Source organism: Burkholderia sp. Bp8991 (assembly GCF_003853795.1).
GTDB lineage: Bacteria > Pseudomonadota > Gammaproteobacteria > Burkholderiales > Burkholderiaceae > Burkholderia.
Genome location: NZ_QTQJ01000023.1, coordinates 1 through 57,671, shown reverse-complemented (window position 1 = coordinate 57,671; position 57,671 = coordinate 1). Strand labels below are relative to the sequence as shown.

Below are 57,671 nucleotides of genomic sequence, written 5' to 3'. Positions count from 1 at the left end.
CGTCGGCCGCGAACCGCCCGTGGATGCCGTGCCCGGGCAATCACGAGATCGAATTCAACAACGGCCCGCAGGGGCTCGACTCGTACCTCGCGCGCTACACGCTGCCGGAGAACGGCACGCGCTTTCCGGGCCGCTGGTACAGCTTCCGCGTGAGCTCGGTGCTGTTCATCTCGCTCGACGCCGACGACGTCGTGTACCAGGATGCGGCCGCGTTCGTCGGCGGCCCCGCTCCGCTGGTGCCGGCCGCGAGCACCGGCCGCGCGCCGATCGAACCGGGCACGTCGTTCTACGTGCGCGGCTACAGCGACGGCGTGCAGACGCGCTGGCTCGAGCACACGCTGCGTCAAGCGTCGCACGATGACGACATCGACTGGATCGTCGTGCAGATGCACCAGGACGCGCTGAGTTCGTCGAAGACGGGCAACGGCTCGGACAAGGGCATCCGCGAGGCGTGGCTGCCGCTGTTCGACCGTTACGGCGTCGACCTCGTGCTGTGCGGTCACGATCACGATTACGAGCGCAGCTACCCGGTGCGCGGCTGCAATCACCGCGCGGGCGTCGATGCATCGACCGGCGAAGTCGTCGAGACGCTGCAGCCGCGTCCGGTCGGGTCGACCGATCCCGAGCGCACGACCTTCGACACGAGCCACGGCACGATCCACCTGATCCTCGGCGGCGGCGGCACCAGTGCGCCGCTCGACGTGTACGGCGAGAACCCGGCGACCGGCTTCGCGCAGGCCAAGGTCTTCACGAAGCCGAACCGGCCGGTGCCGGGCACCGCGCCGAACACGTTCGTGCGCAAGCCGGCCGATGCGCTGGAGGATGCGATCTGGTCCGCGCGCCGCGATACGGGCACCGGCTACGGGATCGCGGTGTTCGACCACGATCCGGGCAAGCCGGGCAGCCACACGACGATCACGATGCGCTACTACCATGCGCCGGGCGCGGATCAGCACCCGAGCGCACAGTACGAGCTGTTCGAGACGATCGAGCTGAGCAAGAAGCGCCGCGAGCGCTGATGCGACGGCCGCCCGCAACGCATGATCGCGCGGCGGGCGGCCGGGGTTGGCGCGTGCGGGACGGCGCGCGCGACGCGCTGATGGATACGACGAATACGCGACGGGCTGCGCCATGCGGAGCGGCTGCGTCCATTCGACCGACGCACCTTGCATGCGCATCGGCGCGCCGGTTTCCACCGCAAGCCGCGTTGCCGCCACCGTGCCCCTAGCTTCGCGATTCCAGTGCGATACGCACGGCCAGTCCGGCCAGCACGGTGCCCATCAACCCGCGCTGCACCCGCGTCCAGACGGGCCGACCGGCAAGAAACCCCGCGATCGAGCCGGCCATGCTCGCGATCAGCGCATTCACGCAGACACTGACCGCGATCTGCACGCAGCCCAGTGCCAGCGATTGCGCGAGCACGCTGCCGTGCCCGGGCGCAATGAACTGCGGCAGCAGCGACAGGTACATCACCGCGATCTTCGGGTTCGCGAGGTTGGTGACGAAGCCCATCGTGAAGAGCCGTGCGCCGCTGTCGTGCGGCAGTTGCCGCACCTGGAACGCGGAGCGGCCGCCCGGCTTGAGCGCCTGCCACGCGAGATACGACAGGTACAGCGCGCCGGACAGACGCAGCGCGTCATACGCGTACGGCACGGTCAGCACCAGCGCGGTAATGCCGAATGCCGCGCAGAACATGTAGAACACGAACCCCAGCGCGACGCCGCCGAGCGACACCAGCCCCGCACGGCGGCCCTGACAGATCGAGCGGGAGATCAGGTAAAGCATGTTCGGGCCGGGCGTCAGGGCCATGCCGAGCGATACGAGTCCGAAAGCAATCAGGGTGGGCAAGGCCGGCACGGCAGTCTCCTTCGGCGCGATGAAGTCGGGGCGAGTGTCCAGCAATGTATTGCATGTCGGCGTCTGTCGGCATGAATAAACTGCAAGTCATGCATGAGCGCGCTTCACCCCGTCATCGCGTCGTTCCGCCGGCCCGCTACTTGCCCTTTTTCGCGCGTGCCTGCATCGCCTTTCCGGCCTTCGCGCGTTGCGCGTCGACCAGTTTCACGAATGCGTCGGCGACCGCGTTGCCGCTCGCGTTCCACGCCAGTCGCACGGAACGATGCAGCCTGGGCGACAACGCCAGCACCCGGCCGCCGAACCGGGTATAGGTGAGCGTGATGCGCGGGACGATCGACACGCCCATTCCCGCCTCCGCCATCGACAGAATGGTCCGCATCTCGACCACGTTGAACGCGGCGCGAAGCGATGCACCGTTGCGCGCGAAGTAATCCGCGATGACCGGCCCGCACCCCGCCTTCGAAAAAATGAACGGCATCGTGGCCAACCGTTTCGCCGACACGCTCTCGCGCCCGTCGAACATGCCGTTCGCCGCCACCGCGACGAAATCCTCGTCGAGCAACGGCAGGTTGTTCGCGAAAGTCTTCGTGCCGGCGACCACGCCGATGTCGGCGGTGCCGTCGTCGAGCCACCCTTCGACTTCCGCGTCCGTGCCTTCGAGCAGCACGGCCGTCACACCCTCATGCGCCGCCTTCAACGCTTCGAGCGCGGGTACGACGAACGCGAGCGAGACGCTCGGCAGCGACGCCACCACCAGCCGACCCTCGAGCTTGCCGCGCGCCAGGCCGAACTGCTGGCGCAGCGTCTGCGCTTCCCGGACGACGTTCTGCACGTACGGCCACAGGCGTTCGCCGGCAGCGGTCAGGACGACCGGCTGGCGGTCGCGCAACAGCAGCTTGACCTCGGTGACGTCCTCCAGCTCGGTCAACGCGTGGCTGATCGCGGATTGACTGCGGCTGAGCCGGTCGGCCGCGGCCGTCAGCGAGCCGAGTTCGACCACGGCAGCCAGGGCCTGCAACTGCGCAAGCGTCATCTCGCCTCCTTGTTGCGATGCATGTATTTTTCACATGATAGAGCGACGCATCATGAATTTGATTGATCCGGTGTCATGCGCTTCGATTGCGCGCCATCGCGTGACCTCGCCCGATGCCCCGCGCCGCGCTCGGGCAAGATTCAGCCTCGAATCATGTCGAACGCCGTCGCCGGACACGCGCGCGATTGCGCCGGCGCCCGCGTCCGTCCAAGCCCCGTCCGTCGCGCCTTCAGCTCCGATCGCCAAGACGCGTTAGACTGTCCCGATGGAACAATGCCGTTATTGCCAGAGAATCCGCGATGAATGGGATTGCCACGGGGACGAATGCCGCCGGGCAATCGCGAAGGCACTGCGCCGGCAGCGCGCGGGCCTGCCGATGGTGCCCGATCGCATCCGCAACGAGCTGCCGTCCGGCGCGCCCACCCAGCAGGTGATCGCGGTCCTCTCGCGCCAGCGCCTGCGGGCGCGCCGCGGCAACGAGGAACGCCGCGAGCGCAAGGAAATCGACGACGCCGACGGCGTCTGATCCGCCAACGCCCCCCGCCAGCCGCCGCACCTGCCGGTGCCCCGCCACCGGGCGTTCGCCCGTGCGCGATGTCTCGCCGCCCGTCCGCCGTCAGTTTGCAATTCCCGCAACGCGGAACGGGGACGGATCGAACTTATGTTGGAATTGTTGCCTCACCGACAATGATCTTTCGCCGGAATCCACGTTTACCCTGAATCCACCGACGCCTACGATGTAATCAATCGCTTACGACATGGTGTCGCCAGCGAACCCAATAGAACATCGGAGGTCATCATGAAATCGCTCGTTTCCGCAGTCGTCGCCGCTGTCGCCCTGTCCGCTTCGTTCGGCGCTTTCGCACAAAGCACCGTGACCCGCGCCCAGGTGCGCAACGAACTCGTCCAGCTCGAAAACGCCGGCTACAAGCCGAGCCAGTCGAGCCCGTACTACCCGGCAGACATCCAGGCCGCGCAAGCGCGCGCACACGCTGCCGACAACAGCGGCTACGGCGCGCAGCCGGCCCCGGTCGTCCAGGGCGGCGCACCGGCGGTCAAGGTGCGCAACGCGCGCGACTCGGTCTACTTCGGCCACTAAGTCCGCCGCCGCGCGCATCGCGCGCGGTCCGCCCGGATCCAGCGAGCCCGTCCCGTGACGGGCTCGCCGCGTTTTTGCCGCGCGCCGGGCCGGTCCGCCGTCAGCGGCTGCCCTCCGCCGCCACGCGGCCGCCGTCGTCGGTGGCGATACCGCCGCCGAGCAGTTCCTGGTAACGCACGCACGCGCACTGCGCGGACGCCTTCGCCGCGTACATCGCCGCGTCGGCCTTGACCAGCAGTTCCTCGGCCGACGCGCCATCCGCCGGATATTCACTCACGCCGATGCTCGCGCCCACGGCCAGGTGCCGGTCGCCGAATTCCAGTTCCTCGGCCATCACGATCTGGATACGCGACGCGATATCGCCGATCACCGCGGGCGATCGCACGTCCGAAATCAGCACGATGAATTCGTCGCCGCCGAGCCGCGCGGCCATGTCGCCGCTGCGCAGCGCGAGGCTCAGCCGTTTCGCGACCGCGACGAGCGTGCGATCGCCGGCCGCGTGCCCGTGCTGGTCGTTGATCTGCTTGAAGCGATCGAGATCGACGAACATCACCGCCAGCCCCTCGCGCACCGCGGCCGCATGCCGGATCGCGGCATCGAGATGCTCCATGAACAACAGGCGGTTCGGCAAGCCGGTCAGCGGGTCGTGACCGGCGAGGTGCGCGAGTTCCAGCTGCTTCGCGCGCAGCATCGCGACCTGCGTACGGATCTCGACGCGCATGCTGTCGAAACAGCGCGCCAGCACGCCGATCTCGTCGGCCCGCGCGACCGGCAACCGTTCGGCGGCCGGATCGTCGAACACGTGGGTCGCCGCGCGCGCGAGCATCTGCAACGGCCGCGTGATCGCGCTCGCAAACAGGATCGCGAGAATCACCGCCGCCACGCTCATCAAGAGCACCATCCGGATGATCCGCTCGCCGAGCATCCCGGCCGGCGCCAGCACGTCCGTGAGCGGACGCGCCATGCCGAGCACCACGAAGCGGTTGCCCTCGTTGTTGCCGAACGGCGTGCGCACGAACGCGAACATCTGGCCCGGTGCGGCGTCGGGCTGCGTGAGACCGTTGAGCGCCACGTTCGTGCGCGCCCCGACGAACAGCAGCCGCGTGTCGGGGAAGCTGTCCTGCATCAGCACGCGGTGCCCGCGATCGAAGCCGAAGATCTGCGACGGATCGGGGTGCACGAGGAAATCGCCCCATTTGTTCGCGAGATACACCACGTAGTCTGGCGGCAGATCGCGTTCGAGCCGGTCGAACATGCGCGTCAGCTCGACGTCGACGACCAGCGCGCCGACGACCCGGCCGCCTTCGTCGACCACCGGCGTGCCCACGCGCAGGATCGGCAGCCCTTCGGCCGCATGCGAGCCGGTCTCGTGATTGATCGCGATCGGCGACAGGTAGATATGACCGGGCGCCGTCGCAAGCGTATCGAATACGTAAGGAAACTGCCCTTTTTCCTGGAATGCACTCTCCGGCAACACGACGATGCCGTGCGCGTCGCGATCGACGCGGATCCGCTCGAGCCCGAAATCCCCGCGCGCGATCAGCCGGATCTGCAGGTACTCGGGGTGGTTCTTCATGAAGCTGTAATACACCTGTTCGAGCCGCGTGCGCGGCGCGCGATCGGCGCCTTCCCCGCTCGCGACGGACGCCGACGCCGGCAATTGCGCGAGCACGAGCACATCGTCGGCCACGTCGGACAGCGCGGTCGTGAAGCGCTGTCCGAGCAAGTGCGTCGACATCAGCAGGCTGTGCTGCGCTTCCTGCACGAGCATCGTCCGGTTCGCGCGGTAGGTGTAGTAGCCGGTCGTGCCGGACGCGATCACGCCGATGCACGCGAACAGCATCGACAGCTTCCAGGTGAGCCCGAGCCTGATCATTTTTCGAACCGCTCCGGCCGGTCGCCCGACACGATGCGGCTCCATAGCGACTCACGCCGCGCGATGTCCTCGACCGGCTGGATCCAGACGAGGTGCTGGTGGCCGGCCTCGAGACCGGGTGGCGGTTGGAGCGTATTCGCGAGCCCCTGGCGTTCGGTCAGCAGCACGCCGATCGCCGGTTCGAGCATGTAGTTGATCCACGCGAACGCCAGTTCGCGATGCTCCGCGCCGCGCGTGACGCCCCAGCAGTCGAGCCACGCGAGCGCGCCTTCGTCCGGAATCACGTAGCCGACATCCGCACCGGCGCGACGCAGCTGTTCGACCTGCTGCGTGCCATAGTTGCCGAACATCAGCGCCGCGCGATGCTGGACGAACAGCGTGGTCGCCTCGTCCGGAAGCGTGTAATACGTGAGCAGGTTGCGCCGCAGTTCGACCAGCTTGTGCGCGACGGCAAGCGTTTGCGCGGGCGACAGGTGAAACGGGTCGGGATAGCCGAGCGCGAGCGCGGTGAACGAAAAATTATGCGGCGCGCTGTTGAAGTCGAGCACCTTGCCGCGGTAACGCGGATTCCAGAGTTCCAGCATCGAGCGCGGCGCGACCGGCACCTGCTTGCGATCGTAGATCAGTCCCATCGACGAATACGTGAACGGAATCGCATAGGTCGAGCCGTTGCGCACGAGTCCGCCGATCGTCGCGAGCTGCTGGAAATTCGGCAGTTGCCGCCGGCGGTTGGGGATCTGCGACAGGTCGATCGGCGTGAGCAGGCCGTCGCTCGCATAGCGCTGGATCTCGGCCGTGTTGGCCGCAAGCACGTCGTACGGCGGCGGCGACGCGCTGTGCATCCGTGTCCACAACGCTTCGTCGGAATCGACGAAGGTTACTTCGACGTGCACATGAAAGTGCGTCTCGAATGCATTGACGACATCGTTGTCCGCGTAGCCGGGCCACGCAAGGACACGCAGTACGTTGTCGCCGACGGTCTCGGGGGAAGCGGCGCAGGCAGGCAGGCCCTGCCAGCCCAGCGTCAGGACGACAAGCCACCGGCACGCGGCGCGGCGCGCACGGCGCGCGCCGATTCCCCTGATCAATCGGTCCTCGTCCGAATTCCCCGTATGCATTCGACTGTCCTTTTTTCGAGTCGATGCTTGATCGTGCAACAAGACCACAAAAAATATCGCCGCGCAATTGGAACAAGCCGCACGCGCACTGCATCCGCCTATTCGGAGCGCGTCATCCGTGTACGCGTTCGATCGCACGTCGCTGCACGCGCTCGAACCCGGCCACTCGAACGGAGAATCATCAGGTGAAAGGCAAGACGCGACGTGTGCCAACTCCGCTTGCAGCCACGGCGCCACGCGGCATGTACTGCGTATGCGTTCGGAGCGTTCGGAGCGTTCGGTGCATTCGATGCATTCGGCGACGCGCGTCATCCGTCGCGTCGTGTCGCCACCTCCGCCTGCATGTGCGTCACGCCGTCGCATGCGCATCCACGCCACGCAGGCATGAACGCCGCGATCACGCGCGCCGGATGCGCACGCGTCGGCATCGCCACGACAGCGCGACCGGCCGCGGCCGTCGCGCTTTCCTTTTCGGGCCGCTCGTCGGACAATGACGCGCGCCCGCCGGCGCGGCGCCGCATCGGCCCCGCGCGAGCGGCACCAAGCATGCTCCGCCCGCGCCGATGAAACGCTACGAAAACCTCGCCCAGACGATCGCCGACGAAATCCGCAACGGCAACCTCGCGGTCGGCACGCGCCTGCCGTCGCTGCGGCAGATCATCGCGCAGCATGGCGTGAGCCAGTCGACGGTGTTTCGCGCGTACTACCTGCTCGAACAGTGGGGGCTGATCCGCGCGCGCGAGCGTTCCGGCTATTACGTCGCGCCGGGCGCGGGCCCGGCGGCGAACCCGCCCGCGAAACGCCGCGCGAGCCGTGCCGGCGCCACGCGCAAGGTCGACATCAGCGACCTCGTGTTCTCGGTGCTCGACGCCGCGACGCAGCCCGGCATCGTGCCGCTCGGCTCCGCATTTCCCGCGCCGCAGCTGTTTCCGCTGCCGCGCCTCGCGAAATCGCTCGCGCAGGCGACGCGGCTCGTCAGCCCGTGGAGCACGGTCGTCGACCTGCCGCCCGGCAGCGAGGCGCTGCGCCAGCAGATCGCGCGGCGCTATCTGGCAACCGGTGTCGCGCAACCCGTCGACGAGATCGTCGTCACCAACGGTGCGCTCGAAGCGCTGAACCTGTGCCTGATGGCCGTCACGCGGCCCGGCGACGTCGTCGCGGTCGAATCTCCCGGCTTCTATGCGGCGCTGCAGGCGATCGAGCGGCTCGACCTGCGCGCGGTCGAGATTCCCGTCAATCCACGCACGGGCCTCGATCTCGATGCGCTCGCGAACGCGCTCGACCGGCACGACATCCGCGCGTGCTGGTTCATGACCAATTTCCAGAATCCGACCGGCGTCACGCTGTCGCTCGACAAGAAGCGCGCGCTCGTCGAGCTGCTGGCCGCACGCGAGGTGCCGCTGATCGAGGACGACGTATACGGCGAGCTGCATTTCGGCCCCGACTACCCGCTGCCCGCGCGCGCATTCGACCGGCACGGCCTCGTGATGCATTGCAGTTCGTTCTCGAAGACGCTCGCGCCCGGCTACCGGATCGGCTGGACCGCCGCCGGCCGGTTCGCGGAGAAGGTGCAGCGGCTCAAGCTGATGACCACGCTGTCGGCGAGCATTCCCGCGCAGGCCGGCATCGCGAACTATCTGGAGCACGGCGGCTACGATCGTCACCTGCGCAAGCTGCGCGGCACCCTGCAGGCGCAGCTCGCGCGCATGGACGACGCGCTGCGGCGCTGGCTGCCGCCCGGCGTCGAGTGGGTGCGGCCGGACGGCGGGTATTTCCTGTGGCTGTCGTTTCCCGACGCGATCGACGCGATGGAACTGCACCGCCAGGCGATCGCGCGCGGCATCAGCTTCGCACCGGGGCCGCTGTTTTCGGCCGCGCACGGCTTCGAGCGCTGCGTGCGCGTGAACTTCGGCCATCCGTGGAGCCGCGACATCGAGCGCGCGATCCGCGTGCTCGGCGAGCTGGTCGCCGGGCCGGCGGTACGCAAGTCGGGCTGATCGCGCCTCGTGCGCACGCTGCGCGCCGCCCGCATCACGTCCATGCAGCGAAGCCGCGCGCGGGTTACATTGCTGGTCCCGCCGCTCCTTCACGATTGCCCATGAGCCAACTGCCCTACCTCGATCACGACGCGTTGCTGAAACTGGCGGCCGAAGCGGCACACGTTACGCAGCCGTGCACGTGCACGAGAACCTCGCTCGCCGGCTGGACGACCCTGCCGCTGTCGCTGCAGGACACGCAACTGACCGAAGTGGCCACGCTTGCGCCGCCCGGCGAGACCGAGCCGACCTACGACGAATATCATCCGGCCGGCACGCGCTATGCGTCGGACGACGCGCCGATCGCGCCGCGCCACTTTCCGTACAACCGCTGCAACGTCAGCCGCTGCATATCGTGCGGCCGGCTCTATCTGCGCTATCAGGAAGGCGGCGGCTACTTCATCGACCAGCGCATCCGCGCGCTCGATCCGACGTTGATCGTCGACGCGCCGGCGCAAACCTGAACCCGACGCGGGGCATGCGCAATGCATGCCCCGGCACACAACGGCGCGCTCCGCCGATCTGCTGCGCCGTTTCCATTCCGATCTGCGCCGTTTCCGCTCCGATCTGCTGCGCCGTTTCCGTTCCGATCTGCTGCTTGTCCCGCCGCCCCGCGCTCCCTACGCTGTCCCTGTTGCCCGACACCCGTCGCAACGTCCCCTCCCGAGCGGCGCGCGCCCCTGCGCCGCCGCTCCTCTCGCGTATCACGTCATGTACCGATATACCGATTTCGACCGGGCGCTCGTGCACAGCCGCGCCGCCCAGTTCCGCGACCAGCTCGAACGCTGGCAGCACGGCACGCTGAGCGAGGATGCGTTCCGGCCGTTGCGCCTGCAGAACGGCTGGTACGTGCAGCGCCATGCGCCGATGCTGCGCGTGGCCGTGCCGTACGGCGAACTGTCGAGCGGGCAGCTGCGCGTGCTCGCCCGTATCGCACGCGACTACGACGTGCCCGACGACGCCACCTACCGCGCCGCCTGCGACGCGCAGGCGCAGCTCGGCACGCTGCGCCTGCCGACCCGCAACGCGCACTTCACGACCCGCACCAACGTGCAGTTCAACTGGATTCCGCTCGCGAAGGCGGCCGACGTGATGGACTTGCTCGCGACCGTCGACATGCACGGGATCCAGACGAGCGGCAATTGCATCCGCAACATTTCATGCGACGAGCGCGCGGGCGTCGCGCCGGACGAGATCGCCGATCCACGCCCGTTCGCCGAGGTGATGCGCCAGTGGACGACACTGCATCCGGAATTCGCGTTCCTGCCGCGCAAGTTCAAGATCGCGATCACCGGCGCGGCCGAGGACCGTGCGGCGACCGACTGGCACGACGTCGGGCTGAAACTCGTGCGCAACGACGCGGGCGAACTCGGCTTTCGCGTGAGCGCCGGCGGCGGCATGGGCCGCACGCCGCTGATCGCGACGCTGCTGCGCGCGTTCCTGCCGTGGCAGCAGGTGATGAACTACATCGAGGCGATCGTCCGCGTGTACAACCGCTACGGGCGGCGCGACAACAAGTACAAGGCGCGCATCAAGATCCTCGTGAAGAGCGAGGGACAGCGCTATATCGACGACGTCGAGGAAGAATTCCGCCAGATCGTCGAGCATGACGGCGGCCCGCACACGATCCCGCAGGCCGAGTTCGACCGGATCGCCGCATCGTTCGTGCCGCCGCGCCTCGCGCCCCGCACGCTCGACCTGCACGACATCGAAGCGCGCATGGCCGCACACGCCAGCCGCCATCCGGCCTTCGCGCGCTGGCTCGCGCGCAATGTCGCAGCGCATCGCGACCCGGCGCTGCGCATCGTCACGCTGTCGTTCAAGCGCCGCCTGCAGGCGCCCGGCGACGCGTCGCCCGAGCAGCTCGACGCACTCGCCGAACTCGCCGAGCGCTTCTCGGCCGGCGAGGCACGCGTCACGCATACTCAGAACGTGGTGCTGCCGTGGGTGCACGTCGACGACCTGTTCCTGCTGTGGGAGCAAGCGCGCGCGATCGGCCTTGCCAGCGCAAACGTCGGACTCCTGACCGACATGATCGCGTGCCCGGGCGGCGATTTCTGCGCGCTCGCGAACGCGCGCTCGATCCCGATCGCCGATGCGATCGCCGAGCGGTTCCAGGATCTCGACATGCTGCACGACGTCGGCGACATCGACCTGCACATCAGCGGCTGCATCAACTCCTGCGGCCATCATCACAGCGGGCACATCGGCATCCTCGGCGTCGACAAGGACGGCGCCGAGTGGTACCAGGTGACGCTCGGCGGCTCGGACGGCTCGAGCGCGAGCGGCCCCGCTCGGCCGGGCAAGGTGATCGGCCCGTCGTTCTCGGCGGACGAGATCGTCGATGTCGTCGACGCGCTCGTCAATGTCTATCTCGACGCGCGGCTCGACGCCGACGGCCGCAGCGAACGATTCATCGACACGGTGCGCCGCATCGGCGCCGAGCCCTTCAAGGCCGCGGCCAACGACGCCCGTCACCAGGCGGAGCACGCATGACACCGACCGACGCACACGCCAGCACGAACGCACGCATCCGGCTGCTGACGCCGGCCGAACACGCCGACGATACGAACGCGCCGGACACCGCGACACGCACGACCCTGACGATCGGCAACGACGAGGAGTTGCGGCCGCTCGCCGCACGCATTGCGCAGGCCGCGCGCATCGACCTGCACTTCCCGTCCTTCACCGACGGCCGCGCATACAGCCAGGCGTATCTGCTGCGCAAGCGCTTCGGCTTCGCCGGCGACCTGCGAGCGACCGGCGACGTGCTGGTCGATCAGTTGCTGTTGATGGAGCGCACGGGGTTTTCGAGCGCAGTGCTCGGCGCCGATGCCGATCTGGCCGCCGCGCGCCGGCAGCTCGACCGGTTTCCCGGCTTCTATCAGCGCGATGCGAGAACGGCGGCGCCGCGGCAGGACGCGGCGCCGCAAGTCGAGACGCAAGCCGGGAAATGAAAACGGGCGGCCTGCACAGGCCGCCCGTCCGATGAACCGCAAGCGCCGCGCCCGCCGCACCGCGGGCGCCGGCGTTCAGCGCGCCGCCACCGGCTTGCCGAACGCGCCGAGGATCTTCTTCTCGAGCGCGATGTAGTCGTGGCCGAAGTGGTGGTCGCCGCCCGTCTTGATCACGTCGGCACCGGTGTTCGCGAGCGCCGGACACATCGTGTCCTTCTCTTCCGCGCCGTAGAAGCACTGCACGAGCTGCGGCGGCACCTTCGCGATTTCCGGCGCGACCTTCATCGCCTTGTCGCTCGCCGGCATTCCGAGCCAGCCCGTCACGCGGATCTGGAAATCCGCCGCCGGCGCGAAGCCGAGCAGCGACATCACCGCCACCTTGTCACGCAGGTCGGCCGGCAGCCGGTTGTACGCGAACGGCATCACGTCCGCGCCGAACGAGTAGCCGACCAGCGCCACGCGGTTCGCATGCCAGCGCGCCATGTAGGTGCGCATCACGCGCGCCAGGTCGCGGCTCACCTGTGCAGGCGGCTTCTCGCTCCAGAAGTAGCGCAGGCTGTCGATGCCGACCACCGCCACGCCGTCGCGCTGCAGCGCCTCGGCGATCGTCTTGTCGAGATCGCGCCAGCCGCCGTCGCCCGAGATCACGATCGCGAGGCGGTCGCTGCCGCCCTTGGCCGGCAGCTCGACGAGCGGCAGGTCCGACACGTCGAGCTCGTCGGTGCTGCTGGTGTCGTGCAGGTGCGACGTGACGAGCGACACGAGCGTCGCGGTGTCGCCGGCCGCGGCCGTTTCGACGAAGCCCGGCATCGCGCGGCGCACGATCGTCGGATCGGGCGGGCACGGCTTGAAGCGCGCATCGAGCTTCGCCGCCGGCGCGACCGACGCGACACCGGCGATCGTGTTTTCCGGCGCCATCGACAGGATCTGCTTCGCGATCGCGCCGCCCTGGCCCACGCCCGCGACGATCGGCGTGTAGTAACGCGCCGATTGCGCGAGGCGTTCGAGCTGGTGGCTGACTGCTTCGGCATCGCCGTCGAGGTGGTGACAGGTTTCCTGCTTCGCGGCGAGGTTCGCCGCATAGCGCTCCGAATCCACCCCGACCGTCATCGCGCCCGCTTTAGCGAGGGCGTCGGCCGCCTGCTGGTCGGCGGCGCCCCAGCCCCGCCCGCGCGAGAACAGCACGACGAAGCCGCGCAGCGGGCCGCCCGGCTTCGTCACGGTCACGGGGCCGTAGCGGCCGCCCGACACGGTTTCCGGTTGCGCCGCGGCCTGCGCCGCGAACGCCGCGCCGGCCAGCATCATTCCCGCGCAGGCGGCTGCCGCCCGCGCGATACCCTTCTTCAACATCATGAACGCCGACCTCCAGCCAGCAGGGACAGATCCGCGAGCGTGACGAACACGCCGACCGAGCCCGAGGCCGCGAGATAGCGCGGCTCCCAGTGCGGCTCGAACTTGCTCTTGAATGCACGCAAGCCGCGGAAGTTGTAGAAGCGGCCGCCGAAGCGCCAGACCATCAGCCCGAACCGGTGCCACGGCGACGGCATCTTCGCCGCCCCCATCCCCGAGAACGGCGCGATGCCCAGGCTCAGCTTGCGGAACCCCGCTTCCTTCAGATGCAGCGCGAGCTGCGTAAACAGATACTCCATCGCATACGGCGACGCGTCCGGCAGATGACGCATCACGCCGACCGTCGCCTCGGTGTTGAGGTCGGTCGTCATGAACGTGACGAACGCGATCGGCTTGTCGGCCTGGCGCACGAGCATCACCGATTGCGTCGCGAGATAGCCGTCGTGGAACGCGGCCACCGAGAAGCTCTTCTCGCGCGCGTCGCGGCTGTCGAGCCAGCCGTCGGAGATGTCGCGCAGCGACGGCAGCGCGGCCGGCACGTCGCGCGGCGCGATCACCTCGACCGTCAGCGCGTCCTTGTCGCCGCGGCGCAGCGCATAGCGCAGGTGCGACCGGTTCGAACCCTTCAGGTCGAAGCGGTCGAGCGCGATGTGCGCTTCCTCGCCGAGCTTCATCAGCGTGAGCCCCGCGTCGAGATACAGCGGCAGCGCGTTCGCGCGCACCTGGTAGAACGCCGCGCGGCCGCTGTGCGCATGCGCCAGCGCGATGAACTTGCCGATCAGCGCCGGCCATTCCTCGCGCGGGCCGACCGGATCGTGCAGCGCGGCCCACGTGCGGCCGTTCTTCGCATACATCAGGAACGCGCGGCGCGATTCGGAGAACAGGAACGACTTGTCGCCCATCAGCGCGAGGCCCGCATCGCTGCACTCCTGCGCGCGGATGATCTGCTCCGCGTCGATCAGGTCCTGCTCGGCGGGCTTCACGAAACGACCGGGCGCCGGCCGCAGCAGTTGCCACAGCGCGAACATCGCGACGAACACGCCGGCCGCCAGCGTCGCGCGCAGCGCCCGCGGCGCGCGCTCGTCGAACGCGAAATGCGACCACAGATCGCGCGTGTAAGGTACGTCGCGGAACGCGAAGCACAGCACCCACACGGCGAGCACCAGCACCATCGTCACCGAGACGAACCAGCTCACCGTGAAGCGCTCGGCGAGCAGCGACGAATGCCGGTTGAAGCGGCGGCGGCTGACGAGCAGCAGCACCAGCAGCGTGCCGAGCACGCCGGCCTCGACGAACGCGAGGCCCTTGGCCAGCGACAGCGCGAGGCTCGCGAGCGTCAGCGCGAAAGTCATCCACCATGCGCCGTCGAGCCGGCGCAGCAGCCCGCGCGCGACGAACAGCAACGCGACGCCCAGCACGCTGCAGATCACCTGCGAGCCTTCGAGCACCCACAGCGGCACGATGTTGCGCAGGATCGCGATCCGGTGCCAGAACGCGGGCGTCGCGCTCGAGATCACCAGCATCCCGCCGACCGCGAAGGTCACGAGGCTCAGGAACAGCGGCGCCAGCTGCGACACGCGCGCGGCCTGCCGCGTCACGAGCCGGCGGCGCAGCGCGCGGCCCTCGAACCCGGCCAGCAGGCCGGCCGACAGCACGAGCGGCACGCCGAAGTAGATCGCGCGATAGGCGATCAGCGCGGCGACCATCGCGTGCGCCGGCACTTCGCGGCCCAGCGTGAAGACCATCGCGGCCTCGAACACGCCGATCCCGCCCGGCGTATGGCCGATCATCCCGAGCAGCAGCGCGGCCGCGTACACGGTGATGAAAGTCGGCAAGCCGACTGGAGCGGACGGCAACAGCACCCACAGCGTCAGGCCCGCGGCCACGACGTCGAGCACCGCATAGACGACCTGGGCGACGAGGTCGCGCCGCGCCGGCACGTCGAACGCGAGCCATTTGAAGCGCGTGACGACCGGGCGCGCGACGTTGCCGCACAGCATCGTCATGACGGCCAGCACCACGAGCAGCGCGGCGCCGCTCCACGTCAGCACGCCGGGCGCGACATGCAGCATCGCGGCGAGCGTCTGCGGCACGCAGACCATGCCGACCGCCGTCATCAGCACCAGTGCGAGTGCGAGCGTGCCGCTGGTGAAGACGGTCATCCGGCCGATCTGCGCGGGGGTGACGCCCGACACGCCGTACACGCGCGCGCGCACGGCGCCGCCCGTCAGCGCGCCGAAGCCGGTTGCATTGCCGAGCGCGGAGCCGGCGATCGCGCCGATCCACAGCGCGGCGCGCGGCACTTTCGCGGCGACGTAGCGCAGGCCGACCGCATCGCGGGCGACGAGCGCGAGATAGCTGAGGGCCGTCGCGGCCAGCGACGCGCCCCACTCGCCCACGGACAGGTGGCGCAGTTGGCGGATCACCGAGCGGTAGTCGACAGATTCGGACAGGTGCTGGAACACCACGATCAGCAGCAGGCCGATGCCAAGCGCGAGCAGCGGCGACAGCACGCGCTCATTGCGGATCAGCGTCGCGACACGGGCGATCGCTGCCGCGGCACGGCCGGGCTGGCCAGGGTGGCGGGAAGACATAGAGTGTTCAGTGGTGGTGCGTAGCTTGTCGCGGCGCAGGGTGGCCTCGCGGCGACGAATCTGGTTGTTCTGCGTGGGCGGTCGGCCTGGGACGAAGCCAGGCGGCGCCTGAATCAGAAATTACGAGTATACGGATTTTATATTACAGAATCTTTCGATCCCGTACTGAGCGGTTCGGGCGCGGCGGTCGCATCAACGACGCGTCAAATTCATGCGCAAGGTGCGCATCATACCGGGAACCGCCGGGAATTTTTCATCGAATGAATGACTTGCGACGCTTTTGGGAGAAATTCTCCCGGCCCGGCCGAGCCCGCGAGAGCAAACCCGCGACCGGCGCGGGATTCGGGGAATGGGGACGGATTGCCGTGCCCGCCTCATGGGCCCTTTGTCGCTCCGTCATCGTGCCAGTCGGCGCCGGCCCGCTCCCGCAGTATGTCGATGAACGCGCGCAGCTTGGCCGGCACGTGCTTGCGATTCACGTAATAGAGCCACATCGGCGGCAGCGTCCGGCACGCGCCCGGCAGCACCTCGACGAGCGTGCCGTCGCGCAGGTCCACGTCGATGCGCTCGCGCATGAACGCGAACGCGATGCCGACACCCTCCCGCGCGGCATCGATCACCGCATCCGCGTCGTTCGTCACGAGCACGCCTTCCGGGTCGAGATCGACGTCGCGGCGCCCGTCGTGCAGCAGCCACTTGTGCAGGCGCCCGCTCTCGGAGAACCGGAACCGGATGCACGCATGGCGCGCCAGCTCGGCAATCGACGCGGGCGTGCCGTGCCGCGCCAGATAGCCGGGTGATGCGACCAGCGCGCAGGTCAGCGCGGGCGCGATCCGCACACCGATCATGCCGGGCTGCAGCCGGTCGGCAAGACGAATCCCCGCGTCGAAACCCTCCTTCGCGATATCGACCAGCTCGTTCTCGTAGCGGATTTCGAGCCGGACCTTCGGATAGCGCGCGCGGAACGCGGCCAGTATCGGCGCGATCACGAGCGAACGCGCGAGCGGCAGCGCCGTGACGCGCAGCAGCCCGCCCGGCTCGCTGCGCACCTCCTTCAGCGCGTCGCGCGCCTGCATGACCTGCCGGTACGCGGGCTCCGTCTGCTGCCGGTAATGCTGGCCGGCTTCGGTCAGGCTCACGCCGCGCGTGCTGCGGTTGAACAGCTTCACGTTCAGTTCGCCTTCGAGCTGGCCGATCGCAAGGCTGACGGCAGCCGGCGTCAGGCCGAGCGCGGCGGCAGCACGCGTGAAGTTGCCGGCCGTCGCGACCGTCATGAACGCGTGCAGCCCGGCCATCGGATCGCGTCTGCTCATCATTAAAAAAACTTGAAACTCCTTCGAGTGGAATGCCGATTCTCCCATATACAAGAACTACCTACACTGGCCCCGTCGTCTTCCACCGGAGCATCGAATGAATCCGCATCACAGCCCCGCCCTGCCGCTCGCAGCCGTCCGGCAGACGATCGAAGCCGCGCTCGCGCAGGCCGCGTCGCTGCAGGTCGCCGGTGTGTCGATCGCGATCGTCGACGCCGGCGCGAACCTGCTCGCATTCATCCGCACCGACGATTGCTTTCTCGGTGCGATCGACCTCGCGCAACGCAAGGCGCTGACGGCGATCCGCTTCCGCGCATCGACCGCCTCGCTCGGCGCGATGTCCGGCGACGGCCCGCTGCGCGGGATCGAGCACAGCCACGGCGGGCTCGTCACGTTCGGCGGCGGCGAGCCGCTCGTCGACGGCGACGGGCGCTGCGTCGGCGCGATCGGCATATCTGGCGGCAGCGTCGAGCAGGACGACGCGATCGCGCGGCATTGCCGCGATCGCTTTCACGCAACCTTTCCCACCTCGAGGTAAGCACATGGCTCAGAAACGCATCCTCATCACCGGCGCGGGCAGCGGCTTCGGCCGCGAAGTCGCGCTGCGGCTCGCACAACACGGTCACGCGGTCACGGCCGGCGTCCGCACGACCGCCGAAATCGACGCGCTGACGGACGCCGCCGCGCAGCGCGGCACGGCACTGCGCGCGGTGAAACTCGACGTGACTTCGGCCTACGACCGCGCCCGCGCGGCCGAATTCGAAGTCGACGTGCTCGTGAACAACGCGGGCGTCGGCGAAGCCGGCGCGCTGGTCGACCTGCCGGTCGAGATCGTGCGCGAGCTGTTCGACGTCAACCTGTTCGGGCCGCTCGAACTCACGCAGCAGATCGCCCGCGGCATGCTCGCGCGCGGGCACGGCAAGATCGTGTTCGTATCGTCGATCGCGGGATTGATCACGGGGCCGTTCACGGGCGCCTATTGCGCGTCGAAGCACGCGGTCGAATCGGTCGCCGAGGCGATGCACGCGGAGCTGGCGCCGCACGGCATCCGCGTCGCGGTCGTGAACCCGGGCCCGTACAGCACCGGCTTCAACGACCGCATGATGGAAACGCCGCGGCGCTGGCGCGATCCGGCCGTCCACACGGTGACGCCCGAGCGGCTGACCTTCCCGCTCGAGCAGCACGATCCGGAGGAAATGATCGCGAAGATGGTCGACGTGATCGAAAACGACGGCGGCGCATTCCGCAACCTGCTGCCGCAGTCGTCGGAAGCGTTCGTGCGCGCCGAGCAGGCGCGCGCGTGGGACCGGCAGCAGTGACGCAGGCCGGCGTCGGCAGGCGGGTCACGCAGGAACGCCCTGCCCGCCGCCCGGCCTGTCGCGTACGACGTTCGCCGTCGATGACCTTCCCGACGGCGCGAACCGTCGCGGGTCAATGCGTCGCCGAAGCCGGGCTCGCAACCGGGCGGGCCGCGTCGAGCCGCGCCGAGCGCGCTCAGTACACGTCCCGCATGTAGCGCCGCGCCTTCGAGAGCTTCGCGACGTAGTCGTTCGCGGCTTCGTCCGACATCCCGCCGTGCTCGGCGACGACCGCCTTCAGCGCGGTATCGACGTCCTTGGCCATCCGCGCGGCGTCGCCGCACACGTAGAAGTGCGCGCCTTCCTCCAGCCACTTGTACAGCTCGGCGCCCTGCTCGCGCATCCGGTCCTGCACGTAGATCTTGTCGGCCTGGTCGCGCGAGAACGCGAGATCGAGCCGCGTCAGGAAGCCGCTGTCGCGCATCGCGCTCAGTTCGTCGCCGTAGTAGAAGTCGGTCTGCGCATGCTGCTCGCCGAAGAACAGCCAGTTGCGGCCGCGCGCGCCGCGCGCCTGCCGCTCGTGCAGGAAGCCGCGGAACGGCGCGACGCCGGTGCCGGGCCCGACCATCACGACCGGCACGTCGCCGTTCACCGGCGGCCGGAAATGCGCGGACTTCTGCACGAACACCGGCACGCGGCCGTCGTCCGCGCGATCGGCGAGGAACGTCGACGCGACGCCTTTGCGCGCGCGGCGGCCATTGTGATAACGCACGGCCGACACCGTCAGGTGAATCTCGCCCGGGTGCGCGCTCGGGCTCGACGCGATCGAATACAGGCGCGGCTGCAGCCGCTTCAGCATCCCGACCAGCTCCGCGCCCGACAGCTCGACCGGGAATTCGTGCAGCACGTCCGCGAGCTGTTGCCCCCACAACCATTGCTTCAGGTCGGCCTTGCGATCGTCGCCGAGCAGCGCCTTCAGCGCACCGTTCGCGCTGCGCGACGCGATGAACGCGAGCGTGTCGGGATGCGGGCGCGTGATGTCGAAGTGGCGCGCCAGCGCATCGCCGAGCCGCACGTCGCCGACGCCCGCGACCGACACGGGCGCATCGGCCTTCAGCGCGGTGACCGACAGCAGCTCGTCGACCAGCTCCGGGCAGTTGGTCGGCCACACGCCGAGCGCGTCGCCGGTTTCGTATTCGAGGTTCGCGCCTTCGGTCGACAGCGACACGTAGCGCGTGTCCTTCGCGGCGCCCGGCCGGTTGAGCCGCAGGTTCGCGACGAGCTTCGACGGCGCCGGATGCGCCTTGGTCGGCAGCAGCCCCGACGCGCGCATCCCGGCGGTCGGCACCGCATGCAGCGCCGCATCCGCTTCCTTGATCCGGGCGACCACGCGCTCGAGCCACTGGTCGGCATCGCGCTGGAACTCGACGTCGCAATCGACGCGCGCGCACAGGCGCGCCGCGCCGAGTTCCGCGAGCCTTGCATCGAGCCGGCGGCCGTGCCCGCAGAACTGGTCGTAGTTGCGATCGCCGAACGCGAGCACCGCGAAGTGCACGCCGTCGAGGCGCGCGGCGCTGCCGGCCTGCAGCGCGTCCCAGAACTCGCTGCCGTTGTCGGGCGCGTCGCCGTCGCCGAACGTGCTCGTCATCAGCAGCACGTATTGCGCGCCGGCCAGCGACGCGACCGGATAGTCGGACATGCACGCGGTGCGGATCTCGAAGCCGGCGTTCATCAGCTGCGTCGCGTAGTCCTCGGTCAGCGATTCGATGTTGCCGGTCTGCGACGCCCACAGCAGCACGACCTTCGGGCGCGTGCGCACGATCCGCACGCCGCCGGGCGCGGCGGCCTCGGCCGGCAGTGCGGGCATGGCGCCTTCCGCGGTGTGGGCCGGCAACGCTCGGCTGAACAGCCCCGCCAGCATCCCGTCGAGCCAGAACCGCACCGGCGGCGTGAGCGGCGCGCCGGCCGGCAGCACCGGCACGCCGCCGTCGCGCCGGCCGGCGCTCGCCTTCAGCCCGCTGACGAGGCCGGCCACGTACAGGCGCTCCGCGTCGGTGAGCGGCGGCGGCGCGAGATCGGCCACGCCGAGCGCGGCCGCGAAAGTGTCGAGGTCTGCCATGTCGGATTCCTGTGAAGCCGTGATCTGCACCGCCGCCGGCACGGGCCGCGCGTCGCCGGCGGCGGCATCGGGTCGCGACGTGTCGTCGGCCGCGGACGCGAACGCGTCCGTGTCGACGCGCGCGAGCGCGACCGCGCAATACTTCAGTTCGGGTTGCTGCGATTCCGGATCGATCGCGTCGTTCGTCACCGCGTTGATGCACAGGTCGTCGCCGTACACGTCGTTCCAGTGCATCGGCGCGAAGCAATTGCCGCGCTGCACGCGCTCGGTCACGACGGCCGGCAGCACGGCGCGGCCGCGCGCCGAGCGAATCTCGACGCTGTCCTGCGTGGCGATGCCGAGCGCGCTCGCGTCGTCCGGATGCAGTTCGACGAACGGGCGCGGATTGAGCTTGTTCAGCATCGCGACCTTGCCCGTCTTCGTCATCGTGTGCCATTGATGCTGCAGCCGGCCGGTGTTCAGCACGATCGGGAACGTATCGTCCGGCAGCTCGGCCGGATCGACGTGCGGCCGAGCGAAAAAGCGCGCCTTGCCCGACGGCGTCGGGAACGCGAGGCGCGGCGCAGCGCCGCCGTCGGCTGCCGCGCGCGGCGTCTGGCTCACGCCGTCGTTCAGGTAGCGGACCGGGTGCCGCTCGCGCGCGGTGCCCGGCGCGACCGGCCATTGCACCGGGCCCTCGCGCAGCGCCGCATGGCTCGCGCCGCGCAGGTCGTAGCCGGTCGCCGGATTCGAAAAGCGCACGATCTCGTCGAACACGTCGGCCGCCGACGCATAGTCGAACGCATCGCCGAAACCCATCTCGCGCGCGACTTCCGCGACGATGCGCCAGTCCGGCAGCGCGTCGCCGGGCGGCGCAACCGCGGCGCGCATCAGCGTCATGTTGCGTTCGGAGTTGATCATCACGCCGTCGCCCTCGGCCCACAGCGCGCCGGGCAGCAGGATGTCCGCGTAGCGGTTGGTCTCGGTGTCGAGGAATGCGTCCTGCGCGATCACGAGCTCCGCGGCCTGCAGCCCGGCGATCACGTTCTGCCGGTTCGGCACCGTCGCGACCGGATTCGTGCAGACGATCCAGCACGCCTTGATGTCACCGGCCGCCATCCGTTCGAACAGGTCGACGGTGCCGCGGCCGGCGTCCTTGCGCAGCGTGCCGGCCGGCACGCGCCACAGGTGCTCGACGAAGCGCCGGTCGTCGTCGGACAGCACCGAGCGCTGGCCCGGCAGCCCGGGCCCCATGTAGCCCATCTCGCGCCCGCCCATCGCGTTCGGCTGGCCGGTCAGCGAGAACGGCCCGCTGCCAGGCCGGCAGATCGTGCCCGTCGCGAGATGCAGGTTGCAGATCGCGTTGGTGTTCCACACGCCGTGCGTGCTCTGGTTGAGACCCATCGTCCAGCAGCTCATCCATTCCTGCGCGTCGCCGATCCATTGCGCGGCCGTGCGGATGTCGGCTTCGGCGAGGCCAGTGATCTCGGCGACGCGTTCGGGCGTGTAGTCGGCGAGGAACGCGGGCATCGCGTCCCAGCCTTCGGTGTACGCATCGATGAACGCGGCATCGATGCGGCCGTTCGCGTGCAGCAGGTGCAGCAATCCGTTGGTCAGCGCGAGATCGGTGCCCGGCCGGATCTGCAGGAACAGGTCGGCCTTGTCGGCGGTGCCGGTGCGGCGCGGATCGACGACGATCAGCTTCGCGCCGGCCTTCACGCGATCCATCATCCGCAGGAACAGGATCGGGTGGCAGTCGGCCATGTTCGCGCCGATCACGAAGAACAGGTTCGCGCGATCGAAGTCCTGGTACGAGCCGGGCGGGCCGTCCGCGCCGAGCGACTGCTTGTAGCCGGTGCCCGCGCTCGCCATGCACAGGCGCGAGTTCGACTCGATGTTGTTGGTGCCGACGAAGCCCTTCGCGAGCTTGTTCACGAGGTATTGCGCCTCGATCGACATCTGCCCCGACACGTAGAACGACAGCGCGTCGGGCCCGTGCGCGTCGAGCACCGCGCGCAGCCGCCGCGCGGTCTCGGCGATCGCGTCGCGGGCCGGCAGCGGCACGAGGTCGTCCTCGCGCGCGCGCCGCACGAACGCGCGGTCGAGCCGCCCCGAGCGGCGCAGCGCGACATGCGCCGACGAACCCTTCGTGCACAGCCGTCCGAAGTTGGCCGGATGGTCGGAGTCGCCCGATACCTTGACGACTTCGTCATCCTCGACGTGCAGCACCATCCCGCAGCCGACGCCGCAGTACGGGCACACGCTCTTGACGGGGGTGGCGCTCATGCGTGGTCCGGGGCGTTCAGGCGGCGATCCATACGAAGCCGTCCTCGACCCGCGACGGATACGCGTTCACCGACTGCTCGGGCGCTTCGAGGCATTCGCCGGTCCGCAGGTCGAAATGCTGCTTGTACAGCGGCGACGCAACCACCACGCGCTCGCCGAGGCTGCCGATCAGCCCGCGCGACATCACCGCCGCCTGCGACACCGGGTCGACGTTGTCGATCGCGAACACGCCGCCTGCTTCGGCATGCGCGACGTGAAACACGGCGACCTGCTCGCCGTTGACGAGCGCGCACACGCCGGTGTTCGGCACGATGTCGTCGAGCGGGCACACGCGGGTCCAGGACAGGGGATGACGATCGTTCATGATGGGCTCCTTGGAAAAGACGCTGGTGTCGGTCGAAGTCACACGGTGGCGGGTTCGGCGACGACGGGAATCGCAACGGGCCTGCCGCCCGCGCGCTCGGCCGGCGTGGCAGGCCGGATCTGGCCGCGCGTCTCGACGAATGCGATGGTCGTGTCCGGCGCGTCGCTGTTCACGAAGTGGCGGAAGCGCTTGCGCGTGTCCGGGTCTGTGACGGCCTTCTTCCATTCGCATTCGTAGGTGTCGACCACGTGCTGCATGTCGGCCTCGAGTTCGGCCGCGATCCCGAGCGTGTCGCGCACGACGACGTCGGCCAGGTAGTCGAGCCCGCCTTCGAGGTTGTCGCGCCACACGCTGGTGCGCTGCAGCCGGTCGGCGGTGCGCACGTAGAACATCAGGAAGCGGTCGATGTAGCGGATCAGCGTGGCGCGGTCGAGGTCGGACGCGAGCAGTTCCGCGTGGCGCGGCTTCATCCCGCCGTTGCCGCATACGTACAGGTTCCAGCCCTTCTCGGTCGCGATGATCCCGACGTCCTTGCCTTGCGCTTCCGCGCACTCGCGCGTGCAGCCCGACACGCCGAACTTGATCTTGTGCGGCGCGCGCAGGCCCTTGTAGCGGTTCTCGAGGTCGATCGCGAGGCCGACCGAATCGTCGACGCCGTAGCGGCACCACGTCGAGCCGACGCACGACTTCACGGTACGAAGCGCCTTGCCGTACGCATGCCCCGATTCGAAGCCGGCCGCGATCAGTTCTTCCCAGATCGACGGCAGCTGCTCGACGCGCGCGCCGAACAGGTCGACGCGCTGGCCGCCGGTGATCTTCGTGTAGAGCCCGTACTTCTTCGCGACCTGGCCCACCGCGATCAGCCCTTCCGGCGTCACCTCGCCGCCCGGCATGCGCGGCACGACCGAGTACGTGCCGTCGCGCTGGATGTTCGCGAGGTAGTAGTCGTTCGAATCCTGCAGCCCAGCATGCTCCTTCTTCAGCACGAACTCGTTGAAGCACGACGCGAGGATGCCCGCCACCGCCGGCTTGCACACGTCGCAGCCGAGCCCGTGGCCGTGCTTCGCGAGCAGTGCGTCGAAGGTCGTGATGCGCTCGACGCGGATCAGGTGGAACAGCTCCTGGCGCGAATACGGGAAGTGCTCGCACAGATGGTTGTTGACCGCGAGGCCCTGCTTCTTCATCTCGGCCTTCATGATCTGCGTGACGAGCGGCACGCAGCCGCCGCACGACGTGCCCGCGCCCGTGCACGACTTCAGTGCGCCCAGGCTCGTCGCGCCGTCGGCCACCGCCGCGCAGATCTGCGACTTCGACACGTTGTTGCACGAGCAGATCTGCGCGCCGTCCGGCAATGCGTCGACGCCGATCGCGGGCTTCGCCGCGCCGTCCGACGACGGCAGGATCAGGAATTCCGGCGACTCGGGCAGCTCGATGCGGTTCAGCATCATCTGCAGCAGCGTGCCGTATTCGGCCGCGTCGCCGACCATCACCGCGCCGTGCAGGAACTTGCCGCAGTCCGATACCACCAGCTTCTTGTAGACCTGGCGGCGCTCGTCCGCGTACTGGTAGGTGCGGCTGCCGGCCGTCGCGCCGTGCGCGTCGCCGATGCTCGCGACGTCGACGCCCATCAGCTTCAGCTTGGTGCTCATGTCGGCGCCGGCGAATGCGGCGTCGGCCGCTTCTTCCGGGGCGCCGCCGAGCTGCTTCGCGACCACGCGCGCCATGTCGTAGCCCGGTGCGACGAGCCCGTACACCATCCCGTTCCAGGCCGCGCATTCGCCGATCGCGTAGATGTCGGCGTCGCTCGTGCGGCACGCGTCGTCGATCGCGACGCCGCCGCGCGGGCCGATTTCGAGGCCGCACGCACGCGCCAGTTCGTCGCGTGCGCGGATGCCGGCCGAGAACACGATCATGTCGGCATCGAGATGCGAACCGTCGGCGAACGCCATCCGGTGCGTGCCTTCTTCGCCGTCGACGATTTCGAGCGTGTTCTTGCCCGTATGCACGGTCACGCCGAGCGCCTCGATCTTCGCGCGCAGCATCCGGCCGCCGCCGTCGTCGACCTGCACCGCCATCAGCCGCGGCGCGAATTCGACGACGTGCGTGTCGAGCCCCATGTCGCGCAGCGCCTTCGCGCATTCGAGGCCGAGCAGCCCGCCGCCGATCACCACGCCACGCTTCGCGTGCGTGCCGCACGCCTGCATCGCTTCGAGATCCTCGATCGTCCGGTACACGAAGCAGCCCGCGCGATCGCGCCCCGGCACCGGCGGCACGAACGGACGCGAGCCCGTCGCGAGCACCAGCTTGTCGTACGCGAGCGTTTCGCCGGACGCGAGCGTGACCGTGTGCGCGGCACGGTCGATCGATGCGACCCGGGCGTTCAGCCGCAGGTCGAACTGCGGATGACGCTCGAAGAAGCCGGGTTCGACGAGCGACAGGTCGTCGGCCGACTTGCCCGCGAAGAATTCCGACAGGTGCACGCGGTCGTACGCCGGACGCGGTTCCTCGCCGAGCACCGTGACCTGCAGCGCGCCCGCCGCGCCGGCTTGCGCGGCGACGCATTCGAGGAGCTTGTGGCCGACCATCCCGTGGCCGATGACGATGAGTTTCATGATGACGTTTCCTTCGGTCGATCAGTTCGCGGCGCCGGCGGCGGCGAGCGCGCGGTCACGCAGCTCGGCCTCGCGTGCCTTGTGTTCCTCGCTGAAGCGCACGGCCATCGCGCACAGCGCGGTCGCGGTGACGGCGAGCCCGAGCAGGCTCAGCGTGTGCTGCACGTCGCCGACGCCCTTCAGCAGGAACGCCGCGGCCACCGCGCCGACGTTGCCGCCCGCGCCGACGATCCCCGCGACGCCGCCGAGCGCCTTGCGGTCGATGAACGGCACCAGCGCATAGGTCGCGCCGCAGGCCATGTGCGTGAAGAGGCCGAAGGTCAGCATCGCGACGAGCGCCATGCCGATGCCCTGCGCATGCGAGAACCAGACCAGCCCGAGCCCTTCACCGACGATCAGCGCGCATAGCAGCGTCGCGCGCACGTCGAGGCTGCGGCGCGCGGTGATCTTGTCCGACAGCCAGCCGCCGAGCGCGCGGGCGAACAGCGCGAGCAGCCCGAACATCCCGACCGCGAAGCCGGCGTCCTTCAGCGACAGCTTGAAGTGATCGACGTAGTACAGCGCGGCGATGTTGTGGATGAACACCTCGACGCCGAAGCACGCGCCGTACGTGACGAACAGCATCCACACGCGATAGTTGCCGCACGCGGCGAAGAAGCTCGCCCAGCCGCCCTTCTTGCCGCTGTCGACCGTCACGCCCTGCTTGCGCAGCGCGATGAAGTCGCCTTGCGGGCAGTCCTGCGTGAAGCGCCAGTACGCCCAGGCCATCGCGAGCATCGCGACGCCCGGCACGACGAGCGCGATGCGCCACGACGCGTCGTCGCCGAAGCCGAGCATCAGGCCGGCCGCGACGAGCAGCGGCATCATCGCCTGCGTCGCGCCCGCGCCCGCGTTGCCCCATCCGGCGGTGGTCGCGTTCGCGGTGCCGACCACGTTCGGCGCGAACATCACCGACGTGTGGTACTGCGTGATCACGAAGCCCGCGCCGATCGCGCCGATGCCGAGCCGGCAGATCAGGAACGTCACATAGTCGTGCGAGAACGACACCGCGAACACCGGAATCGCGCCGAGCACCAGCAGCCCGACATACACGCGGCGCGGGCCGAAGCGGTCGCACATCGGGCCGACCAGCAGCCGCACGGCGATCGTCGCGGCCACCGCGGCGATGTTGATGTTCGCGACCTGTGCCGCGGTGAGGTGGAACTCGCGCGCAATCAGCGGCATCAGCGGCGCGCATGCGAACCACGCGAAGAAGCATACGAAGAACGCCATCCACGTCATGTGGAACGCGCGCATCGGCGCGGTGCGGAAGCTGAAGAGATCGATACGGGTAGCTTTGTCGGTCATGTCATCCGCCAAACGAAAAACGGCGTCCTGCACACCCGGTCTCGTCGAGACCCGATGTGTAGGACGCCGTTGCCCATGAAGCCCGTTGCCGGGCGCGTCGGTAATCGGTACTGCGGACGAATCGCCATTGACCCGCCCGAGCCAGCTTACGCAAACGCCGTGCCATATCCGCCCGAATCGCATCTGCAGCCCCGCCGCACAAGGCTCGCCGGCCGTTGCACGCGTCGCTGCACGACGCCGCGCATGATACGTCGGGATGCAGCGAGGCACAGATACGGTGCGCTGCAGCACTGTCGCCGTGCGACATCGCGGTGCGCGTGGACGGGGCCGCGATGCACGCCGATGCGGCATCGCGTGCGCCGCGGCCCCGCGGCCGCATGCGGGCCGGCGTCCGTCGTGGCGGTCGCAGCATGTGTATCGCGGCAGTCATTGCCGCATTTGTCACCACGTCGGTTGCCGCGCTCGCCGCCCGGTTCGAGCAGGTTGGCCCGGATATTGCTGATTCCGGACCACACCGGCAACGGCGCCGGTGGGCAGTCCCCGCAAGTCGGGCCCGCCGTTGCAGGCGGGCGCAACAGATCAGGACAACGACGTCCCCCCGTGCCCGGCACGGCCGGATGTCGCGATCGCGTCGACCGCCCGCCGCCGCCGCAAGCAACAATGCGTTATCGATCGCCGCACGCACGCGGCACTGGAACACGACATGACGACTGGAAAAGTCACGCTGCTGGGCGCCGGGCCCGGCGATCCCGATCTCCTCACACTGAAGGCCGTGAAGGCGCTGGCGGCCGCCGACGTGCTGCTGCTCGACGATCTCGTCGCGCCCGGCATCGTCGAACTCGCGCCGCACGCGCGCGTGATCCGCGTCGGCAAGCGCGGCGGTTGCCGCTCCACGCCGCAGGCGTTCATCGAGAAACTGATGCGCCGCTACGCGCTGCGCGGCGCGCACGTCGTGCGCGTCAAGGGCGGCGACGCGCTGCTGTTCGGCCGCGCCGGCGAGGAACTCGCGACGCTGCGCGCCGCCGCGATTCCCGTCGACATCGTCAACGGCATCTCGTCGGGCTTCGCGGCCGCCGCGAGCCTCGGCATCTCGCTCACGCACCGCGAGCACTGCCAGGGCGTCACGTTCGTCACCGCACATCGCCAGGACCACGGCGAACCCGACTGGGCGGCGCTCGCGGCGACCGGCACCACGCTCGCGATCTACATGGGCGTGAGCCGCGTGGCCAGCATCGCGGCGGGCCTGCTCGCCGCCTTGCCCGCGTCGACGCCGGCCGCCGCCGTGCAGTGGGCCGGCACGCCGCACGAGCGCCGCTGGGCAGGCACGCTCGGCGGCCTCGCGCGCGGCGTCGCGGCGGCCCGGCTCGGCAGCCCGGCCGTGATGCTGGTCGGCGCGGCGATCGGCGAAACCGCCGTGCGGTGCACCGATGTCGCCGGCGAGGCGCTCCTGTCGCGGGCGGCGTAGCATGGGTCACGTCACGCGGCACCGTCCGCACGCCCGTTCCGCTCACCGCGGCCGCGTTCGCGCCGGCTGCCGGGGATGCATGCGTGAGGTTCCGGGCACATCGACTTCCGCCCGCGCCCCGCAACCCCCGTTCCACCCTTGCACCGAAGCCGGTCCGTCCCCGTTCGCGTCATGAGTTCGTCCGTCCCGCCCGCACGCCTGCGCGTGCTGCTCGTCACCGACACCGACAAGCCGATCGGCGAACTCGGCGACGCGCTCGCGCGCCTCGGCTACGAGATGCTCAACGACGTCGCGACGCCCGCGCGCCTGCCCGCGGCCGTCGAGGAGCAGCGCCCCGACGTCGTCATCATCGATACCGATTCGCCGTCGCGCGACACGCTCGAGCAACTGGCCGTGATGCACGCGACCGCGCCGCGCCCCGTGCTGATGTTCAGCCACGATGCCGACCAGGCGCTGATTCACGCGGCGGTCGGCGCCGGCGTCAGCGCGTATCTCGTCGAGGGCCTGTCGGCCGAGCGCCTCGCGCCGATCCTCGAAGTCGCGCTCGCGCGCTTCTCGCACGACGATGCGCTGCGCCGCCGGCTCGCCGACGTCGAGCGCGAGCTCGCCGAACGCAAGCTGATCGATCGCGCGAAGCGCCTGCTGATGGATCAGCGCAGGCTGTCCGAGCACGATGCGTATGCGTTGCTGCGCAAGCGCGCGATGGACCAGGGCCTGCGCATCGTCGACGTCGCGCGGCAACTGCTCGATGCGACCCAACCGTCATGAATGCCATGAACCCTTCGCCTCCCGCCGCGCCGGAACGCGCGCATCTTCGTCTCGGGTTCGTCGCGCTGAGCGACGCGGCCCCGCTGATCGTCGCGCAGCAGCTGAATCTCGGCGCGCGCCACGGCCTGACGCTGGAACTGAGCCGCCAGCCGTCCTGGGCCGCCGTGCGCGACAAGCTGCTGAGCGGCGAACTCGACGCCGCGCACGCGCTGTACGGGCTCGTGTGCGGGCTGCAGCTCGGCATCGGCGGCCCGCAGGCCGACATGGCCGCGCTGATGGTGCTGAACCGCAACGGCCAGGCGATCACGTTCGCCCGCGGCCTCGCCGACGCCTACCGCGCAAGCGGCGACGTCCGCACGGCGCTCGCGACGCTCGGACGCAAGCCGCTGCTCGCGCAGACCTTCCCGACCGGCACGCATGCGATGTGGCTGAACCACTGGCTCGCGTCGCACGGCATCGATCCGTTGCGCGACGTGCGCAGCGTCGTGATTCCGCCGCCCGAGATGGTCGCGGCGCTCGCGAGCGGCGAACTCGACGGCTTCTGCGCGGGCGAGCCGTGGCACGCGGTGGCCGAAGCGTGCGGCGCGGGCCGGACCGTCGCCGTCACCAGCGAGATCTGGCCCGATCATCCGGAGAAGGTGCTCGCGGCCCGGCGCGATTTCGTCGCGCTGTATCCGGCCACCGCGCGCGCGCTGATCCGCACGCTCGTCGATGCGTGCGCGTGGCTCGACAGCGCCGCGCACCGTCGCGACGCGGCCGGCTGGCTCGCGTCGCCCGATGCGCTCGGCGTACCGGCCCGGCTGATCGCGCCGCGCCTGCTCGGCGACTACGGCCCGGGGCCGTTCGCGCAGCCGCCGCTGCCGATCCGCTTCCATGACGGCGGCGCCGTGAACCGGCCGGATCCCCAGGAAGGCCGGTGGTTCCTGTTGCAATACCGCCGCTGGGGCATGCTCGACGGCACGCACGACGACGCGGCCATCGCCGCGGCGATCGCGCAGACGGCGTTGTATGATGCTGCGGTCGCCGAAGGCGGTGCGGCGGACAGGTGATCCCGGCACGGATGCCGGGGCCGCCGCGCAGCACCATGCCGCGCCCCGCGGAATGCCTGACCCGATGCGCCGGTCCGCTCCGGCTCGCCGCGCCGCATGGACGCGTTTGCATCCGCGTCGCCAGTCCGTCCCCGTTCAGAATCGATGCCGAAACGAACGCGCACGCCGCTCGACGTGCTGCTCACCGAAATCCGCGCGTGCCGCGCCTGCGAAGCCGACCTGCCGCTCGGCCCGCGCCCCGTCGTGCGCGCCCATCGCGACGCCCGCATCCTGATCGTCGGGCAGGCGCCCGGCGCCCGCGTCCATGCGAGCGGCATCCCGTGGGACGATGCCAGCGGCAAGCGGCTGCGCGACTGGCTCGGTGTCGACGCCGACACGTTCTACGACGAGACCCGCTTCGCGATCGTGCCGATGGGTTTCTGCTACCCCGGCCGCGGCGCGAGCGGCGACAACCCGCCGCGTCCTGAATGTGCACCACTGTGGATCGACCGGCTGCTCGCCGAATTGCCGTCGATCCGGCTGACGCTGCTGATCGGCCAGTACGCGCAGCGGCATTTCCTGCGCGACACGCGCCAGGCGACGCTGACCGACACCGTGCACGCGTGGCGCGACTACGGCCCCGACGTGCTGCCGCTGCCGCATCCGTCGCCGCGCAACCAGGCGTGGTTCAAGCACCATCCGTGGTTCGATGCCGAGGTCGTGCCGGAACTGCGGCGGCGCGTCGCGCCGCTGATCGCCGGCTGACGGAAACCGGCCGCCCCCTGTTCCCAATCGAAATGAATCAGAACGACATAGACTTTTCATGCACCGGCTGCGGCCGCTGCTGCCACGACCTGCGCATTCCGCTGACCGTCGCCGAGGCCACGGCATGGCTGCGGCGCGGCGGCCATGTGGAACTGTTGTGCGACGCCATGCCGTGGCCCGTCGAACCGGCCCCCGACGACGCGTTCGCCGCATACAAGCGGGCACGTTCGTCGCCCGCGTTCAGCGGCACGCTGCCGGTACGCGTCACCACCCTGCTCACCGCGTCCCATGCCGGGCCGTGCCCGAACCTGCGCGACGACCTGCGCTGCGCGATCTACGACGAACGGCCGCTGGTGTGCCGGATTTACCCCGCCGAGGTCAATCCGTTCGTACCGCTGGCGCTGGACGGCAAGCAGTGCCCGGCCGACGCATGGCAGCAGGCGCCGCTCACCCGCGGCGGCACGATCGTCGATGCCCTCACACGCGAGAACATCGCGTGCGCACGGGAGGCGAGCGTGGCTGAGACGCCGCTTCGTGCACGACTGTGCGCGGCGCTCGGCATCGATACGGCAGCCGTCGCGAACGAAGGATTCGCGATTCACGCGCCTTCCGCCGGCGCGCTGCTGGCCGCGCTGAGCGCGCTCGACGATGCGCGCGCAACGGCGGCCGCCGAGCCGGCGCCGACGGCATGGACGCTGCTCACGAATCGCACCGCGACCGCCGACACGCTCCGCTCGGTCGGCGCATCCAGCCGGCTCGCCACCGACGGGGCCGACACGCGCTGCCGCTACCTGGGCTTTCATCCGGCCGCCTGATTGCCCTGTCGCCGCGCGGGGCGCGCGCCCACGCGGCCCGTCCGGCCTGCGCGGATCGGCCCGCAGATTCCGGCCGCGCCCGGTTCGCTGTACCATCGCGGCTCAACCGCGTCACCAACAGCAGAATCCTTCATGCCCTCCACCGCCCCGCCGCGCCTGTACGGGATGCCCGAACGCAGCGACCGGCTCGATTTCTACATCCGCGACCAGGCGTCGCGCCAGGCGATCACCGAGCCGCACCGGCACGCGTATTTCCAGATCCAGTTCAACCTCGGCGGCGACACCGAGCAGCGGATCGGCGGCGTCACGCGGCCGTTTCCGCGCGGCGCGCTCGCGTTCGTGCTGCCCCACCGAGAACACCTGATTCCGCATCCGGAAGGCGCGCACTTCATCGTCATCAACTTCAGCCAGGCGTTCCTGCGCGCCGATCTCGACGTCGATCCGCTCGATCTCGAGGATGTCCCCGCGCAGCGCTTTCCGGAGCTGACGCCGTTCCGCTTCCAGGAACATCTCGACTTCATCCTGACCGGCGACGCGTTCGACGAGGCGCGGCGCCTCGCGCTGTGCATGCTCGATGCCGACCGCGTGCGCACCTTCGGCTCGACCACGCTGCTGCGCGGCTACCTGCTGCAGTTGATCGGCCTCGTCTGCACGCAGTACGCGGGCGCGCTCGACAAGCTCGCGCAGCGTGGCGCCCAGCGCGCGGGCCGGCGCGACGCCCTCGCTCGCGTGCTGCGCCACGTGCGCGCGAACCTGACCCGCGAGGACCTCACGCTCGCGGCCACCGCCGAGGCCGCGTTCCTGTCGCCGAACTACCTCGCGCACCTGGTGCGCAAGGAAACCGGCAGCACCTTCACCGATCTCGTGACCGAGCGCCGGATCGCGCTCGCGCAGTCGCTGCTCGCGCATACGAGCCGGCGCATCGCCGACATCGCGCGCTCGGTCGGCTTCCGCGACGAAGGGTATTTCGCGCGGCGCTTCCGGGCGCGGGTCGGCGTGTCGCCGAAGGCGTACCGGGATGCCAACGCCGCGCTGCCGGACGCCGACGCAGCGCCGACGGCCGGCGACGCGTAGATTTGTCCGGTTAAAGCGCAGTTGCGTCGCATCCCGGCGCGCATGCGTCGGGTATCGTTCCATGCATGCCGGCCCGCGGCGCATTGCGCGGGCAACGGCATCCGTCTATTCATCGAACGAGGTCATCCGATGTCCGCATACGTCATCGACGCTTCCGAGCGTCCTTCCGTCGAAGTCGAACAGTCGTCCGCGCGCTTTCCGGTGCGCCGCGTGTTCTGCGTCGGCCGCAACTACGCCGACCACGCGCGCGAAATGGGCGCCGATCCCGACCGTGAACCGCCGTTCTTCTTCACGAAGCCGGCCGACGCGATCGTCCCGGCCGCCGGCACCGTCCCGTATCCGCCGCTGACCGGCGACCTCCATCATGAAATCGAGCTGGTCGTCGCGATCGGCAAGGACGGCCGGTCGATCGACCCGGCCGATGCGCTGTCGCACGTTTGGGGCTACGGCGTCGGCGTCGACCTCACGCGCCGCGACCTGCAGGCCGAAGCGAAGAAGCTTAGCCGGCCGTGGGACTGGGCGAAGGGTTTCGACGCGTCGGGCCCCGTGACCGCGCTGCGCGCTGCGACCGCCACGGGCCATCCGGCAAGCGGCCGGATCTGGCTCGCGGTCAATGGCGAAACGCGCCAGCAAGGCGATCTCGCCGACATGATCTGGGCCGTGCCGGACGTGATCGCGTACGTGTCGCGCTCGGTCGAGCTGAAGGCCGGCGACCTGATCTTCACCGGCACGCCGGCCGGCGTCGGCGCGCTGCAGCCGGGCGACCGCGTGACGGGTGGCGTCGACGGCGTCGCGACGTTCGAGTTCACGATGGGGGCGAAGCCGTAAGGCATCGTGCGGGCGCATGCGACGCGCAGTCGGTCCGACGGCTGTCGGGTCGGGTCGTATCGCTCCTTGTCGATCCGGGCAGCGATCGCATCGCGCCGGATCGGCGTGCCGGTCCTGTCGCGTCGATCACGCGCGCCGTTCGCGGGCGTCGAAGATTCGTACGCACACCGCGGCCGCCAGCGCGATCGCCGTGGACTGGTCGCCATCGCGCAGCCTAGCGACCCGAGCGTGAAGATGCCGAGGCGCGTCAGCATGATCGGTCGCCGCCCGGACCGGTCCGAGAGCGGCCCCATCACGAACTCGAGCGACACGGCGACCGCCGCGTAGCCGCCTAGCGACAGCGCGACGAGCGCATAGTCGGCGCGCAGGTCGCGCGCGATCGCCAGCAGCGACGGCAGGAACAGGCTCAACGGCAGCACCGAGAACGCGCACAGCAGGATCAGCGTTGCGTGTCGCGGTGCAGCCGGCTCGGAAGCGATCGGCAGGTTTGGATGCAAGCGGGTGCCCACCCCGCACGCGTCGCGTGGACGTGCGCAATGCAAAAGACGTTCTTCGTGGATTTCCGGGGAGGTCGGTTGTCGACCCTGAACGGCCCTTCAGATTCATCCAAAGCGGCCAATCGTTGTGAGCTGCAGCGGGATTTTGTAGCCACGCTCGATGAGTATCTTGGCCTCGGCGCGACTGCGGAATCATGCCCGATTAAATTGCTTCTCCCGCAGCGTGCCGTTGGAACCTTCAACGGAATCGTTCTGCCAAGGGCGGCAAGAACGGACACAGCGTGTACGATCTGGTCTTCAAGAAAACCATCCAAGGAGAGAGGAATGAATCCGGAACAGGCCCGTGCCGAAGAAACCCAGGCGATGGAGCGCATGGTGGCCGCCACGCTGCGCGTGCAGAGTACGTTCGCCTCGATGCAGAAGCAATTTCCGCCGCAAGGCAGCGGCGAGCCTTCGCCGTTCGCGCTGCAGACCTTTGATGCCGCCCTGCAGGAACTTGAAGACGCACAGGCCGCGTTCGATGCGCTGCTGAACGATCTGATCGACGGTAACCGCTAAAGACCACGCCCTTATCTGCACCGACTGTCGACAATCTAAAAAGCTGTGTCGAACGGCCGTTTGTGGCCGAGGCCGTGTGAAAACGCATGGCCAAGGCTCCAGTTGAAAAACTCGACCCTTCAGATCGCGCTGTATCGGCCTGGTGGCTGTTCGGGAAGGGTAAAGTGACACCCGAAAACCGTGTGGTTTCGCGTTTTCACACAGCCTCGGCCGAATACTGCCCAATTAGCCGTCAATTCATAAAGCAGTCGATCGAAGAACCTCCCCCGAAGATGCCACCGACCGCGGCCAAGTTCCGCGTTCGCAAAACCGGTCCCCCACCAGGACTCACGGGCGCAGCCCGAACACGCCGTGCCACAGAGCGCTGAAAAAATCCGTATGCGCGTGTTCGTCACTCCTTCGTGCGTCGCTCTTTGGCGCCTGCTCCGATGCCTCCTGTGTCGCCCTCTCGTCGCCTTGCGGCATCTGCTCATCACGCTGCCCGTCCCGCGATGCGCCCGGCTGGCGCGACGCATGCAGCTCGACCACACTGCCGGCAATGCGCTCGGCGAGTTGACCATCGCAATCACGGCCGAGCAGAACACCGAACACGACGTCGCGATTGTGCCCTTGCTCGGCGAAGCGCATCGCCAATGCCACGAACCGCGCATATTCCGCTTCGCGCTCTGCCTTCAGGCGTTCCTCTTCTTCGCGAAGCCGTGCGTGACGGCGCATTTCCTCTGCGTAAACGGTGTCATAGACGCGGCGCAGCTTCGGGTCCGAGAGAATCGCGTATGCCTCCTTGATCTCCTGAAATCGCGCATGCGCGTCCGCTTCGCACCCGACGTTGCGGTCGGGATGTGCTTTCATCGCTGCTTTCCGGTAGCCGCGCTTGATTTCCTCGTCGGTGGCGTTCTCGCGCACACCGAGCAATTCATACATTGTCGTCATGGTGCGTCGGGATGAAAGTCGGATCGCATTGATCCTAGCATGTCGCCGCGGCGCCCATCCGCCGGGTTGAGAATTCACCAGGTACTGAACATTCTGACTGCAGTTCAGGGGCGCTTTGGCAGATGACGAGATCCGAATCATTCTCGTCGGAGCGGCCGTTTGCCGACTGGAACGGTCGCGCGAGTATCCGAATGAGCATGCAGCAATCGTTCGCCCCGATGGCCAAGGTCAGTGGCCGCTTTCGAGCGGCTATCGAAACACGGCTGCCGCGCAGGTTCGTCGTAGCCGACGAGCCAATCCGTTCAACCCTGCCTCTTCGTGAAGCGCTCCCGTTTTGTATCTCCATGCTGGAACAACGGTGCGTACTCGTGCAAATCTCGCGGCGAGATGTCGAAGGCTCGACGGAATGCACGAGTAAAGCTTGATGCATCATTGAAGCCCAACCCCGAGGCAACGTCCTGTACCTCCACATGGGGAAAGCGCACCAGTTCATCGGCCGCAATTCGCAGCCTGCGGTTGCGGATATAAGCGGCCAGGCCCCCTTCATGCTCGAATATTCGGTACACGCTGGCGCGTGAGAGATTAAGCGACGCCAACACGCTGTCGGGCGACAGATTCGGATCATGCAGATTTGCCTCGACGTGCCGCCGCACTTGCCCGTATACAGCAGCGCGGACCGCCGCGCGGGCATTGCCGGCAAGACCCGCCTGGCGGCAGAAGGCCGCAACGATCAACTCTACCGCCGTGAGCAAGGACCGATGCGCTTCGTCCTTGCTCAGTCCGACGATGGTTTTATTGAGCGCCACCAGATGCTCGATCAGCATGCGCGTCAGAGGATCGGTGGCGTGAATCCAGCGGCCATGCAGCGACGCCGCATCAGGGAATGACTTTTCCACCAGTGCGCGTGGCACAAACAGGAGAAGTATCCGGCTATGAAAACTCCGGACCGTGCACGGCTGATCCATGTCCAGGGCGAGGATACTTGGCACGTGCGGCACGTGCGGCGCGTCGGACCGTGGTTTGCCGCCCAGGAACTGCCCCGGCGACCCTTCAAGGTATATGCTGAACGAGACGTCCCGCACGCTCTCGGTCGAAACCCGACCCAACGATCGCACGGCCAGGTTCGGCCCCGTGCGAAAGTCGAGGATGCTCAGATTCTCGATCGTGTAACGGGACATCGATGCATCGAACGTATCCTCGGCTTGCTTCGACGAAGGCAATATGTCGTAGACGGGACTCATGCGCTCTTGCCAGGCCAGCAAGCTTCGACGGGCGTCGCCTTGAACGCTGAAACTGCTGTGCACGATGCCGGGCGCGAGCACCGGCCGCTCCGGCGGCAACAACAGGCGGCCTGGCGGTATCGCAGTGTGTAGTGGGTCGTCGTTCAATGCGGCGCTCTTCGCTGATTTTCGTCCGGCTTTGATCTGCCCAGCACTCCTGAACGCCATATCGATCCAATCGCTCGCCCGGAACGCGCTAGTGCAGCATGGGAAGCATACCAGTACGTGCTTTGCCGTAGCACACGGCGCGTCCCCTCCCGCTTCTTCAGCATCACGCAATCGTTTGCGAATCGCGATTTCACCACCTGCGCGAAGGCGAGCCTGATCGCTCGTGCTTCCGGCAATTCGACCGGGCCCAGCGCATCCGATAGAAGTTCCGTTTTTTTGAGACGGAGTGTCAAGCCGACCCGACCGCCCTTTCTAGAATTCTCGGGGCCGCATGTCCGCAGGTGCTTGCCTGTTTCAGGCGGCCACAGGCTGTCGAATCCGGCCACGCGATAGTTGTCGAAGGCCGCCTGTAAGGCATGCGTCAACGGCTTCGAGTTGCAGAGCCCGAAGCGGGCCGCTGCCGGTCAACAACATCCTTGGGGAATCACCGATGGAATCGGAGCACTCCACCCTATCTCGCTCGCGGATGCCCACCGCAGGGGCGCCGACGCGAGTCGACATTGTGCTGTCCAACGGATTTGCACTGCACGACGTCGCGGCGATCATCGAGATTTTTCATAAAGCAAGTGCGCTGACCACAGCTCGTCCGTCCGGCGAGGCGCGCTATGACGTATCGCTGGTGTCCGCTGCCGGCGGCCGAATTGCCGCCTCTTCATCGGTCTTCGTCTGGACGGAGAGCATCGATTCGCGGCGGCGCGTGGAAGGCAAGCAGATCATGTTCGTCACAGGCGGAGCGGCTGCTGATCCGGCCTGTCGCGACAAGCGGCTGATCGATTGGCTGCGCCGCCAGCATCCGCTATGCGAAACCGTTCATCCGATCGCAAACGGAAAACTTCTTCTGGATGCGGCCGGTCTTCCGAGCGGATTTCGTGCCGCCAACGACCCGCCCGACATGCATGCCGCCAGACCGCCGGGCGGCGAGCCTGATGCCATTCGCATTGCGTTGCGCGTGGTCGAAGACGATTTGGGCGGCGAGCTCGCGCGGCAAGTGTCCGGGTCTCTGGCGATGCCGGCGCCTGCACCGTCGGATGCGTTCGTTGCGGCGAGCAACGTGCCACGTGTGAGCGAGCAGATCACGGCATCCGCGCGCTGGCTGGAGGCGAACGTCGACCGGCCCGTCTCGATCGATGCTGCGGCGCAAGTCGCGGCCATGAGCGCGCGCAACTTCCTGAGAAGGTTCAAGAGCGAGATCGGCATGACGCCATCCGACTACCTGCAGCGCGCGCGCTTGAACATGAGCTGCAGGATGCTGGTGGAATCGAGCTTGCCGGTCGACAAGGTCGCGCGTCGCTGTGGCATCAACAGTGGCGCCCAACTGGCGCGGCTGTTCCGGAAATACCTGTCGACAACGCCGACTGAATATCGCATGCGTAACGATGCGACCACTGGCATGGCGTGAGTGCAACGTACATCGGCCGACGTGCGCTCGATTCCGGTGCCACGCGTTGCGCGTCGTCGCGATCAGGGGCGCCCATGAAGCGCGTCGCAACCTGTTCGCCGTTTCCGGTCAAGCCGTCGCATGCGCTGCATCGTCCACATGACGAATCGACGGAGCGCCGCCGCTCTTCCCCGCGCCCCCGTCGACACCCTACCGCGCCCGCACCGACACGAACTTGCGTGCGTTCTCGCGCTGAATCAGCACGGCGATCACGCCGCCTTTCGCTTCGAGCGCCTGCACGTCGTCCGGCGTTTCGAGCAGCGTGTCGTTGAGTTCGAGCACGACGTCGCCGGGCCGGATGCCCGCGTTCGCGGCCGGCCCGTGCACCGCATCCACCATCATCCCGACCGCGAGCCCGGTCGAACGCCGTTCGGCGTCGCTCAGCGGATGCATCGTCAGCCCGAGCCGATCGCCGGAGTCTGCCGGCCGCGCGGCGGCCATCGCCACGCCGGCGGCACCGGCCGTGCCGACCGTGCCCGCGCTGCCCGCACTGCTGCCCGTCGCGGCCGCGTTGTCGATCGCGTCGCCGGCCCCAGCTCCTGCTCCCGCTCCCGTGACCGTCAGCATCATCGGCGTGCGGTTGCGGATCAGCCGCAGCGGCGCCTTTCCGCCGGGCGGCAACGCGGCGGCCAGGTCGTTCAGCTCGGCCGACCGTCCGATCGGCTTGCCGCCGAACTTCACGATCACGTCACCGGGCTTCACGCCGGCCGCGGCGGCGGGCGAGCCGGCATCGACGCCGTTGACGAGCGCGCCCGCCGGACGCGGCAGGCCGAACGCCGCGGCCAGCCCGACGCCGACATCCTGCACGTCGACGCCCAGCGCATTGCCGGACGACGTGCGCTGCGCCGCCTGCGCATTGGCCCGCATCTGCGCCTGCACCTGCGCACGCACCTTGATGGCGAGTGCGATCGGAATCGCGAACGTCGTGCTCGCATAACGGTCGGCGTCCGTATAAACCTGCACCGCGATGCCGATCACGTCGCCCGCGCGGTTGAACACGGGGCCGCCCGAGTTGTCGGGGTTCACCGCGATATCGGTCTGGAAGAACGGAAACGCGCTGCCGTCCGGCAGCGCATGCGACGTCGCGCTGACGATGCCGGCCGTGACCGTGTTGCCCGAGCCGTCCGGCGCGCCGATCGTCATCACCGGTTCGCCGGCACGCACCCGCGACGAATCGCCGATATGCACGACCGGCAGCTTTGTCGCGTCGATGTGCAGCACGGCGACGTCGCTCTGCGGATCGACGGTCACCACCGTCGCCTTCAACTCTCGACGATCGGCCAGTCGCACCGTCACATCGGTCGCGTCGGCGACGACATGCGCGGAAGTCAGGATCACCCCGTCGGCGCCGACGATGAAGCCCGAACCGATGCCCGCGATCGCGCGCGGCGACGTATCAGGCGCAGGCGCCTGCGCGCCTTGCGCGGGCGGCAGCGGCGCGCCGCGGCGGAAGAACGCGGCAAGCGGATCGTCGGGATCGAGGTACACGAAGGACGGCCCGCCGGCCTGCTGGTCGGTCGCCGCGGTCATGACGGTCACGATCGTCGGGCCGTAGCGATCGACGATCGCCGAGAAGTCGACCGGCATCGAGTAAGACCGTGCGGCAGGCCTGTTCTTCATCACCGGTGGCGTGGCGGGCGGCGCGACGGTCCCGGCAGCGGCCGGCGGCGCCGCCAAAACCAGGGCGAACACGCCCCCGATCAACGCGGTGCGAAGCACGGCGCGAGCAAGCGTCTGGCGAACCACGGTGCACCTCCCCCGGGCAGTCGCAGCGCCGACCCGCGCGAGACGCGCGGACGCCCGACAAGCACCGGTACACCCCTCCATTTATAGTCCACGCCACCTCCGGAACATACGAATCGAAACCCGCATGCCGGGTGGTCGGGCAGCGGCGGAACCGCGACAGCGTTCGTTCCGGACAAAGTTCGCGGTTCGTCAATCGGAACATTCCCCCGACGCGGCGGCGAGGCGCGACGCAATGCGTCCCGCGCTACCAGGCCAGCGCCAGAAAATTGCGCACCACCGCCGACGGATCGTCGCGCCGCGACGCAATCGCGAGCCTCGCGCGCAGCCCGTTGCCCGCGACCTGCCGATACACGACGCCTGCGACCTGCACCTGCGTGATCGCCTTCGGCACGATCGACACGCCGAGCCCGGCCGCGACGAGCGTCACCGCCGAAGCGATTTGCGGCGCGGGCTGCGCCATGCGCGGCTGGAAGCCGGCGGCATTGCACGCGGCGACGATGTCGTCGAACAGCGCGCTGCCCGCTTCGCGCGGCACCTGCACGAACGCCTCGTCGGCCAGCTCCGCCAGATCGATCCGACGCCGCTGCGCGAGCCGATGCGCGACCGGCAGCGCGACGAACATCGGCTCCTCGTCCCAGTCCGTTGTCAGCAACGTGTCCGCGATGCGGCGCTCCGGACGCACGATCGCGACGTCGAGCCGCCCGGCCGCCAGCGCGTCGAGCAGCACGCCGGAGGTCGCCTCCTGCAACGTCAGATCCGTATCGGGAAACGCTTCGCGAAAGCGGCGAATCAGGTCCGCCACCTTCGAATTGAAGGCCGCCGTCCCGGTGAACCCGACCCGCAACTGCCCGATCTCCCCGCGCGCCGCCCGTCTTGCCGCCCGCGCCGCGCGCTCCGCGTCGGCGAGCACGCGCCGTGCCTCTTCCGCGAACACCTCTCCGGCCACGGTCAGTTCGGCGCCGCGTGCGGTCCGCTTGAACAACGCCACGCCGAGTTCGTTCTCGAGCGCCTTGATCTGCTGGCTGAGCGGCGGCTGACCCATGCCGAGCGTTTCCGCGGCCTTCGTGAAGTTGGATGTGGCCGCCACGGCCAGAAAGTATCGGAGATGCCGAAGTTCCATGCGTTGACGTGATCCCGGGGTAGATGGAGGCGGCGTTCGAGCCAGTCGAAAAACGTATCGCTACGGTTCATTTCATATATTGGACATATACATGAGCGTGCGCAAGAATTCGGGCATTCCCTGACCCATCGGGCACCTGTCATGTCCACTCCCGCAATGTCACCCGCCACGAATCGCGCCGCGAACGCCGCGCCGGATGCGCTGCCTATCGGCGTGTCGCCGCGCTCGGCAGCCTACAAGCGCATCGCGCTGGCGCTGTTCCTCGCCGGCTTTTCCACCTTCTCGCTGCTGTACTGCGTGCAGCCGCTGCTGCCCGCGTTCGCACGCGAGTTCAACATCGGCGCGGCGTCGAGCTCGCTGTCCCTGTCGCTGTCGACCGGGCTGCTGGCGGTCTCCATCCTGTGCGCCGGCGCGCTGTCCGAACGCGTCGGACGACGCGGGCTGATGTTCGCGTCGATGACGCTGGCCGCGCTGTTCAACCTGCTCGCCGCGATTTCGCCGAACTGGAACCTGCTGCTGCTCTGGCGCGCGCTCGAAGGGTTCGCGCTCGGCGGCGTTCCGGCGGTGGCGATGGCCTATCTCGCCGAGGAAATCGCCGCCGACGGGCTGGGCCTGGCGATGGGACTCTACGTCGGCGGCACCGCGTTCGGCGGCATGATCGGGCGGATCGGTATGAGCGCGCTCGAAGAGTATTTCTCGTGGCGCACCGCGATGCTGACGATCGGCGTGGTCGACCTCGTCGCGGCGGTCGCGTTCGTGATGCTGCTGCCGCAGTCGCGACGCTTCGTGAAGCGCACCGACCTGACGCTGCGTCACCATCTGCGGCTGTGGAACGCGCAGCTGCATCACGCGCGGCTGCCGTTCGTGTTCGCGATCGGCTTCCTCGTGATGGGCGCGTTCGTGACCGTCTACAACTACGCCGGATTCCGGCTGACGGCCGCACCGTTCAACCTGAGTGCGACCGCCTGCGGGCTGATCTTCGGCGCCTATCTGTTCGGGATGGTGTCTTCGTCGAGCGCCGGTGCGCTCGCCGATCGTCTCGGGCGCGCGCCCGTCCTCGTCAGCGGCATGCTCGTGTTCGCGGCCGGCCTCGCGCTGACGCTGTCGCATTCGCTCGTCGCGATCATCGTCGGAATCGTGCTGATCACGATCGGCTTCTTCGTCGCCCATGCGGTCGCGAGCGGCTGGGTCGGGCATCTCGCCGGTTCCGCGAAGGGGCACGCCGCGTCGCTCTACCTGCTGGCCTATTACCTCGGGTCGAGCGTGCTGGGCTCGATCGGCGGCTCGTTCTGGCAACACGGTGCGTGGAGCGCGGTCGTCGCGTATGTCGCGGTGCTGCTCGTGCTCGGCCTTGCAGCGGCGCACCGGATCATGCGCGTAGAACGCGTGCGGTAAGCACCGGCTCGCCCGCTGCGCCTTCCGGCGATTTGTGGCGGATTTGCGGTGAATTCGCGGCGATGCGACTGCGCCTCACTCGCCCGCGACCCGATGCGCGATCGTCGACAGCGTCCGCAGCATCGGCGCGAACGCATCGGCCGACGTATTGCCGAACCCGAGCACGAGCCCGTTGGCCGGCGACGTCGCGTGGATCGAGAACCCCGACAGCGGGAACGGCCCGATCCCGTGCGCGCGCGCCGCTTCGACGATCACGCGGTCGCGATAACGGGCCGGCAGCCGCAACGCCAGATGCAGCCCGCACGGCCCGCCCTCGACCTGATGCGGCACGGTGAACGCGTCGTCCAGCGCGGCGAGCAGCAAGCGCCGCCGGTCCCGATACAGCCGCCGCATCCGCCCGAGATGGCGCCCGTACTCCCCCGTCTCGATGAAATCGGCGAGCGCGAGCTGCACGTGGCGCGTGCCGCCGCGCAGCATCTCCGGCAACGCCGGCCGCACCGCGGCCAGCAGCGCGTCGGGCAGCACGAGAAAGCCGATCCGCAAGGCCGGAAACATCGTCTTGCTGAACGAGCCGAGATAGACGACCGGCGAATCGGCCGCGAGCCCGTGCAACGCGCCGATCGGCTCGCCGGTATGCCGAAACTCGCTGTCGTAATCGTCCTCGATGATCCACGCGCGATGCCGGCGTGCGGCGTCGATCAGCGCGAGCCGGCGCGAAATCGACAGCACCGCGCCGGTCGGGAACTGGTTCGACGGCGTGGTGTAGACGAGCCGGGGCGTCCGTTCGCGCCAGTCCGTGTCGGCCGCGCGCAGCCCCTCCGCGTCGACCGGCATCGGCACGACGTCGAGATCGGCCGCCTGCATCGCGGTGCGCGCGCCGCGATAGCCGGGCTCCTCGACCCAGACCGTGTCGCCGGGGTTCGTCAGCAACTGCGCGCAGAGCGCGATCGCGCCCTGCGCGCCTTCGGTGATGACGATCTGCTCGGGATCGCAGCGCACGCCGCGCGTCACGGCCAGGTGGCGCGCGATCGACTCGCGCAGCGCGCGTTCGCCGAGCGGGTCACCATACGCGAGCAGGTCGTGGCCGGCGCGGCGCAGCGCGCGGTCGATCGCATGCCGCCATGCATCCACCGGGAAATGCGACAGCGCGGGCACGCCCGGCCGGAAGCCTTCCGACTCGCCGGCGCCGATCAGGCTCGGGCGAATCCGGCCGAGCCGCTGCGCGACGGCCGGCGGTGCGACCCGCCGGCGCGGCGTGGCCGGCCGCGACAGGCCGACCACGCGCGTGCCGCGGCGATCGGATTGCAGGAAGCCTTCGGCGACGAGCTGCTCGTAGACGGCCGCCGTCGTGTTGCGCGACACGCCGAGCGTCTCGGCCAGCGCGCGCGTGCCGGGCAGCCGCGTGCCGGCCGGCATCGCGCCGCCGAGAATCGCGTCGCGCACGCGGCGCAGCAGTTGCCGCTGCAACGAAGGCGCGCCGGCCGTGCGCGCGAGCGGCGCGTCGAGCGGCAACAGCGGTGCGTCGCCGGAAGGAAAGGCAGTCGTCATCGGGATATCGCGGCGTGGAAGTCTCGGTGCATGGCGCGCCGATCGCGGCGCCGGCATGGCACCGGCGCGGCGCGTTCGTGGCACCTTCGTGGCACCATAAATTTGCTGTCGGCTGGCGCTTCTCATGGTACCTCGCCGGGACTACGATCGTCTGCATGCCGGCATGTCGCCGGCCGCCAACCGAAGCGAGATCGACCTTGTCCACGCTCACCAACGACTTCCAGCAGCCCATCGGCCACCCCGTTCCCGACTGGTCCGCGCGCCCTCGCCCGGAGCGCATCGTGCTCGACGGCCGCTACTGCCGCCTCGAACCGCTCGACGCCGACCGCCATGCCGCCGACCTGTACGCCGCGTACGCGCAGGCGCCGGACGGCAGCGACTGGACCTATCTCGCGCACGGGCCGTACGCCGACGAGTCGAGCTACCGCGACTACGCGCGCGGCGCGGCGGCCAGCGCCGATCCGCTGCACTACACGGTGATCGACCGCGCGACGAACCGCGCCGTCGGCACGCTCGCGCTGATGCGCATCGACCCGGCCAACGGCGTGATCGAGGTCGGTTCCGTCACCTTCTCGCCGCTACTGAAGCGCACGCCGATTTCGACCGAAGCGCAGTACCTGCTGATGAAGTACGCGTTCGACACGCTCGGCTACCGGCGCTACGAATGGAAGTGCGACGACCTCAACGAACCGTCGCGCAAGGCGGCCGCGCGGCTCGGCTTCCGTTACGAAGGCACGTTCCGGCAGGCGATCATCTACAAGGGCCGCAACCGCGACACGGCATGGTTCTCGATCGTTGACGGCGAATGGCCGGACGTGCGCGCCGCGTTCGAAGCCTGGCTCGCGCCGGAGAACTTCGACGCCAGCGGTACGCAGCGCGAGACGCTCGTCGCGATCCGCCACGCGCGGGCGCGTGCGCGCGACGCGGCCGGCCGCGTGAACGACGCGACGCGCGTCACGGTCCGGCCGCTCGTGGCCTCCGACGAAGCCGCGTGGCGCCCGCTGTGGCAGGGCTACCAGACTTTCTACGAGACCGCGCTGAGCGACGCCGTGTTCGCGACGACATGGGCGCGCCTGATGGATCCCGCCGAACCGATGTTCGCGCTCGGCGCCTTCGACGCGTCGGGTACGCTGGTCGGCATCGTGCACGCGATCTATCACCGCTCGTGCTGGACCGAAGGGCCGTACTGCTATCTGCAGGACCTGTTCACGGCGGCGGACGCCCGCGGGCAAGGCGCGGGCGGCGCACTGATCGAAGCCGTGTACGAGCGGGCCCGCGAAGCCGGCGCAAGCCGCGTGTACTGGCTCACGCACGAAACCAACACGACCGCCCGCGCGCTGTACGACAAGCTCGCGAACAACGCGGGGTTCATCCAGTACCGGAAGGATCTCAAGTAACGCGAGAGTGCAACCGGTCGCTCAGCCCCGGGGCATCGACCGGATCCGTCGCCTCGCCGCGGCCTGGTGCCGCGCGACACGCGGCGCCAGCCGCAGGCGGCACCGACGCGGGGTGGATCATCTCGTCGCCGTTGACCGGCACCGGCCGCCGCACCGGCCGGTACACCGGTTCGCCCGGCTCGATCGCCTGCCCGGAGATCGCGCAGCGGCCCGCCTGCAACGCGACGCGCAAGCGCCAGCGTTGCTCGCCGTAATGGCAGCGCCCGCTTTCGCTCCAGCGCACCAGCAAGCCGTCGTCGCCCGCTTCCAGAACCGACACGAACAGTTGCGGCCGCAACGGTGAAACGCCAGGTGCGACAGGCTCCGGAGTCGGCGCGCGATCGGCACGCTCCTGTGGCCGCGCCATCCCGACGTATGCCGGTAACGGCATCGCGTCCCGCTCTTCGGCTACCAGCATGTGGTACGACACATACTCGCAGATCAGGCATTCGATAACGTTTGGCATGCTTGACGACATTCCGTGAAGATTGAGACGAGCCGCGCTCGGCCCTTCGCACGGCAGCAACGACCGATTCGGTCATGCACCCCGCCTCCGGTGCAACCGCCATGCACGCATGGCGATCGGACATTGCCGCAGATGATACAAATTGAAGTTAACTTCAAGTAAAGGGGAAACATGCGCAACGATGCGTTTCGCTGATCGCCACAATGGACCGCAACGACCGCGGCTACGACGCCCACGACCGAACCGCGCGTCTCGCGTTTCGTCTCAAACGGCTGAGACGAATGTCCCGGCGTCTCACCCGCCGCGTCCCGTCGCAACCGCAGCAAATTTCGCGTGTGATTCGCTCGGTCCCGGCTGATGTCAATGCAACGCGGCCTGCTGCATCGCACACCGCCTGCCCGCAGCCTTCGCCATGCGAACACCGATTCAAGCTGGCCCCGTTCCTGCATGTCGGTCGCTCGCGCAATCGCGCGACGGACGAACCGGCCCTTGGCCGCGCGTCCGACGACAACCTGACGGAGACAGCAACGTGAGTACACCGGCATCGAACACCGCTCCCAGCATGAAGGCCGCCGTCTGGCATGGCCGCCACGACATCCGCGTCGAAGAGGTTCCCGTTCCGGCGCATCCGCCGGCCGGCTGGGTCCAGATCCGCGTGCACTGGTGCGGGATCTGCGGCTCCGACCTGCACGAGTACGTCGCCGGGCCCGTGTTCATTCCCGTCGACGCACCGCATCCGCTGACGGGCCTGAAGGGCCAGTGCATCCTCGGCCACGAGTTCAGCGGCGAGATCGCGGCGCTCGGCGCGGGCGTGACGGGCTTCGCGCTCGGCGAGCGCGTGACGGCCGACGCCTGCCAGCATTGCGGCACCTGCTGGTATTGCCGGCACGGGCTGTACAACATCTGCGAGAACCTCGCGTTCACCGGGCTGATGAACAACGGCGCGTTCGCCGAATTCGTGAACGTGCCGGCCGAGCTGCTGTACAAGCTGCCCGACAACTTCCCGACGGAGGCCGGCGCGCTGATCGAGCCGCTCGCGGTCGGGCTGCATGCGGTGAAGAAGGCCGGCAACATCGTCGGCCAGACCGTCGTCGTGGTCGGCGCCGGCACGATCGGCCTGTGCACGATCATGTGCGCGAAGGCCGCGGGCGCCGGACGCGTGATCGCGCTGGAAATGTCGGCCGCGCGCAAGCAGAAGGCGCTGGAGGTCGGCGCGACGGTCGTGATCGATCCGAAGGCGTCCGACGCGGTCGCGGAAGTCAAGGCGCTGACGGGCGGCTACGGCGCCGACGTGTCGTTCGAGTGCATCGGGCACACGGCCACCGCGCAGCTCGCGATCGACGTGATCCGCAAGGCCGGCAAGTCGGTGATGGTCGGCATCTTCGAGGAGCCGACGTCGTTCAACTTCTTCGACATCGTGTCGACCGAGAAGGAAGTGATCGGCTCGCTCGCGTACAACGGCGAATTCGCGGACGTGATCCGCTTCATCGCGGACGGCCGCATCGACGTGCAGCCGCTGATCACCGGCCGGATCACGCTCGGCGACATCGTCACGCACGGCTTCGAGGAGCTGGTCAACCACAAGGACCGGAACGTGAAGATCATCGTCCAGCCCGCGGCCGCCTGACGAACCGTTGACCGGACGATGACGGCCGCGCGGCGGCCGGACGCGGCACCGAACGGTCCCGGGGCATCCCGGGCGCGGCCCCGCCCCGGGCCACCGCATGTTTCCGCCCGTTTTCGGTGCGTGCACAACCGCGCCGGTGCGGCGCGCGGGGTCGGACTTCGATATACTCGAAGCGACATCACCGCCCCGCGCGCCACCCGCGCGCCCGCTTCCGTGAAACCACGAGCCGGTCTGATCCTCGAACTCTTCGTCAACCTGATGCTGCCCTGGGTCGCGTACCGGGTCGCGCATCCGTATTTCGGCGAAACCGGCGCGCTGTACGCGTCGGCGATTCCGCCCATCGTCTGGTCCGTCGTCGAATTCATCCGCTCGCGCCGCATCGATGCGGTGGCCGCCGTCGTGCTGCTCGGCATCGCGCTGTCGATCGCCGGCATGGCGCTCGGCGGCAGCGCGCGCACGCTGCTGATGCGCGAATCGCTCGCGTCCGGCACGATCGGCGTCGTGTTCCTGCTGTCGTTGTTCCGCGATCGTCCGCTGATCTTCTATCTCGCGCGCGCGACGGTGGCCCGCGAGATGGCCGGCGGCGCCGCGCGTTTCGAGACGGTCTGGGCCGAGCAGCCGGGGCTGCGCCAGATGCTGCGCCTGATGACCTTCGTGTGGGGCGCCTGCATGACGCTGGAGATGCTGCTGCGCCTGTGGATGGTCGTCACCTGGCCCGTCGAGCGCGTGCTCGTCGTGTCGCCGATCATGGGCTACACGGTGTTCGGCACGCTGCTGCTGTGGACCTTCTGGTACCGGCGGCGGATGCGCGAGCGCAACAGCGTCGACATCCCGACCCGCGACGGCGTCACCGAGATCGCCGGCCGCTGAGCGCCCGCCTCGTCCGGCCCGGCGCGGCCGTCACGGCCGCTGGGGTATGATGCGCGGCTCTCGTTCGCCGCCTGCATCGCCCCATGTCTCTCTCGCTTCTCCCGTGTGCCACGATCTGGCTCGCACTGTTCGCGGCCGCCGCGTTCGCGTGGCAGCGCCCGCTGCATGGCCTGAGCATCGCCGTTGCCGCGCTCGGCTATGCCGGCGCGCTGGCGTTCGGCAAGCTCGAACCGATCGTGCTCGCGCCGCTCGCGCTGCTCGCGGCCGCCGCCTGGGGCGTCGCGCCGGGCCGCCCGCTCGCGCTGCGGATCGTCGCGCACGTCGTGTTTGCCGCGCTCGCGATCGCGCTGAGCCTGCACCTGCTTCCCGGCTTCCACAATCCGCGCGTGATCGAGCCGACGCGTTTCACGCCGGATGCCGTGCCGTTCACGATGTACCTGAATTTCGACAAGCCGCTCGTCGGCCTGTGGCTGCTGTGGGTGCTGCCGTGGGTGGCGCCGGACGTCGCCCCGGCACGCGCGCTGCGCACCGGCGCCGTGGCGGCCGTCGCGACGGCGGCGGCCTGCCTGGCCGGCGCGCTCGCGTTCGGCATGGTCGGCTGGGCGCCGAAATGGCCGGCGTCGGGCTGGATGTGGCTCGTCAACAACGTGCTGCTCGTCACGCTCGCCGAGGAAGCGCTGTTCCGCGGCTACGTGCAAGGCGGGCTCACGCGCGTGCTCGGCCGGTTCGGCTGGGGGCCGTGGGCCGCGCTCGCGATCGGCGCGGGGCTGTTCGGCGCCGCGCACGCGGCCGGCGGCTGGCCCTGGATCGCGCTCGGCACGGTGGCCGGCATCGGCTACGGCCTCGCATGGCGGCGCGGCGGACTGCTCGCATCCGCGCTCGCGCATGCGGGGCTGAACGTGATCCACTTCGCGCTGTTCACCTATCCGATGCTCGCCGCCGCACGCTGAACGCCGCACGCGGCGGCATCCCGCCGGTTTCACGCGGTCGAACTCAGTTGAAGCCGGCTACCGCGTGCGGCACGTAAGGGCCTTCGAGCGTCGCGATTTCATCGTCCGTCAGCTTCAGCTGCAGCGCGCCGAGCGCATCGTCCAGATGATGCGGCTTCGAGATGCCGACGATCGGCGCGGTGACGCCGCGCTTGTGTGCGACCCACGCGAGCGCGACCTGCGCACGCGGCACGTTGCGCGCGGCGGCGATCGCCGCGACGGCCTCGACGACCGCGCGATCGGCACCGGCCGTCGCGTCGTACATCCGCTGACCGACCTCGTCGCTCTGCTGCCGGCCGGACGACTCGTCCCAATTGCGCGTCAGCCGGCCGCGCGCGAGCGGGCTCCACGGAATCACCGCGATGCCTTCGGCCTCGCACAGCGGCAGCATTTCCCGTTCTTCCTCGCGATACAGCAGGTTCAGGTGGTTCTGCATGCTGACGAAGCGGGTCCAGCCGTTCTGCTTCGACGTATACAGCGCCTTCGCGAACTGCCACGCGAACATCGACGATGCGCCGATGTAGCGCGCCTTGCCGGCCTTCACGACGTCGTGCAGCGCCTCGAGCGTCTCCTCGATCGGCGTGCCGTAGTCCCAGCGGTGGATCTGGTACAGGTCGACGTAGTCGGTGCCGAGCCGCTTCAGGCTCTGGTCGATGTCCGTCATGATCGCCTTGCGCGACAAGCCCGCGCCGTTCGGCCCCGGGCGCATCCGGTAGAACACCTTGGTCGCGATCACGACGTCGTCGCGCTTCGCGAAGTCGCGCAACGCACGGCCGACGATCTCCTCGGACGTGCCGTCCGAATACATGTTCGCGGTATCGAAGAAATTGATGCCGGCCTCGATCGCGCGCTGGATGATCGGGCGGCTTTCCGCTTCCGGCAGCGTCCAAGGGTGGGTGCCGCGCGACGGCTCGCCGAACGTCATGCAGCCCAGCACCAGCTTCGACACGTCCATCCCGGTCGACCCGAATTTCACGTATTCCATCGCTCGCCTCGTCATTGAAGTGGGGTTGCGGCCGGATGCGCGGCCCGGTTCGGTGCACCGGGTACGAACGCCGTGCGCTGCATCGGCCAGACGTCGCATGGTATCGCGCAGCGCGCGAACGCGTAGTCGACGCGACGGCCTGCTGCGGCCGGGTCGCCCAGGAACGCCGACGCGCCGGAACCGCAGCCCGATCGCACTCGAGCAAGGCTTCGACGGCGCAAACCGGCGCGCCACGCAGCATCCATGATCAGAATGCGCGGCGTGGCGCCGCGCCGGTTGCCACGTCGACGAACGAACGGATTACTCGCGAACGACGAACGGCTTACTTGATCTGGTCGGCGAGCGGCTGCAGGAATTCGGAGAAGCCGGTCAGCATGATCTGCACGCCGATGCACAGCAGCAGGAATGCCGACACGCGCTTCGCGACCTTGGTGCCTTCGGTGCCGAGATAGCGGGAGAGCAGCGCGGCACGGCTGTAGGTCAGCCAGATCACGACCGCGACGAGCGCCGACACCGAGATCGACACGATGCTCGACAGCATGAATTCCGACAGCTTGTGCGTGCGGTTCGCGTTCAGCGCGATCGCGGTGGCGATCGAGCCGGGGCCGACGGTCAGCGGCACGGTCAGCGGGAAGAACGCGCGGGTCATGATCGCGTTCGCATCGATCGGCTTGATCGGCGTATCGCCGCCGCCCGCCGGCCCGTCCGGCTCGTTCAGCATCTGCCAGCCCGCGACGGCGACCGCGAAGCCGCCGCCGATCCGCAGCGCTTCCATCGAGATCCCGAAGAAATGCAGCACCGGCGTGCCGGCGAAGAACGCGACCAGCAACACGATGAACGCGTTGAACGCCACCTTCTTCGCGAGCAGGTTGCGCTCGTGCTCGGTCAGCGCCTCGGTGCGTTCGAGAAACAGGAACGCGATGCCGATCGGATTGATGATGCCGATCAGGCCGGTAAAGCCGAACAGGATCTCGGAGATAAGGCGATTGACGATCATCGGGTGCGAAGAAGCGGTCGGGGCTGGGCCGGCGGCGCGCCGGGGGTCACGCATTGTAGAGCAAGCGCCCGCGCGCGAGACGCAAATCGCGCCCCGGGCCCGGCGGGCCGCGCCGCCTTATTCGGCGCCCGGCTCCCAGGCCGGCGGCCGCTTCGCGAAGAACGCGGCGAAGCCCTCCTTCGCTTCCGGCGTCGCCCGCACGCGGGAGATCGTCTGCGCGGTGAACGCCGCGCGTTCGTCCGACGGCGGGTACTCGCCGACCGCGTCGAAAAAGCGCTTGATCTCCATCAGCGCGTTCGGGCCGTTGCGGCTCAGCTCGGCGAGCGTCTTGTCGAGTGCGGCGTCGAGCGCGTCGAGCGGCACGGCCTGGTGGATCAGCCCGATCGCGACGGCTTCGGCGGCCGCGAGTTGCGTCGCGGTCAGCGCGAGCCGGCGCGCCTGGCGCTGGCCGACCGCCTCGACCAGGTACGGGCCTATCACCGACGGCAGGATCCCGAAACGGGCCTCGCTGACCGAAAAGCGCGCGTGATCGCTCGCGATCACGATGTCGCAGGCCGCGCACAGGCCGACGCCGCCGCCGAACGCGTGGCCCTGCACGCGCGCTACCGTCGGCTTCGGGCACTGCCGGATCGCCCGCATCATCGCGGCGAACCGCTCGGCGTCGCGCAGGTTCGCGGCCGCGTCGTTCGCGCTCGCGCGCTGCATCCACTGCAGGTCAGCGCCCGCGCAGAACGCGCGACCGTCCGAGCGCAGCACGATCGCGCGCACGTCGTCGCGCCGGCCGAGCGTGGTAAACGCGTCGGTCAGCTCGGCGATCATCGTCTCGTCGAACGCGTTGAGCACGTCGCCGCGCTGCAGCGCGACAGTCGCGATGCCGCGCGCATCGACGGCCACGGCCAGGGTTTTCAATCCATCCATCGAACAGGTTTCCTCGGGGTAGAAACAGGGAACGGCGAAACTCAGGCGGCCTGCCGGCGGTCGATCACCCGCCGGGCCTTGCCGGTCGCGCTCGCGGGAATGCCGCCCGCGGCGAGCACCGTCACGCCGGCCGACACGCCGATCATCGTCTTGATCCGGTGCTGCAGCTCGCGCGCGATCGCCGCGCGCTCGGCATCGGTCACGCACGCGACGGCCTCGGAGCGCAGCTCGACCGCGAGATCGAGCCGGTCCATGTGGCCGTCGCGCGAAAGCGTGATCTGGAACTGCCCCGACAGCTTCGTCTGCGCGACGACGATTTCCTCGATCTGGCTCGGGAACACGTTCACGCCGCGCACGATCAGCATGTCGTCGGAGCGGCCCGTGATCTTCGCGAGCCGGCGCATCGCGCGCGCGGTCGGCGGCAGCAGCGCGGTGAGGTCGCGCGTGCGGTAGCGGATCACCGGCATCGCCTCCTTCGTCAGCGACGTGAACACGAGCTCGCCCTCGCTGCCGTCCGGCAGCACCTCGCCGGTCGCCGGGTCGATGATCTCCGGATAGAAATGGTCTTCCCAGATCACCGGGCCGTCCTTCGTCTCGACGCATTCGCACGCGACGCCCGGGCCCATCACTTCCGACAGCCCGTAGATGTCGAGCGCGTCGATGCCCACGCGTGTCTCCACTTCCTCGCGCAGCGCCTGCGTCCACGGCTCCGCGCCGAAGATGCCGATCTTCAGCGACGACTCGGCCGGGTCCATCCCTTGCCGCACCATCTCGTCGATCAGGTTCAGCATGTACGACGGCGTGACGAGGATGATCTTCGGCTCGAAATCGCGGATCAGCTGCACCTGCTTTTCAGTCTGCCCGCCCGACATCGGCACGACCATGCAGCCGAGCCGCTCCGCGCCGTAGTGAATCCCGAGGCCGCCCGTGAAGAGCCCGTAGCCGAATGCGTTGTGCAGCGTGTCGCCCGGGCGGCCGCCGGCCGCGCGGATCGAACGCGCGGTCACGTTCGCCCACGTGTCGATGTCGCGCGCGGTGTAGCCGACCACCGTCGGCTTGCCGGTCGTGCCGCTCGACGCATGCACGCGCACGACCTGCTCGCGCGGCACCGCGAAGAGGCCGAACGGGTAGTTGTCGCGCAGGTCGTGCTTGGTCGAGAACGGGAATTTCGCGAGATCGGCGAGCGTCTTCAGGTCGTCCGGATGCACGCCCGCCGCGTCGAACGTGCGGCGATAGTGCGGGACGTTGTCGTACGCGTGGCGCAGCGACCACTTGAGGCGCTCGAGCTGCAGCGCCTGCAGTTCGTCGCGGCTGGCGGTCTCGATCGGCTCGAGGGCGGCGGCGGGGTGCGTCGGGTGAGTCATCGGGGTGCTCCTCCAGTGGAGTGATGTCGTTATCGTGATCGGGGTGACGGGGCCGGCGGCTAGCGGAACGTGCGGCCGGCCGCGTGCAGCGCGGCGATGCGCGGCGACACGCGATAGCGGTCCTCGCCGTAGCTCGCCGCCAGGTTCGACAGCACGCGATACACGCGGCCGATGCCGATCGCATCGGCCCACGCGAGCGGGCCGCACGGGTAGTTCACGCCCTTCTCCATCGCGAGATCGAGATCGGCGGGCGAGCACACGCCCTGGTTCACCGTGTCGGCCGCCTCGTTCGCGAGCATCGCGACGGTGCGCATCGCGACCATGCCCGGCACGTCGGCGATGCCGACGACGCGAAAACCCGCTTGCTGGAACAGCCCGACCGCATCCGCATAGGCCGCGTCGCTGCACTGCAGCGCGCGCGTCAGCGCGACGAGCCCGGCCTGCGCGTAATCGCGCGCGAGATCGACGAGCACGAGGTCGGCCACGCCGGTTTGCGCGGCGCGCACGGTCGCGGTGCGGCCGTCGGTCAGCGCGATCGACGCGCGGCCGGCCACGGCGAGCAGTTCGTCGGCATGCGCGCCGTTCTGCCGCGCGAGCGCGATGCGTTCGACAACGCGGGCATGCAGCGCGGCGGCCGGGCCGTCCTGCGCGAACAGCACGACGTCGGCCGGCGCATCGCACGGCGGTTCGAACGCGGGCGCGGGCGGCGTCGCGCCGTCCGCATACGAATAGAAGCCGCGCCCCGACTTGCGCCCGAGGAAGCCCGCGTTCACGAGTTCCTGCTGGATCAGCGACGGCGTATAGCGCGGATCGTTGAAGTACGCGCGGAACACCGACTCGGTCACCGCGAAGTTCACGTCGTGGCCGATCAGGTCCATCAGCTCGAACGGCCCCATCCGGAAGCCGCCGGCGTCGCGCATCACCGCATCGATCGAGGCCGGCGTGCCGCCCTGCTCGTTCAGCACGCGCAGCGCCTCCGCGTAATACGGCCGCGCGACGCGGTTCACGATGAAGCCGGGCGTCGACTTCGCCAGCACCGGCCGCTTGCCCCACGCGGCGGCCGTGTCGTAGAGCGCCTGTGCGACGTCCGGCGCGGTCGCGAGCCCGCTGACCACCTCGACGAGCGCCATCAGTGGCGCCGGATTGAAGAAATGCAGGCCGGCCACGCGCTGCGGCGCGCGCAGCCCGGCCGCGATCGACGTGATCGAGATCGACGACGTGTTGGTCGCCAGCACGCAGCTGTCGTCGACATGGCGTTCGAGCGTCGCGAAGATCTCGCGCTTCACGTCGAGCCGCTCGGCCGCCGCCTCGACGATCAGCGCGGCGCCCGCGAAGTCGGCCAGCGCGCGCACCGCGCGAATCCGGCTGCCGGCCGCGTCGGCCTGGGCCGGTTCCATCCGGCCCTTTTCCGCGAGCCGTGCGAACTGCGCGCGGATGCCGGCCAGCGCCTTGTCGCATGCGGCTTCGTTCAGGTCGTACAGCAGCACCGCATGACCGGCCGCCGCGGCCACCTGCGCGATGCCCGCGCCCATCGCGCCCGCGCCGATCACGCCGACGACCGCCGACTGCGCCAGCGCGCTCGAATTCACCGAATGTGCAGAAGAAACAGCCATCGCTTGCGATCCGTCATGAAGTGGAAGTGCGAGCGATTATAAACCGACCGGTCGGTAGATTTATGTCAGGGCGAGCCCGAATTTGTCGTGCAAGAGACCGTTACGAAAAGCGCAAGAACAAAAAATCGAACGATCGGGGCACTTTTTTGAAACCGAAAGGTCAATGAAAGCGTCCGATTATGAGATAGTGTCCCCCGAACGCCTGATAAAATTCGACAAATCGCCGAATTTCAGGGGGAAACCGCGTGTCACGCCGCTGCCGTCCACCGCCTGCCGTCCTTTCGGGGTCGGAATCGCGCCACCCGCCTGTCGTGACGTACCCGCGCCCCGCCCTCGGCGCCCGGTCGCATCGAACCGTTTCATCCAGCGACGGGCTTCGGCCCGCCCGCGCCCCTCGCCGCTTCACGGCGGCGAATCCAGGGCAGCACGGCTCCGCGCTGCCGCCCATCAGCATCATCGTCCACGTTCGGCGGATCATCCGGCCGGGCTTCGTCAACCCGTGACGGCGCGTCGCGCGCCGCCACTCGCATAGGAAACCGTCCATGCCGCTCTCGTCCAACCAGCTCCCGCGCTGGACCCTCGTGGCCCCGCTTGCCGCCTGGCTGGTACTCGCGCTGTCGCGCGTCGTGCCGGCCGAAGGCCTCGTCATCGCCGTGTTCGCCGCCGCCCTCGCCGGCGCCGTGTTCGCCGCCGTCCACCATGCCGAAGTCGTCGCGCACCGCGTCGGCGAGCCGTTCGGCACGCTCGTGCTGGCGGTCGCCGTGACCGTCATCGAGGTCGCGCTGATCGTGTCGGTGATGCTCGGCGCCGGCCCCGAGAAATCGGGCCTCGCGCGCGATACCGTGTTCGCCGCGGTGATGATCATCTGCAACGGCATCGTCGGCCTCTGCCTGCTGGTCGGTGCGTGGAAGCATGGCGAGCAGGATTTCCAGGGGCGCGGCGCGAGCAAGGCGCTCGCGGTGCTCGCGTCGCTGTCGGTGCTGTCGCTCGTGATGCCGAACTACCTGAACGCCGCGCCGGGCCCGTTCTTTTCGAAATCGCAGCTTGCGTTCGCCGGCGTGTCGTCGCTCGTGCTGTACGGCGCATTCGTATTCGTGCAGACCGTGCGGCACCGCGACTACTTCCTCACCGAGCACGACAGCGCGAACGAATCAGTGCATGCGGCCCCCCCGAGCGGCCGCACCGCGCTGATCAGCCTCGTGCTGCTGTTCGCGAGCCTCGTCGCGGTCGTGCTGCTCGCGAAGCTGCTGTCGCCCGCCGTCGAGCATGCGGTGATGAAGCTCGGCGCGCCGGAAGCGGCGGTCGGCATCGTGATCGCCGCGCTGGTGCTGCTGCCCGAAGGGCTCGCGGCCGTCACCGCCGCGCGGGCGAATCGCCTGCAGACCAGCATGAACCTCGCGCTCGGTTCGGCGCTCGCGAGCATCGGGCTCACGATCCCGACCGTCGCGGCCGTGTTCATCTGGGTCGGCCAGCCGCTCACGCTCGGCATCGGCGCGATGGAAACCGTGCTGCTGTCGCTGACGCTGCTCGTCAGCACGCTGACGCTCAGCCAGGGACGCACGACGGTGCTGCACGGCGTCGTGCATCTGTCGCTGTTCGCGGCATACCTGTTCCTGTCGGTCACGCACTGATGTAAAGCGGCGCGCGGGGGGGGGGGGGGGGGGGGGGGGGGGGGGGGGGGGGGGGGGGGGGGGGGGGGGGGGGGGGGGGGGGGGGGGGGGGGAGCGGGAGTGGGAGGGCGGGGG

Annotated in this window: 46 protein-coding genes and 1 pseudogene (1 of these 47 running past the window's edge); 24 read left to right on the top strand and 23 right to left on the bottom strand. The window is 69.0% G+C overall.

The features are described 5' to 3' along the window. Positions 1 to 1,019, top strand: the 3' portion of a protein-coding gene (locus tag DIE02_RS24200; RefSeq protein WP_124484657.1) for a metallophosphoesterase family protein. Its footprint begins 667 nt before the window's first position; the window shows 1,019 of its 1,686 coding nt (coding positions 668-1,686); its start codon lies off the left edge, out of view; the stop codon is at positions 1,017 to 1,019. A 205-nt stretch (positions 1,020 to 1,224) separates the two neighbouring features. On the opposite strand, the gene DIE02_RS24195 is transcribed toward DIE02_RS24200, so the two are convergent. Together DIE02_RS24195 and DIE02_RS24190 are read right to left on the bottom strand one after the other, a co-directional pair. Next, positions 1,225 to 1,857 (bottom strand): LysE family translocator, encoded by a 633-nt coding sequence (locus DIE02_RS24195; protein ID WP_124484656.1) that lies wholly within the window; start codon positions 1,855 to 1,857, stop codon positions 1,225 to 1,227. A gap of 136 nt (positions 1,858 to 1,993) precedes the next feature. After that, positions 1,994 to 2,890: a LysR family transcriptional regulator gene (locus DIE02_RS24190; RefSeq protein WP_124484655.1), complete on the bottom strand. Its 897-nt coding sequence runs from the start codon at positions 2,888 to 2,890 to the stop codon at positions 1,994 to 1,996. A 265-nt stretch (positions 2,891 to 3,155) separates the two neighbouring features. On the opposite strand from DIE02_RS24190, the gene DIE02_RS24185 reads away from it, so the two are divergent. Together DIE02_RS24185 and DIE02_RS24180 are read left to right on the top strand one after the other, a co-directional pair. Continuing rightward, a complete protein-coding gene (locus DIE02_RS24185) occupies positions 3,156 to 3,416 on the top strand; it encodes a hypothetical protein (RefSeq protein ID WP_006760082.1) in 261 nt (86 codons plus the stop codon). Between the two features lie 273 nt (positions 3,417 to 3,689). Beyond that, complete coding sequence (locus DIE02_RS24180; protein ID WP_124484654.1) at positions 3,690 to 3,989, top strand: DUF4148 domain-containing protein; 300 nt, start codon at positions 3,690 to 3,692, stop codon at positions 3,987 to 3,989. Positions 3,990 to 4,089: 100 nt separating this feature from the next. Here the strand turns inward: DIE02_RS24180 and DIE02_RS24175 are convergent, their stop codons facing one another. Then, entirely contained in the window at positions 4,090 to 5,865 is a 1,776-nt protein-coding gene (locus DIE02_RS24175; protein ID WP_124484653.1) for a sensor domain-containing diguanylate cyclase, read from the bottom strand. Beyond that, the gene (locus DIE02_RS24170; RefSeq protein WP_124484652.1) at positions 5,862 to 6,983 is read right to left on the bottom strand and encodes an extracellular solute-binding protein; all 1,122 of its coding nucleotides are present in this window, start codon (positions 6,981 to 6,983) and stop codon (positions 5,862 to 5,864) included. The genes DIE02_RS24175 and DIE02_RS24170 overlap by 4 nt, the downstream gene beginning before the upstream one ends. 563 nt (positions 6,984 to 7,546) lie before the next feature. Between DIE02_RS24170 and DIE02_RS24165 the strand changes: the two genes are divergently transcribed. From DIE02_RS24165 to DIE02_RS24150, 4 genes are all read left to right on the top strand, one after another. Beyond that, positions 7,547 to 8,980, top strand: coding sequence for a PLP-dependent aminotransferase family protein (locus DIE02_RS24165; RefSeq protein ID WP_124484651.1), 1,434 nt, complete (start codon positions 7,547 to 7,549; stop codon positions 8,978 to 8,980). A gap of 101 nt (positions 8,981 to 9,081) precedes the next feature. Then, positions 9,082 to 9,483: a hypothetical protein gene (locus tag DIE02_RS24160; protein WP_124484650.1), complete on the top strand. Its 402-nt coding sequence runs from the start codon at positions 9,082 to 9,084 to the stop codon at positions 9,481 to 9,483. 247 nt (positions 9,484 to 9,730) lie between these two features. Next, positions 9,731 to 11,515, top strand: a complete 1,785-nt coding sequence (locus tag DIE02_RS24155; RefSeq protein WP_124484649.1) for a nitrite/sulfite reductase — start codon at positions 9,731 to 9,733, stop codon at positions 11,513 to 11,515. Further along, complete coding sequence (locus DIE02_RS24150; protein WP_124484648.1) at positions 11,512 to 11,976, top strand: DUF934 domain-containing protein; 465 nt, start codon at positions 11,512 to 11,514, stop codon at positions 11,974 to 11,976. Before DIE02_RS24155 ends, DIE02_RS24150 begins: the two co-directional genes overlap by 4 nt. Before the next feature lie 75 nt (positions 11,977 to 12,051). On the opposite strand, the gene DIE02_RS24145 is transcribed toward DIE02_RS24150, so the two are convergent. The 3 genes from DIE02_RS24145 to DIE02_RS24135 form a co-directional block, all read right to left on the bottom strand. Further along, the gene (locus DIE02_RS24145) at positions 12,052 to 13,329 is read right to left on the bottom strand and encodes a virulence factor family protein (protein WP_124484647.1); all 1,278 of its coding nucleotides are present in this window, start codon (positions 13,327 to 13,329) and stop codon (positions 12,052 to 12,054) included. Continuing rightward, entirely contained in the window at positions 13,326 to 15,920 is a 2,595-nt protein-coding gene (gene mprF, locus DIE02_RS24140; protein ID WP_124484646.1) for a bifunctional lysylphosphatidylglycerol flippase/synthetase MprF, read from the bottom strand. Before mprF ends, DIE02_RS24145 begins: the two co-directional genes overlap by 4 nt. 374 nt (positions 15,921 to 16,294) lie before the next feature. After that, positions 16,295 to 17,233 (bottom strand): LysR family transcriptional regulator, encoded by a 939-nt coding sequence (locus DIE02_RS24135; protein ID WP_124485052.1) that lies wholly within the window; start codon positions 17,231 to 17,233, stop codon positions 16,295 to 16,297. 97 nt (positions 17,234 to 17,330) lie between these two features. Here DIE02_RS24135 and DIE02_RS24130 point away from each other — a divergent pair, with 97 nt between their 5' ends. Both DIE02_RS24130 and DIE02_RS24125 read left to right on the top strand, forming a co-directional pair. Further along, complete coding sequence (locus DIE02_RS24130; RefSeq protein WP_124484645.1) at positions 17,331 to 17,771, top strand: heme-binding protein; 441 nt, start codon at positions 17,331 to 17,333, stop codon at positions 17,769 to 17,771. 4 nt (positions 17,772 to 17,775) lie between these two features. Next, positions 17,776 to 18,552, top strand: coding sequence for an SDR family oxidoreductase (locus DIE02_RS24125; protein ID WP_124484644.1), 777 nt, complete (start codon positions 17,776 to 17,778; stop codon positions 18,550 to 18,552). 175 nt (positions 18,553 to 18,727) lie between these two features. Here the strand turns inward: DIE02_RS24125 and DIE02_RS24120 are convergent, their stop codons facing one another. The 4 genes from DIE02_RS24120 to DIE02_RS24105 are packed head-to-tail and all read right to left on the bottom strand — an operon-like array spanning position 18,728 to position 27,238. Further along, a complete protein-coding gene (locus DIE02_RS24120) occupies positions 18,728 to 22,915 on the bottom strand; it encodes a bifunctional nitrate reductase/sulfite reductase flavoprotein subunit alpha (protein ID WP_124484643.1) in 4,188 nt (1,395 codons plus the stop codon). 16 nt (positions 22,916 to 22,931) lie between these two features. Then, positions 22,932 to 23,279, bottom strand: coding sequence for a nitrite reductase small subunit NirD (gene nirD / locus DIE02_RS24115; RefSeq protein ID WP_124484642.1), 348 nt, complete (start codon positions 23,277 to 23,279; stop codon positions 22,932 to 22,934). Between the two features lie 38 nt (positions 23,280 to 23,317). Next, positions 23,318 to 25,891, bottom strand: coding sequence for a nitrite reductase large subunit NirB (gene nirB, locus DIE02_RS24110; RefSeq protein ID WP_124484641.1), 2,574 nt, complete (start codon positions 25,889 to 25,891; stop codon positions 23,318 to 23,320). Positions 25,892 to 25,912: 21 nt separating this feature from the next. Further along, positions 25,913 to 27,238, bottom strand: coding sequence for an MFS transporter (locus DIE02_RS24105; protein ID WP_124484640.1), 1,326 nt, complete (start codon positions 27,236 to 27,238; stop codon positions 25,913 to 25,915). Between the two features lie 703 nt (positions 27,239 to 27,941). Here DIE02_RS24105 and cobA point away from each other — a divergent pair. From cobA to DIE02_RS24065, 7 genes are all read left to right on the top strand, one after another. Beyond that, a complete protein-coding gene (gene cobA / locus DIE02_RS24095) occupies positions 27,942 to 28,703 on the top strand; it encodes a uroporphyrinogen-III C-methyltransferase (RefSeq protein ID WP_124484639.1) in 762 nt (253 codons plus the stop codon). A gap of 171 nt (positions 28,704 to 28,874) precedes the next feature. Further along, positions 28,875 to 29,471: an ANTAR domain-containing response regulator gene (locus DIE02_RS24090; protein WP_124484638.1), complete on the top strand. Its 597-nt coding sequence runs from the start codon at positions 28,875 to 28,877 to the stop codon at positions 29,469 to 29,471. A 5-nt stretch (positions 29,472 to 29,476) separates the two neighbouring features. Then, positions 29,477 to 30,520 carry a CmpA/NrtA family ABC transporter substrate-binding protein gene (locus tag DIE02_RS24085; protein ID WP_124484637.1) on the top strand — a complete coding sequence of 348 codons (1,044 nt, stop codon included), beginning with the start codon at positions 29,477 to 29,479 and terminating at the stop codon, positions 30,518 to 30,520. 144 nt (positions 30,521 to 30,664) lie between these two features. Continuing rightward, the gene (locus DIE02_RS24080) at positions 30,665 to 31,264 is read left to right on the top strand and encodes a uracil-DNA glycosylase family protein (RefSeq protein WP_124484636.1); all 600 of its coding nucleotides are present in this window, start codon (positions 30,665 to 30,667) and stop codon (positions 31,262 to 31,264) included. Between the two features lie 32 nt (positions 31,265 to 31,296). Beyond that, complete coding sequence (locus DIE02_RS24075; RefSeq protein ID WP_124484635.1) at positions 31,297 to 32,079, top strand: YkgJ family cysteine cluster protein; 783 nt, start codon at positions 31,297 to 31,299, stop codon at positions 32,077 to 32,079. Positions 32,080 to 32,211: 132 nt separating this feature from the next. Beyond that, positions 32,212 to 33,153, top strand: a complete 942-nt coding sequence (locus DIE02_RS24070) for a helix-turn-helix transcriptional regulator (RefSeq protein ID WP_044843331.1) — start codon at positions 32,212 to 32,214, stop codon at positions 33,151 to 33,153. A 129-nt stretch (positions 33,154 to 33,282) separates the two neighbouring features. Continuing rightward, on the top strand, positions 33,283 to 33,981 hold the full coding sequence (locus tag DIE02_RS24065) for a fumarylacetoacetate hydrolase family protein (RefSeq protein WP_124484634.1): 699 nt from the start codon (positions 33,283 to 33,285) through the stop codon (positions 33,979 to 33,981). 188 nt (positions 33,982 to 34,169) lie between these two features. Here the strand turns inward: DIE02_RS24065 and DIE02_RS36120 are convergent. Beyond that, positions 34,170 to 34,478, bottom strand: a pseudogene (locus DIE02_RS36120) (MFS transporter); the annotation flags it as partial. Positions 34,479 to 34,802: 324 nt separating this feature from the next. On the opposite strand from DIE02_RS36120, the gene DIE02_RS24055 reads away from it, so the two are divergent. Beyond that, positions 34,803 to 35,036 (top strand): hypothetical protein, encoded by a 234-nt coding sequence (locus DIE02_RS24055; protein WP_011549124.1) that lies wholly within the window; start codon positions 34,803 to 34,805, stop codon positions 35,034 to 35,036. Positions 35,037 to 35,363: 327 nt separating this feature from the next. Here DIE02_RS24055 and DIE02_RS24050 read toward each other — a convergent pair whose 3' ends face one another. After that, the gene (locus DIE02_RS24050) at positions 35,364 to 35,966 is read right to left on the bottom strand and encodes a J domain-containing protein (protein WP_124484633.1); all 603 of its coding nucleotides are present in this window, start codon (positions 35,964 to 35,966) and stop codon (positions 35,364 to 35,366) included. Positions 35,967 to 36,268: 302 nt separating this feature from the next. Beyond that, positions 36,269 to 37,354 (bottom strand): helix-turn-helix domain-containing protein, encoded by a 1,086-nt coding sequence (locus DIE02_RS24045; protein ID WP_260427222.1) that lies wholly within the window; start codon positions 37,352 to 37,354, stop codon positions 36,269 to 36,271. Positions 37,355 to 37,844: 490 nt separating this feature from the next. Here DIE02_RS24045 and DIE02_RS24040 point away from each other — a divergent pair, with 490 nt between their 5' ends. Beyond that, on the top strand, positions 37,845 to 38,813 hold the full coding sequence (locus tag DIE02_RS24040; protein ID WP_124484631.1) for a helix-turn-helix domain-containing protein: 969 nt from the start codon (positions 37,845 to 37,847) through the stop codon (positions 38,811 to 38,813). 189 nt (positions 38,814 to 39,002) lie between these two features. On the opposite strand, the gene DIE02_RS24035 is transcribed toward DIE02_RS24040, so the two are convergent. Next, positions 39,003 to 40,598: a trypsin-like peptidase domain-containing protein gene (locus tag DIE02_RS24035; protein ID WP_185702650.1), complete on the bottom strand. Its 1,596-nt coding sequence runs from the start codon at positions 40,596 to 40,598 to the stop codon at positions 39,003 to 39,005. Positions 40,599 to 40,842: 244 nt separating this feature from the next. After that, entirely contained in the window at positions 40,843 to 41,718 is an 876-nt protein-coding gene (locus DIE02_RS24030) for a LysR family transcriptional regulator (protein ID WP_124484629.1), read from the bottom strand. A gap of 141 nt (positions 41,719 to 41,859) precedes the next feature. On the opposite strand from DIE02_RS24030, the gene DIE02_RS24025 reads away from it, so the two are divergent. Next, positions 41,860 to 43,113 carry an MFS transporter gene (locus tag DIE02_RS24025; protein WP_124484628.1) on the top strand — a complete coding sequence of 418 codons (1,254 nt, stop codon included), beginning with the start codon at positions 41,860 to 41,862 and terminating at the stop codon, positions 43,111 to 43,113. 75 nt (positions 43,114 to 43,188) lie between these two features. On the opposite strand, the gene DIE02_RS24020 is transcribed toward DIE02_RS24025, so the two are convergent. Then, a complete protein-coding gene (locus DIE02_RS24020; protein ID WP_124484627.1) occupies positions 43,189 to 44,661 on the bottom strand; it encodes a PLP-dependent aminotransferase family protein in 1,473 nt (490 codons plus the stop codon). A gap of 197 nt (positions 44,662 to 44,858) precedes the next feature. On the opposite strand from DIE02_RS24020, the gene DIE02_RS24015 reads away from it, so the two are divergent. Then, a complete protein-coding gene (locus tag DIE02_RS24015; RefSeq protein WP_124484626.1) occupies positions 44,859 to 46,058 on the top strand; it encodes a GNAT family N-acetyltransferase in 1,200 nt (399 codons plus the stop codon). Here the strand turns inward: DIE02_RS24015 and DIE02_RS24010 are convergent. Further along, on the bottom strand, positions 46,051 to 46,563 hold the full coding sequence (locus DIE02_RS24010; RefSeq protein ID WP_124485051.1) for a DUF3331 domain-containing protein: 513 nt from the start codon (positions 46,561 to 46,563) through the stop codon (positions 46,051 to 46,053). The two genes, DIE02_RS24015 and DIE02_RS24010, sit on opposite strands and share 8 nt — an antisense overlap. Positions 46,564 to 47,125: 562 nt before the next feature. On the opposite strand from DIE02_RS24010, the gene DIE02_RS24005 reads away from it, so the two are divergent. The 3 genes from DIE02_RS24005 to DIE02_RS23995 all read left to right on the top strand — a co-directional run bounded on the left by DIE02_RS24005 (position 47,126) and on the right by DIE02_RS23995 (position 50,010). After that, positions 47,126 to 48,190, top strand: a complete 1,065-nt coding sequence (locus tag DIE02_RS24005; RefSeq protein WP_124485050.1) for a 2,3-butanediol dehydrogenase — start codon at positions 47,126 to 47,128, stop codon at positions 48,188 to 48,190. 213 nt (positions 48,191 to 48,403) lie between these two features. Then, positions 48,404 to 49,060 carry a VC0807 family protein gene (locus DIE02_RS24000; protein WP_124484625.1) on the top strand — a complete coding sequence of 219 codons (657 nt, stop codon included), beginning with the start codon at positions 48,404 to 48,406 and terminating at the stop codon, positions 49,058 to 49,060. Positions 49,061 to 49,143: 83 nt separating this feature from the next. Next, on the top strand, positions 49,144 to 50,010 hold the full coding sequence (locus tag DIE02_RS23995; RefSeq protein WP_124484624.1) for a CPBP family intramembrane glutamic endopeptidase: 867 nt from the start codon (positions 49,144 to 49,146) through the stop codon (positions 50,008 to 50,010). A gap of 43 nt (positions 50,011 to 50,053) precedes the next feature. Here the strand turns inward: DIE02_RS23995 and DIE02_RS23990 are convergent, their stop codons facing one another. From DIE02_RS23990 to DIE02_RS23970, 5 genes are all read right to left on the bottom strand, one after another. Then, entirely contained in the window at positions 50,054 to 51,034 is a 981-nt protein-coding gene (locus tag DIE02_RS23990) for an aldo/keto reductase (protein ID WP_044843310.1), read from the bottom strand. 322 nt (positions 51,035 to 51,356) lie between these two features. Beyond that, on the bottom strand, positions 51,357 to 52,031 hold the full coding sequence (locus DIE02_RS23985; protein WP_044843309.1) for a MarC family protein: 675 nt from the start codon (positions 52,029 to 52,031) through the stop codon (positions 51,357 to 51,359). Positions 52,032 to 52,148: 117 nt separating this feature from the next. Further along, positions 52,149 to 52,949, bottom strand: coding sequence for an enoyl-CoA hydratase-related protein (locus tag DIE02_RS23980; protein ID WP_124484623.1), 801 nt, complete (start codon positions 52,947 to 52,949; stop codon positions 52,149 to 52,151). Between the two features lie 41 nt (positions 52,950 to 52,990). Then, positions 52,991 to 54,313 (bottom strand): phenylacetate--CoA ligase PaaK, encoded by a 1,323-nt coding sequence (paaK, locus tag DIE02_RS23975; RefSeq protein WP_124484622.1) that lies wholly within the window; start codon positions 54,311 to 54,313, stop codon positions 52,991 to 52,993. A gap of 59 nt (positions 54,314 to 54,372) precedes the next feature. Then, complete coding sequence (locus DIE02_RS23970; RefSeq protein WP_124484621.1) at positions 54,373 to 55,926, bottom strand: 3-hydroxyacyl-CoA dehydrogenase; 1,554 nt, start codon at positions 55,924 to 55,926, stop codon at positions 54,373 to 54,375. A 542-nt stretch (positions 55,927 to 56,468) separates the two neighbouring features. On the opposite strand from DIE02_RS23970, the gene DIE02_RS23965 reads away from it, so the two are divergent. Continuing rightward, the gene (locus tag DIE02_RS23965; protein WP_124484620.1) at positions 56,469 to 57,557 is read left to right on the top strand and encodes a calcium:proton antiporter; all 1,089 of its coding nucleotides are present in this window, start codon (positions 56,469 to 56,471) and stop codon (positions 57,555 to 57,557) included. Positions 57,558 to 57,671 lie beyond the last annotated feature (114 nt).

Coding starts and splice junctions, on each gene's coding strand:
- paaK (WP_124484622.1), bottom strand. CDS start 54,313: ATGACTCACCCGACGCACCCCGCCGCCGCCCTCGAGCCGATCGAGACC.
- DIE02_RS24010 (WP_124485051.1), bottom strand. CDS start 46,563: ATGCCAAACGTTATCGAATGCCTGATCTGCGAGTATGTGTCGTACCAC.
- DIE02_RS24040 (WP_124484631.1), top strand. CDS start 37,845: ATGGAATCGGAGCACTCCACCCTATCTCGCTCGCGGATGCCCACCGCA.
- DIE02_RS24150 (WP_124484648.1), top strand. CDS start 11,512: ATGACACCGACCGACGCACACGCCAGCACGAACGCACGCATCCGGCTG.
- mprF (WP_124484646.1), bottom strand. CDS start 15,920: ATGTCTTCCCGCCACCCTGGCCAGCCCGGCCGTGCCGCGGCAGCGATC.
- DIE02_RS24160 (WP_124484650.1), top strand. CDS start 9,082: ATGAGCCAACTGCCCTACCTCGATCACGACGCGTTGCTGAAACTGGCG.
- DIE02_RS24170 (WP_124484652.1), bottom strand. CDS start 6,983: ATGCATACGGGGAATTCGGACGAGGACCGATTGATCAGGGGAATCGGC.
- DIE02_RS24090 (WP_124484638.1), top strand. CDS start 28,875: ATGAGTTCGTCCGTCCCGCCCGCACGCCTGCGCGTGCTGCTCGTCACC.
- DIE02_RS24030 (WP_124484629.1), bottom strand. CDS start 41,718: ATGGAACTTCGGCATCTCCGATACTTTCTGGCCGTGGCGGCCACATCC.
- nirD (WP_124484642.1), bottom strand. CDS start 23,279: ATGAACGATCGTCATCCCCTGTCCTGGACCCGCGTGTGCCCGCTCGAC.
- DIE02_RS24055 (WP_011549124.1), top strand. CDS start 34,803: ATGAATCCGGAACAGGCCCGTGCCGAAGAAACCCAGGCGATGGAGCGC.
- DIE02_RS24005 (WP_124485050.1), top strand. CDS start 47,126: ATGAAGGCCGCCGTCTGGCATGGCCGCCACGACATCCGCGTCGAAGAG.
- DIE02_RS24185 (WP_006760082.1), top strand. CDS start 3,156: ATGGAACAATGCCGTTATTGCCAGAGAATCCGCGATGAATGGGATTGC.
- DIE02_RS24120 (WP_124484643.1), bottom strand. CDS start 22,915: ATGAGCGCCACCCCCGTCAAGAGCGTGTGCCCGTACTGCGGCGTCGGC.
- DIE02_RS24190 (WP_124484655.1), bottom strand. CDS start 2,890: ATGACGCTTGCGCAGTTGCAGGCCCTGGCTGCCGTGGTCGAACTCGGC.
- DIE02_RS23980 (WP_124484623.1), bottom strand. CDS start 52,949: ATGGATGGATTGAAAACCCTGGCCGTGGCCGTCGATGCGCGCGGCATC.
- DIE02_RS24105 (WP_124484640.1), bottom strand. CDS start 27,238: ATGACCGACAAAGCTACCCGTATCGATCTCTTCAGCTTCCGCACCGCG.
- cobA (WP_124484639.1), top strand. CDS start 27,942: ATGACGACTGGAAAAGTCACGCTGCTGGGCGCCGGGCCCGGCGATCCC.
- DIE02_RS24165 (WP_124484651.1), top strand. CDS start 7,547: ATGAAACGCTACGAAAACCTCGCCCAGACGATCGCCGACGAAATCCGC.
- DIE02_RS24130 (WP_124484645.1), top strand. CDS start 17,331: ATGAATCCGCATCACAGCCCCGCCCTGCCGCTCGCAGCCGTCCGGCAG.
- DIE02_RS24125 (WP_124484644.1), top strand. CDS start 17,776: ATGGCTCAGAAACGCATCCTCATCACCGGCGCGGGCAGCGGCTTCGGC.
- DIE02_RS24050 (WP_124484633.1), bottom strand. CDS start 35,966: ATGACGACAATGTATGAATTGCTCGGTGTGCGCGAGAACGCCACCGAC.
- DIE02_RS23970 (WP_124484621.1), bottom strand. CDS start 55,926: ATGGCTGTTTCTTCTGCACATTCGGTGAATTCGAGCGCGCTGGCGCAG.
- DIE02_RS23990 (WP_044843310.1), bottom strand. CDS start 51,034: ATGGAATACGTGAAATTCGGGTCGACCGGGATGGACGTGTCGAAGCTG.
- DIE02_RS24155 (WP_124484649.1), top strand. CDS start 9,731: ATGTACCGATATACCGATTTCGACCGGGCGCTCGTGCACAGCCGCGCC.
- DIE02_RS24065 (WP_124484634.1), top strand. CDS start 33,283: ATGTCCGCATACGTCATCGACGCTTCCGAGCGTCCTTCCGTCGAAGTC.
- DIE02_RS24080 (WP_124484636.1), top strand. CDS start 30,665: ATGCCGAAACGAACGCGCACGCCGCTCGACGTGCTGCTCACCGAAATC.
- DIE02_RS23965 (WP_124484620.1), top strand. CDS start 56,469: ATGCCGCTCTCGTCCAACCAGCTCCCGCGCTGGACCCTCGTGGCCCCG.
- DIE02_RS24135 (WP_124485052.1), bottom strand. CDS start 17,233: ATGAGCAGACGCGATCCGATGGCCGGGCTGCACGCGTTCATGACGGTC.
- nirB (WP_124484641.1), bottom strand. CDS start 25,891: ATGAAACTCATCGTCATCGGCCACGGGATGGTCGGCCACAAGCTCCTC.
- DIE02_RS23995 (WP_124484624.1), top strand. CDS start 49,144: ATGTCTCTCTCGCTTCTCCCGTGTGCCACGATCTGGCTCGCACTGTTC.
- DIE02_RS24075 (WP_124484635.1), top strand. CDS start 31,297: ATGAATCAGAACGACATAGACTTTTCATGCACCGGCTGCGGCCGCTGC.
- DIE02_RS24070 (WP_044843331.1), top strand. CDS start 32,212: ATGCCCTCCACCGCCCCGCCGCGCCTGTACGGGATGCCCGAACGCAGC.
- DIE02_RS24025 (WP_124484628.1), top strand. CDS start 41,860: ATGTCCACTCCCGCAATGTCACCCGCCACGAATCGCGCCGCGAACGCC.
- DIE02_RS24180 (WP_124484654.1), top strand. CDS start 3,690: ATGAAATCGCTCGTTTCCGCAGTCGTCGCCGCTGTCGCCCTGTCCGCT.
- DIE02_RS24175 (WP_124484653.1), bottom strand. CDS start 5,865: ATGATCAGGCTCGGGCTCACCTGGAAGCTGTCGATGCTGTTCGCGTGC.
- DIE02_RS24085 (WP_124484637.1), top strand. CDS start 29,477: ATGAACCCTTCGCCTCCCGCCGCGCCGGAACGCGCGCATCTTCGTCTC.
- DIE02_RS24145 (WP_124484647.1), bottom strand. CDS start 13,329: ATGATGTTGAAGAAGGGTATCGCGCGGGCGGCAGCCGCCTGCGCGGGA.
- DIE02_RS23985 (WP_044843309.1), bottom strand. CDS start 52,031: ATGATCGTCAATCGCCTTATCTCCGAGATCCTGTTCGGCTTTACCGGC.
- DIE02_RS24020 (WP_124484627.1), bottom strand. CDS start 44,661: ATGACGACTGCCTTTCCTTCCGGCGACGCACCGCTGTTGCCGCTCGAC.